This window comes from Streptomyces sp. NPDC088730, from assembly GCF_044751215.1.
GTDB lineage: Bacteria > Actinomycetota > Actinomycetes > Streptomycetales > Streptomycetaceae > Streptomyces.
The window spans coordinates 510,933-568,603 of sequence record NZ_JBIVLK010000003.1; the positions used below are offsets into that span (position 1 = coordinate 510,933).

A 57,671-nucleotide genomic window follows, 5' to 3' on the forward strand; every position below is an offset into this window, starting at 1 on the left:
GCGCGGTGGACACGGCGTGGCTGTCGCGCTACCAGCGCTTCGAGAACCCCGGACCCGAGGTGCGGGCGGTGCTCGGCAGCGGCCCCTCGGTGTGGTTCGCGACCGTGCCGGGCGACGAGGGTGACCCCGCGCCCGCCGCGATCGGCCGCTGCGTCGTGGACGGGCGGTGGGCCGGGTTCATGGCCGTCGAGGTGGCTCCCGAGCACCGGCGCGAGGGACTCGCCACCGCGGTGATGACCGCGCTGGCCCGGCAGGCGATGGACGAGGGCGCGTCGGCCGGATGGCTCCAGGTGGAGGCGGAGAACGAAGGCGCCCGCGCGCTGTACGACGGGATGGGGTTCGCCACCCATCACCGGTACCACCACTTCCGGCCCTCCGGTCCGGCGTAGCGCGATGGCTTCCGGGAGGCACGACAGGGAAGAGATCCGCCGCCGGTTCGCACAGGAGGCGCGGGCCGAGCGGCCGGACCTGGCGCTGCTCTGCCTGCTGCTGGCGGCGGAGGCGGATCCCGCGCTGGACGCGAACGGCGTCGACGCGGCGCAGATCGAGCTGGACCGGCTCGCGGGCCTGCTGCCGTACGGACTGCGCGGCGGCCGGGCCTGGGCCTCTGCACTGGCCGAACTGCTCGGTGAGCGGCACGGGTTCGAGGGCTCGTCGGCGGAGTACCAGCGTCTTGAGTCGTCGCTGCTGCACGAGGTGCTGCGGCGCCGGCGGGGGCTGCCGATCCTGCTGTCCGTGGTGTGGATCGAGGTGGCCAGGCGGGCGGGCGCCCCGGTCTACGGCTTGGCGCTGCCGGGCCATTTCGTGGTCGGTTTCGGTGATCCGGAGGAGCGGGTGCTGGCCGATCCGTTCGCCGGCGGCCGTCCGCTGTCGGCCCAGGACGCGGAGCTGCTGGTGACGAGCACCACCGGGGAGCCGCTCGAACCGTCGATGCTGGTGCCCGCGCGGCCGCTGGAGACGGTGCTGCGGATCCTGAACAACATCCGGGCCTGGGCCGCGGCCCGCCCGGAGCGCTCCGACGTGGCGCTGTGGGCGGTGGAGCTGTCCCTCCTGCTGCCGTCGCACCCGGCCCGGCTGCGGTACGAACGGGCCCAGTTGCTGGTCCGCAGCGGGGAGTTCCTGCGCGGGGCGGCGGAGCTGGAGGAGTACGCGGACGTGGTGGCGGACGTCGAGCCGGAGGCCGCGGAGGCGGTCCGGCGCAGCGCGCGGGCGGCCCGTGCCCGGCTGAACTGAGGTCGCCCCGCCGGACCGGGAGGGCCGTCGGGCCGCCCTGCGCGCCGGGGCCGCCGGACGGCCTGACGCGCCTCAGCCGCCCGACGGCCCCGGCGTGACGCGCCTCAGCCGCCGGACGGGCCAGGTCCCCGCAGCGCCGCGTGCAGCAGGTACTCCTTCCGGTCGAGCGGGTTGTGGTCGGTGCGGGAGCGGCTCGGGACGGCTCCGACGACCGCGCGGTGCGAGGCGAACGCGGATTCGAGCACCCCTTCGCCCCGGGTCAGCGACGGGAGCCGCTGTTGCAGTTCATGCACCCTGGCCGCCGGGATCTCGCCCTCCAGCACGCAGTTCCCGCCGTCCAGGGACGGCGGGCCCGGGACGGCCGTCAGGTGGGCGAGGACCGGCAGGAGCGGGCCGAGCGCGTCCGCGGGCAGTTCCAGCCTGAACCGGTGCATCGGCTCGTACACCGTGGTACCCGCCCGCTGGAGCGCGGTCATCAGGACCAGTGGGGTCAGGCTGCGGAAGTCCCCCGCGGTGCTCGACATGGACTTGTCGAACGTGCCGTGGGCGTGGCTCTGGCGGGGCCAGTAGCCGGAGTGCGTCATGGTGACCGTGCAGTCGGTCACCTGCCATCCGTTCAGGCCCTGTCCGAGCGTTTCGAACACGGTCTCCTCGACCGCCCGCATCAGGGAGTACGGCATGGAGCCGAGCTCCACCTCCCGCCGGTACTCCACCCCGCTGCCGGCCGGGGCGGGATCGACGCGCAGGCCGACCGTCGCGAGAAAGGGATTGTCGTCCTTGTCGATGATCTCGAATGCGGCACCGGTGCCGGAAGGCCGTTCCAGACAGATGGTCGTGGTTTCGCGGAAGGTGACGTCGATACCGAATTCCTCCGCGAGCGTCGCCTCGATGACTTCCTTCTGCACTTCGCCGTAGAGCGATACGGAGACCTCCTTACGGATGTCGTCCTGCCGCAGATCGATCAGCGGATCCTGTTCGGCGAGCTGTGCGAGGGCGAAATGCAGTTCGCCCCTGGAGGCGGGCGCTTCCGGTACCACGACGGATTCCAGGGTGGGCGGGGCGAAATGGTGTTCCCGGGCCCCTTCCGGTGCGACACCGACCGCGTCCCCGATCCGGATGTCACCCAGTCCGCGGAACTTCGCGATGCGTCCCGGCCCGACCGAGGGACGGGGCCCGTCCGAGCCGTCGGCGAAGACGTCGATCCCGGTCACCCTGCCCTCACCGGCGGCGTCCGGTCCGCGCCCGAACGGCAGCCGGTCGCGGGTGCGTACGGTGCCGGAGAACATCCGGACGTACGCGAGCTTCTCGCCCGCCGGGCTCCGTTCGACCTTGAAGACGGTGCCGGAGACCGGCCCGTCGGCATCGCCCCGCGCGCCGGGCAGCAGTTCCTTGATCCCGTCGGTCAGCGCGGTGATTCCGGCGCCCGTCACGGCCGAGCCGAAGTACACGGGGTGGACGAGCGCCCGCCCCGTCTGGACCGCCAGCTCAGCGTGGAGCCGGCCGGGCGCGAGCGTGTCGCCGCCCTCGACGTACGCGGTCAGCAGGGCGTCGTCGTGCTCGGTGAGCAGGTCCGTCAGCCGGCCGGTGAGTCGGGGGTCGTCGGCCGCGTAGGACGGACAGTGCGCGTCGCGGGTGCCGAGACCGGTGACGGCCGGGCCCATCGCGACGGCGTTCGGCGTGAGCTTCTCCGTGATGCCGCGCAGCACCTGCCCGTACCGGGCTCCGGCGCGGTCGGTCTTGTTCACGAAGACGAGTGTCGGGATGCGCAGTCGCTGGAGCGTCCGCATCAGTACGCGGGTCTGCGCCTGGACACCCTCCACGGCGGAGACGACCAGGACGGCGCCGTCGAGCACGCTGAGCACCCGTTCCACCTCGGCGATGAAGTCCGGGTGGCCGGGGGTGTCGATCAGGTTGACCGTGACGTCGTCGATATCGAACGAGACGACCGCGGACTTGATCGTGATGCCGCGCCGCCGTTCGAGCGCGAGGGAATCGGTCCGGGTGTTCCCGTCGTCCACACGGCCCAGCTCGTCGATGATTCCGGCGGTGTGGAGCAGCCGCTCCGTCAGGCTTGTCTTACCGGCGTCGACATGCGCCAGAATGCCAAGATTCAGCGTGTGCACAGAACTCCATGTCCTCAGTTTCGGCGTGAATTCCCGTCTGAACGAACATGTGAGGTCGGCGCATGGAAGTCTCCTGGCTCTGTCGGCTTGTGCGGCGAGTACAGCAGCCGGCCCGGCGGCGGAGCAACCGAATTACCGGGACGCGGACCGGGTTCCGGCGCGGTGAGGAACTGTCAGCGGACGACCCGGCCGGAAAAGTCCAAACATCACCCCGGCGCGGCGTGCCGTCCAACGGGTGATTATCCGTGCTCCGCCACTCGATGAGCCCATGGCGTAGCTCCAATGCGGCGCTCTCCGATGGCGCGCCCCGGTGTTCCGGCTGACGGTGGATCACGTAGCCACTGCGCCACTACGAGTCGGCATTCCGTCACTCTTCGCAGTCGCGACGAAAGGAAATGTGTTCAGATGCGCTCTGCCCGCACACTGTTCGCTTCGGCCGCCGTCACGGCGGTCCTCACGGTCACCGCTCCCTCCGCCTACGCCATCGCCGTCTCCAACGACGGGGGCCACGACAGCGGCTCCTCCTCCAGGAGCGAGGAGCACGGGAAGTCCGACGAGGGCGGCAAGTACAAGGACAACGACAACGACAAGCCGCACGGCGGCGTGCACACCGGTGGCGGCGCCCTGTCGATGACGGTCGCCGGCGACCGCGACGAGCACGGCAAGTCGGACGACGAGGGCTGGAAGAAGGACAAGCCGCACGGTGGCGTGCACACCGGCGGCGGCGCGCTGTCGATGACGGTCGCCAAGGAGTGGCAGCCCGGTGACGAGGGCGGCAAGTACAAGGACAACGACGACGACAACGAGAAGCCGCACGGTGGCGTGCACACCGGCGGCGGCGCCCTGGCCTCGACGGTCGCCAAGGAATGGCAGCCCGGTGACGAGGGCGGCAAGTACAAGGACAACGACGACAACGAGAAGCCCCGCGGCGGCGTGCACACCGGCGGCGGCGCCCTGTCGATGACGGTCGCCAAGGAGTGGCAGCCGGGCAGTGACGAGGGCGACAAGTCGTCGAAGTCGGACGACGAGGGCTGGAAGAAGGACAAGCCCAGCGGTGGCATGCACACCGGTGGCGGCGCGATGGCCGTGACCGGCAGTGGTCTGGCGGCCGGTTCGCTGCTGCTGCTCGGTGGCGTCGGTGTCGGCGCCTACAAGCTGCGTCGCCGCCAGGCGACCGGCGGTGCGATGGCCTGACCCGACCGCACTGCCGGCCGGTAGCTCCACTGTCGCGGCCGTCGTCCCTCCGGACGGCGGCCGCGGCGCCTTCGTTTCCCCACGTGCCCGCGCCACTCCCCCCGCACCCTCGCCACCGCTGTCCCGCGCAGACGAAAGGCTCGTTCCCATGGCCGCCCCGCAGTCGCCCGGTTCACCCTCCTCCCGGACTGCCTCCGACACCGTCTCCCTCGGCCGCGCCCTGCTCTGGCCCGCCGCGGCGGCCGGTCTCGGCATGCTGCTCATCTACAACTCGGTCGGTTCCCCGGCCGACGACAAACCGCCCGCCCCACCCGCGGCGGCCGCGCCCGCCGCCCCGGCGCCCGCGTCGGCCTCCGCCGCTCCGAAGACGGCCGACCCGGGCCCCTCCCTGCCCCGTTCGGTGCCGAAGCGGCTGCGGATTCCGGCCATCGCGGTGGACGCGCCGTTCACCCCCCTGTCGATCGGCTCCTCCGGCCGGCTCGACGCGCCTCCCCCGAACGACAAGAACCTGGCCGGCTGGTTCAAGGACGGCGTGACGCCGGGCGAGCGCGGGGCCGCGATCGTGGCGGGTCACGTGGACACGACGACCGGGCCCGCGATCTTCCTCCAGCTGCGGTTCCTGCAGCCCGGCGCCACGGTCGACATCACGCGCACGGACGGCACGGTGGCCACGTTCAAGGTCGACACCGTCGAGACGTTCAGCAAGGCGAAGTTCCCCGACAAGCGGGTGTACGCCGACACCCCGGACGCCCAGCTGCGCCTGATCACCTGCGGCGGCAACTACGACAGGACCGTCAGGGACTACGAGGACAACGTGGTCGTGTTCGCCCACCTCGACTCGTCCGAGAAGGGCTGAGCACCGGACCGCCCCCGGCGCCCCGCGCGGAAATCCACGCGCGCGGCGCCGGGTGCCCCTGCTAGCGTCCCCCGCATGAAGCGTGCCGCTATGACGACGACGCCGGAGAGTGTCCCGGCGCACTGACTGCTGACCAGTCCGAAGCCCCGGGGCGAGTGCCCCGGGGCTTCTGCTTGCGGTGACTCGCCCCTCCGTACGCGAGGAGACCGCCATGCACGACCACCGCAGGCTCGGCCGTGAGCTGGAGCTGTTCGACACCGACCCGCTGATCGGCGCGGGACTTCCGTACTGGCTGCCCGACGGCGCGGCGCTGCGGCACACCCTGGAGGAGTACATCCGCACCGCCGAGCGGCTGGCGGGCTACCGGCACGTGTACTCACCGGTGCTCGGCAAGCGGGAGCTGTACGAGATCTCGGGCCACTGGTCGCACTACAGCGACGACATGTTCCCGCCGATGGACCTGGGCGGCGAGCAGCTGGTGCTGCGGCCGAGCCTGTGCCCGCACCACGCGGTGATCTACCGCTCCCGCTCGCACAGTTACCGCGAACTGCCGCTGCGGATGGCGGAGCTGGGCGGCATGTACCGCTCCGAGCTCTCCGGTGTGCTGGGCGGGCTGACCCGGGTGCGGGCCATCCAGCTGAACGACGCGCACATCTTCTGCACCCTGGACCAGGTCGCGGACGAGGCACGGGCCGCGCTCGGCATGATCCGCCGGGCGTACGAGGCACTCGGCATCCGCCCGGCCCGCCTCCGGCTCTCACTGCCGGGGCCCGGCGGGAAGTACGTCGCCGCCCCGGAGATGTGGCGGCGCTCCACCGCCCTGCTGACCGGGGTACTCGACTCGTCCGGGCTGCCCTACGAGTCGGCGGAGGGCGAGGCCGCGTTCTACGGCCCCAAGATCGACGTCCAGGTCGCGGACCCGGCGGGCCGCGAGTCGACCCTGTCCACCGTCCAGATCGACTTCCACCAGCCGGAGCGGTTCGATCTGCACTACATCGGGGCCGACGGGGCGAAACACCGGCCGGTCATGGTGCACCGCAGCATCATCGGCAGTGTGGAGCGGGCCGTCGCCCACCTCGTCGAGCAGCACGGCGGCGCGTTCCCCGGCTGGCTCTCCCCCACCCAGATCGTGATCCTGCCGGTCTCGGACGCCGAACTCCCGAACGCCGAGTCGCTCGCCGCCCGTTGCGCCGCGCTCGGGCTGCGCGCCGAGGTCAGCGGCCGGGAACGCGGCAGCCTGGGCGCCCGCGTCCGGGACGCCCGCCTCGTCCCGTACCAGGCGGTCATCGGCGCGGCGGAGGCCGCGGACGACCGCGTCGCGCTGCGCCTGCGCGACGGGCGCCGGCTCGGCCCGCGGCCCGCCGAGGAGGCGCTCGCCCGGATCGGCGCACTGGTCGCGGCGCACAGCACCGCGCTGTGGGACGAGGCGGGGGACGCTATGGGGTGACCGGGGCCGGTTCCCCGGCGGTGCGGTGGCCGGAGCCGAGCGCACCGGCCAGCGCGGCGGCGACGATCAGGAAGGCGAGGACGACGGTCATGGCGAGCCGGAGTCCGATGTGGTCGGCGAGGAAGCCGAGTCCGGGCGGGCCGACCAGGAAGGCGAGATAGCCCGCGGTGGAGACGGCGCCGACCCGTGCCGCCGCGTCGTGCGGATGGTCGCCCGCCACGGACACGGTGACCGGAAACCCGAGCGAGGCGCCCAGCCCCCACAGCACCGTGGCGGCGCCCGCCATCGCGGGGCTCGGCGCGACGATCACCACCGCCAGGCCCAGTGCGGCGACGACCGCGCTGATCCGGACGGTCAGGGCCCGTCCGAAGCGCTGCAGGACGGGGCCGCCCGCGAAGCGGCCGAGGGTCATCGAGGAGGCGAAGACCAGGAAGGTCAGGGAGCCGGCGGTGGCGCTCACCTCGTAGCCGTCCACCATCAGCAGCGGCAGCCAGTCGTTCGCGGCGCCCTCCGCGAAGGCCATGGCCAGCACGATCACCCCGATCAGGACCAGCCGCCGGTCCCGCCACACCGCCAGCTGGCCGCGCAGACCGCCCGGCCCCGTGGTCTCGGCCGCCTCCTCCCGCCCGGTGCCGTGCGGGATCGCGAGGACGGCCTTGACCGCGGCGGCGGCTATGAGGACCGCGACGACGGTGAGGTGCCATCCGACGGGGAACGCGGCCGCGGTCAGCCCCATGCCCAGCAGCGCCCCGACCACGGTGCCGAGGCTGAAGCAGCCGTGCAGCACCGGCAGTACGGGCCGGCCGATGACGCCCTCGACGGCCGCACCCTCGATGTTGAACGCGACCTCGGCCAGCCCCATCCCGCCGCCGAACAGGGCGAGCCCGCCGAAGACCCCGGCCGCCAGCGAGAGGCCGGTGCCCGCCGCGACGACCAGGAGCCCGGTGACGATCAGCGACGCGCCCACGCCGATCGCCGCCCGGCCCCCGTACCGGCGTACGAGCGGGCCGGAGGACGTGACACCGGCCATCGAGCCGACGGACAGCCCGAACAGCACGAGGCCCATCGAGCCGGTGGAGACGTCGAGCCCGTCCCGGACGGCCGGGGTGCGGGCCACCCAGGACGCCATGCCGACACCTGCGGCGAGCATGAAGAGGAACAGGGCGGTGCGCCAGCGGCGCGTAGCGGCATCCATGGCAGCGGGGCCTCAGCAGACGGATCGAGGGAGGACGACAACAGGAGCGTACGATCGTACGCCTTGAGTGTACGATCGTACGCATGAAGGACTACTTCGCGGGTGACCCCCGTACCAACCATGAGCGGATGCTGGCCGGAGACCTCTACGTCTCCGACGACCCGGACATCGCGAAGGCCCAGCAGCACGCCGTGCGCCTCGCCGCCCGGTACCTCGCGGCGTACTCGGAGGACGCCGACGCCGCGCAGCCCCTGGTCGCCGAACTCCTCGGCTCCCTGGGGGCGGGTGCACACATCCGGCCGCCGCTGTACGTCGACTACGGCACGTACCTCACGGTCGGCGAGGACACGTTCATCAACTACAACCTCACCGCCCTCGACGTGGCCCCGATCACCATCGGCCGCGACTGCCAGATCGGGCCGAACGTACAGTTGCTCACCCCGACCCACCCGGTGGAAGCCGAACCGCGCCGCGACAAGCTGGAAGCGGCCAAGCCGATCACGATCGGGGACAATGTCTGGCTCGGCGGCGGAGCGATCGTGCTCGCCGGGGTGACCATCGGGGACAACAGCGTCATCGGCGCCGGAGCCGTCGTGACGAAGGACATCCCCGCCGACGTGGTCGCCGTGGGCAATCCGGCCCGGGTGATCCGTTCGATCTAGATCCAGCAGAGGAAGCACCGTGGCGACCGGCAGGAACGACCCCGAGCGGCGGGAGCGCATCATCACCGCCGCGCTCGACCTGATCGCGGAGGAGGGGGTCGCCGGGACGTCGCACCGCAAGGTCGCCGCCCGCGCCGGGGTGCCGCTCGGATCGATGACGTACCACTTCGGCGGTATGGACGAGCTGCTGCGGGAGGCGTTCACCCGCTTCTCCGGCAGCGTCGTCGCCGTGTTCGAGGAGCGGCTCGGCGCCGCGGACACGCCCGACGAGGCCCGCGAGGCGGTGGCCGGCCTCGTTCACCACTTGTCGAGCGGGAATCAGCGCGAACTGGTCCTCACCCACGAGCTCTACACGCTCGCGGCCCGGAAGCCCGCCTACCGCGAACTGACCCGGGAGTGGATGCGCAGGAGCCGACGCGCCCTGGAGTGGCACTTCGACCCGGCGACGGCCCGGCAGCTGGACGCGCTGATAGAGGGCCTGTCCATCCACCGCGCCCTGGAGACCGAACCGCACGACCGCGCCCTGACCGTCGAGGCCATCGCCCGCATCACGCGGGGCACGGGCGGGAGTTCCTGACCCGCACCCCCAGAGCCCCTGGCCGGCACCCCACCTGACCAAGGTGCCGGCCAGGTCTGCGCCCGGAAGCCGGTCCAGGACCGCTCGCGGGCCATGCCGACGAACATCAACTCCTAAAGCCAGTCGCACCCGGAACTGATGCCAGAACAGGTCAATTGCCGTTCTGTAGCTGTTAATTGTTGCGCACAGGCGGTTCGGGTGAGGCTCTTGATGCACACCTCTTGACGTTTCCCGGGTGACGGCGGAAGCATCAACTCCCGTCGGAGAGCGCTCTCTGGGCTCTCCGGGAAGCTCGTCGTGTCACCCGTACCACGACTCAGGAGACGTACGTCTATGCATGCTCCCCCCACGGAGACGCCCATGGCACCCCCCACCGCACCCCGTCGCAGGCGCCGTACCCGCACGTTCGGATTCGCCGCGTTCGCCGTCTCGCTCCTCATGGCCGTCCCCACCGCGCAGAACGCCTTCGGGGCGGACGCGAAGGCCGTCGAGGGCGGCGGCGACCTCGGCCCCAACGTGATGGTGTTCGACCCGTCGATGCCCGACATCCAGGCCAAGGTCGACGAGATCTTCAAGAAGCAGGAGTCGGCGCAGTTCGGTGACGGCCGCTACGCGCTGATGTTCAAGCCGGGCACGTACGACAACCTCAACGCGCAGATCGGGTTCTACACCTCGATCGCCGGTCTCGGGCTGAACCCCGACGACACCACGTTCAACGGTGACGTGACCGTCGACGCGGGCTGGTTCAACGGCAACGCCACCCAGAACTTCTGGCGTTCGGCGGAGAACCTGGCGCTCAACCCGGTCAGCGGCACCGACCGCTGGGCCGTCTCGCAGGCCGCCCCGTTCCGCCGGATGCACGTCAAGGGCGGGCTCAACCTGGCCCCCGACGGCTACGGCTGGGCGAGCGGCGGGTACATCGCCGACAGCAAGATCGACGGCCAGGTCGGCCCGTACTCGCAGCAGCAGTGGTACACCCGGGACAGCTCGGTCGGCAGCTGGGGCAACGGCGTCTGGAACATGACGTTCTCGGGCGTCGAGGGCGCCCCCGCCCAGAGCTTCCCGGAGCCGCCGTACACCACGCTGGAGAACACCCCGGTCTCCCGCGAGAAGCCGTTCCTGTACCTGGACGGCGACGACTACAAGGTGTTCGTCCCCGAGAAGCGCACCAACGCGCGCGGTGTCTCGTGGGCCAACGGCGCGCCCAAGGGCGAGTCGATACCGCTGGACCAGTTCTACGTGGTGAAGCCCGGCGCGACCGCGGAGACGATCAACGCGGCGGTCCAGCAGGGTCTGCACCTGCTGTTCACGCCCGGTGTCTACCACGTCGACCAGACCATCAACATCGACCGCGCCGACACCGTGGCGCTCGGTCTGGGTCTGGCCACCATCGTCCCGGACAACGGGGTCACGGCCATCAAGGTCGGTGACGTGGACGGGGTGAAGCTCGCCGGTCTGCTCATCGACGCCGGCACCACCAACTCGAAGTCGCTGATCGAGGTCGGCACCGAGGGTTCGACCACGAGCCACGCGGACAACCCGACCTCCCTCCAGGACGTGTTCGCCCGGGTCGGCGGCGCGGGGGCCGGCAAGGCCACCACCGCCATGGTGATCAACAGCAACGACACGATCATCGACCACACCTGGCTGTGGCGTGCCGACCACGGCGAGGGCGTCGGCTGGGAGACCAACCGGTCCGACTACGGCCTCCAGGTCAACGGTGACAACGTCCTGGCGACCGGGCTGTTCGTCGAGCACTTCAACAAGTACGACGTGCGCTGGTCCGGCGAGAACGGCAAGACGATCTTCTTCCAGAACGAGAAGTCGTACGACGCCCCCAACCAGGCGGCCATCCAGAACGGTGACACCAAGGGGTTCGCGGCCTACAAGGTCGACGACTCCGTCACCACCCACGAGGGCTGGGGCCTGGGCAGCTACTGCTACTACAACGTCGACCCGACGATCATCCAGGGCCACGGCTTCGAGGCCCCGGTGAAGCCGGGAGTGAAGTTCCACGACCTGCTCGTCGTCTCGCTCGGCGGCCAGGGCCAGTACGACCACGTCATCAACGACACGGGTTCGCCCACGTCGGGGACGGGCACCGTCCCGTCACAGGTGGTGTCCTTCCCGTAGGAAGGCGCCCGACGCGGACCGGGTCACGGGCCTTCGGTGGACCCGGCTCCGTCCTGGCGGCGCGGTGAAGCCCGGTGTGCCCCGTCGATACACACGACGGGGCACACCGCTGTCCGGGCCGGCCTGGCTGCCGGGACTGCCGGGACTGCCGGGACTATCGGAGCTTCCGGGACTGTCAGGGCCGTCGGACCGCTCAGGGCAGGAGTTCGACGTACCCGTCGGTTCCGTGCACGCGGATCCGCTGCCCGTCCCTGATCAGCCGGGTGGCCCCCGCCACGCCCACGACGGCCGGCAGCCCGTACTCCCGGGCGATCACCGCGCCGTGCGTCATCAGGCCGCCGACCTCCGTCACCAGGCCCGCGATGCCGACGAACAGCGTCGACCAGCTGGGGTCCGTGAAGGCCGTGACCAGGATGTCGCCCGCTTCGAGATCGGCCTGCGCCATGTCGAGGACGACGCGGGCCCGGCCCTCGACGGTCCCGGCGGACACCGGCAGGCCCGCCAGGGCGCCCTCAGGTACGTCGTCGCGCCGGTACGCCCCGCTGACCGCCTCACCGTCCGACGTGAGCACCCGGGGCGGGGTGAGCGCCAGGTACGAGCGGAACGCTTCCTTGCGCTGCTCGATGAGCCGGCCATCGGCCTGGTTCGAGCGCACGGCGTCGCGGAGTTCCTGGAACGTCAGGTAGAAGACGTCCTCCTTGTCGGGGAGCACCCCGGCCCGCACGAGGCGCTCGGCCTCCGCCATCAGGGCCTGCTTGTAGACGAAGTAGCGGCTGACGATGTCGTACTTCGGGTACTCCCGGTATCCGATGAAGGCCCTGACCCGGTCGATCATCCGCTTGGCCTCGTCGGCCTTCCGCTGTCCGTCGGGCAGGGACCGCAGCCGGGTCAGCACGTCCTGCTCCTTGAGCAGCGCCTTCCGCCGACCCTGCTCGAAGCGCTGCACGGCGGCACCCGGCGCGAAGTTCCGGACGTTGTCGAGGATCGCCGGTGCGAGGGTGGTGGGGCACTCGCTCCACCTCGGCCGCGTGATGTCGATCTCTCCGGCGCAGCGCATGCCGTACCGGCCGAGGTAGCCCTCGATGGCGTCGCGCGCCTCTGAGCCGCCGGGGACCTTCGCCAGTTCGTCCAGGAAGACCGCGTCGTCGACGGAGTCGGCGTCCCGCAGGAACGCCACGACCTCCGGCCGCGGGCGGACCACGTCCGCGACGTCGAGCAGCGCCAGTCCCATCTCCGACGTGATGTTGCCGGGAGCGGACAGCGTCAGCGTGTCGGCCGCGTTCTTCTCGCCCAGCCACTCCAGCAGCTGGTCGTTGAGCCACCACGTGGCCTCCATCCCCGCCATGATCGCCCGGAAGTTCAGCGGGTCCCCGAGGACTCGTCGGTGCTCCTCGAAGGCCTCCAGCAGGAAGTCGAACAGCGCCGGTCCGCTCTTCGTCCGGATGTCGCGCTCCAGGGCGGCGACGGAGGACCGGCTGCGTTCGATCAGCTCGGGGACGATGTCCGGCTCCGGCCCGTCCGGGACGGCGTCCCCGTGTGCCGACGGGCCGGCGGGGGCCGCGTCCGGGGCCGGCGGCAGCAGGCCGTCGCGGTCGAGGACGGTCTCCAGGGCGTCCCTGACCAGCGGATCGCCCTTCCCCATGACGTCCAGCAGGGCGGCGCGGCTCTCGGGCGAGGCGAGGCGCTGGGTGACGTCGACGAACAGCCGCCCGCCCGCCTCGTGCATCGCCACCATGGCCGTCAGCTGCCACATGGAGTACCCCAGGGGCTTCATGGCGTCGGTCATCATCTGCTGATGGCCGACGGAGACGTAGACGTGATCCTCCTGGTCACCGGCGTCCGGGATGGGGAACAGCGTCGTGATCGGCCGGCTCTGAACGATCTGGAAACCGTCATCGGCCAGGCACCATTCGATGTCCTGCGGGCGGCCGAAGTGCGCCTCGATCCGCCGTCCGAGGTCTACGAGCCGCACGGCCTGCTCATCCGTCAGCGCGGGCCGCTCCTGCTGCTGCGGGTCGATCTCCACTTCCCGGGTACCACCGCCGGGCAGGGCGTGGACGGCACGTTGTTTGGCGGCGATCTTCCGGGCGACGACCTCGCCGTGCCGCACGGTGAAGACGTCCGGGTTCACCAGGCCGGAGACCAGGGCCTCACCGAGGCCGAAGCCGGCGTCCACGGTGGCCGTCTTCCGGTTGCCGGTGACGGGGTCGGCCGTGAACAGGATGCCGGAGGCCTCCGGGAGGACCATCCGCTGCACGACCACGGCCATCTGGACCGTGCGGTGGTCGATGCCGTTACGCCGGCGGTAGACGACGGCCCGCTCGGTGAACAGCGAGGCCCAGCACCGGCTGACGTGCCGGAGGACCTCCGCCGGGCCCACGACGTTCAGATACGTGTCCTGCTGGCCGGCGAACGAGGCGGTCGGCAGGTCCTCGGCCGTCGCGCTGGACCGGACGGCGCAGGCGGCCCCCGCACCGAGCCGGCCGAGCGCGCGGGTGATCTCCGTCGCGAGAGCGTCCGGGACCGCGGTCTCCTCGATGGAGCGCCGGATCTCCGCGCTGAGCGTGCGGACCGCGTCCCGGTCGTCCGGGTCCAGCCGCGACAGCTGATCGAGCCGGTCACCGAGCGACGGTGTCCGGGCGATGGTCCGCCGGAAGGCGTCCGTCGTCACGCAGAAACCGTCCGGCACCCGGATGCCCTCGATCCGCGACAGCGCGCCCAGGTGCGCGCCCTTGCCGCCGACGGAGTCGGCCCGTGTCTCGTCGACGTCTTGAAGATCCAGCACGCTGCTATCGGTCATCGCCATCATTCCCGCTTGTCTTCCCTCCGACGAGCCGGCGCCGCGCACTCCTGCGGCCGCGCTGCCGGTCCCACCCGTGATTCGACGTCACGTGTCCCGCCCACCTCGGCGGCAGCACACGCGCGGCCGCCGGTTTCCGCAGGTGGCGGCCACGAGCGACGATTCTGCGCCCTGGACCGGGCCTTGCCGCAAGCCCCCCTGTGCGCTATAAGTTGAGAGTGGCAAGGAGAGGCTTCTCCTTGCCTTCGTCTTTTCTCGCCTCGTTTCTGTTGCGTCTGTCTCCTTCCGCGCTCAGCGCCCCCTCTCGCACCCCTCCCGTGCCGCGCCCGGTGGCGGACTTGGCACTCGCTTTACACACCACCCGCAACCGCGCCGCCCGACTCCATGTCTCTATAAATGTTGAATCCTTGAAGTAGTGACGCGAGCGGAGCAGGACATGCGGCGGGGCAAGGGCGTTATAGGGATCGCGTTGCTGGTGAGCGCGGTACTGGCGGGGACCAGCGCTTGCGGCGGCAAGGGATCGGCCTCGGCCGACTCCGGGAACGGGAAGGGCGGCTCCTCCGGCCGAGCGTCCGCGAGCGCGCACCCGTCGCCGTCGCACACGCGCCCCTCGGGTCCGCCGATGCTGCTGGAGACCATCGCGCCGCTGGACAAGGCGACGGTCGGCGTCGCCATGCCGGTCTCCGTCGTCTTCACCAACCCGGTGGCCACCTCGGCCCGTTCGAACATCGAGAAGCACCTCAAGATCTCCGCGTCCGTCCCCACGACCGGTGCCTGGCACTGGATGGGCGACAAGCGGGTCGACTGGCGTCCGAAGGACTACTGGAAGTCCGGCACCAAGGTGCGCATCGACGCCGACCTCAAGGACGTCCCCAACGGCAGCGGCCGCTACGGCACGCACGGCTACACCCACTCCTTCACCATCGGCGACGACGTCCGGGCCGACGCCTCGGTCACCGGTCACACCATGAAGGTCACCCGTAACGGCGCCACGGTGCGCACGCTCTCGATCAACGCGGGCAGCGCCCAGTACCCGACCTGGAACGGCACGATGGCGGTGATCGACAAGCAGGAGAAGGTCCACATGACGTCCTGCAGCGTCGGCATCAGCTGCACCAAGGGCGATGCGAACTACTACGACCTGACCCTCCCCTGGGACGTCCACCTCACCCAGTCGGGCACCTACGTCCACTTCTCCACCGGTGACACCAACCCGGGCAGCGGCAGCGCCCTCGGCTCGCACGGCTGCGTGCACCTCTCGCTGGCCGACGCGAAGTGGTTCTACGGCCAGGTGAAGCAGGGCGACCCCGTCACGGTCACCGGCTCCCCGCGCGCCAAGGCACCGGCCGACAACGGCTACGCGTCCTTCAACCTGTCCTGGTCGCAGTGGCTGGACGGAAGCGCGAGCGGCGCGAAGACCACGGCCGCGCTGTAGCGCGCCCCGCACGGTCCGACCGAGCAGCCGCCCGGCAGGCGGGGTCAGGCCCCGACTGCCGGGCGGCTGCGCATGTACCGGAGCTGGGTACGGGAGCGGCTCAGCTGTGCAGGGCCAGCGCGCCCTTCGCCGGGACGGCCGCCGTCACGGTGCCGTCGTCACCGACCTCGACGGTGTGGCCTTCGCAGGCGTCCGGGGAGGCCTGGGCCACGTCGCAGTAGGTGCCCGCGGCCAGCGAGGTGGTGAACGTCTGCTGGAGGGCGTCGTCGCCGTTGTTGATGGCCACGAAGCCCTTGTCACCGCGGCCGAAGGCGATGGCCGACGAGCCGTTGTCCCACCAGTCGGTCAGCTGGGCGCCCTCGGTGGCGTTGTGGAAGCCGACCATGCCGGTGACGGCGGTCTGCGCGTGCGTGCAGGTCCAGCCGCCACTGCCGCAGGCCGCCGCGCCGCCGTTCGGCGGGCCGGCGTCCTTGTCCGACCACTCGTAGCCGGAGAAGACGTTCGGGGAGCCGTAGGGGGAGGCCAGCATGAAGACGTTGGCCAGGGTGTAGGCCGCGCCGTCCTTGTACGTCAGCGTGGAGCCGTTGCGCTCGGTGTCCCAGTTGTCAACGAACGTGCGGGCGTTCGCGCTCGGCAGCTTGCCGTCGGCTATGCCCTTCAGGCCGGTGATACCGCCGCCCTGGAAGGCGCTCTTGAGGTGGCCGCCGTAGCGGAACTCGTCGACGTCGCCCACGCCCGTGTACTCGTCGGGCTGGATGGCCTCGCCACCGCCGTAGATGACCTCGGTGACCCAGAAGCCGGGGTCGGCCATCTTGCCCTTGACGGCGGCGATGTCATCGGCCGCCATGTGCTTGGCGGCGTCGATACGGAAGCCGTCGACGCCCATGCCGCGCAGGTCGGAGAGGTAGGCGGCGATCGTCGTACGGACGGCGTCGCTGCCGGTGTCGAGGTCGGCCAGGCCGACCAGTTCGCAGTTCTGGACGTCGTCGCGGTCCCCGTAGTCGCTGATGTCCTTGCGGCAGGCGTGGAAGTCCTGGTCCTGGAAGTACCCGGGGTAGTCGTACTTCGTGTACGCCGTGCCGCCGGTCCCGGAGCCGGAGCCGGACGACATGTGGTTGATGACGGCGTCCGCGACGACCTTCACCCCGGCCGAGTGGCAGCTCTCCACCATCGACGCGAAGGCGTCACGGTCACCGAGGCGACCGGCGATCTTGTAACTGACCGGCTGGTAGGAGGTCCACCACTGGTCACCCTGGATGTGCTCGGAAGCGGGCGAGACCTCGACGTAGCCGTAGCCGGCCGGACCGAGCGAGTCGGTACAGGCACGGGCCACCGCGTCGTACTTCCACTCGAACAGGGTGGCGGTGACGGTCCTTTCGCCCGGTGGGGTCGCCTGGGAGGTCCAGGGGGCGAAGGCGGTGATACCGGCGGCTGCGAGCAGTCCGGCCAGTGTCGCGCGAGCGGCGCGGGAACTCATCTGCGGCTCCTTCGGTCGCGGGTACGGGCAGAGCCCGCACCCGGCGTGGGCAGCCACGCGCCTGGCCACCGTGGGGGGAGTTCGGAGCCTGCCGTTCCGGTGATGGACACGTCAAGAGGTAACGCAAGAGTTTCCAGCATGTTTCTGAAATAGCTTGCAGGGAACGCGGATTGGGACACCGGGAGGCCCCGGCCCGGCCGCGTCTGCGGACTCGCCCTTGCCCTCTTCAGCATCTGCATCTGTGTCCGGTGACTGCGGACTCGGGGGTTGAGGAACATCGGAACGAAAACCGGCGCCAAGCCTCGCGCGGGTCTGAGAGCGCTTTGACCTGGGACTCCGGATTCCCTATAGCGTCGATATGGCAGCCTTGCCCTTATGGGAGATTTTTATATATCGTCGATACATGACGAAGGAAGCTTCACCGGCCCAGCGAACCCGCGCGCTGATCATCGACGCAGCCGCCGATCTTCTGGCGGCATCGGCCAGGGGGGAGTTCTCGACCCGCGAGGTGTGCGACGCGGCCGGCGTTTCAGCGCCGACCCTGTACCACCACTTCGGCGACAAGGACGGGCTGCTGCGAGAGGTGGCGGCGGACAGGTTCAGCCGCTATCTGACCGGCAAGCAGGCCCTGGAGACGACTGGAGATCCGGTCGAGGACTTTCTTCGCGGCTGGGACATGCATGTGGAGTTCGGGGTGACGAACCCCGCGCTCTACACGATCATGTACGGCCGCCCGATGGACGGCCGTACAGTCCCGGCGGATCACGCCCACGCCGTTCTCGTGACGATGATGCGCGACCTGGAGAGAGCCGGACGGCTGCGCATGCCGACCGAGATGGCCGCAGACATGGTGGCCTCGGCGGCGGTAGGGGTCACTTTGCATCTGATCCGCAACCGCGTGGCGGCCGACGACCACCTTTCAGCGCTCGTGCGTGACGTCGTCACCGCGGCCGTCATCAGCTCGCCGACGGTCCCTGGAGCGCCTTCGGTGACGCCGCAGCTTGCGCGAGCTGCCGCCCGACTGGAAGCAGAGATGCCACACGGCCCCGTCGGCACGCTCCGTGCCTCGGAAACCACACTGCTGCGCGAATGGCTGGCCCAACTCTCCGTGCCCAGCCCCGCGGCAGGCGGCGACCCGTCGTGACGGGGCGCTACAGAACGATGGCCACATAACTGGCAGGTCCCCCCGCCCTGCAGACTCGACATGAAAGAGAAGCACATGAGCACCATCCACCAGGAACAGGCCCCCAGCGAAGAGGAGATCCAGAGCATCCTGGACGGCATCGCCCAAGGCTTCGGCCACCCCATGCGCTCGCCGATCCTCAAGACCCCAGGCGACTACGGCCTGGCCTACCAGGAAGTGTCTTTCCCCTCCATGGACGGCGTGCCGCTGGAAGCCTGGTACATCCCTTGCGATGGATCGGACAAGCTGATCATCGCTAACCACCCCCTGTGGTTCAACCGCTACGGTTTCCCCGCCCACCTGGAGCCCTGGAGGTCGATTGGTGCAAGCACCGGCAACGACTTCGAGGTCGACTTCGTGCCCGACTACCGCATCCTGCACGAAGCCGGATACAACGTCCTCACCTATGACATGCGCAACCTCGGCCACAGCGGAACCGGCAACGGCGGGATCGGCAGCGGCGGCCGCTTCGAAGCTCGCGACGTCGTCGGCTCCCTGCAGTACGTGCGCGCCCGCGAAGACCTCAAGGACATGACCATCGGCCTGTTCAGCCGTTGCCAGGGCTCGAACGCGACCATGTTCGCCATGCAGATGTACCCCGAGCATTTCGAAGGCGTGCGCTGCATCGTTTCTCCGCAGCCACTGTCGGTCGGCGTCACCATGCAGCGCACGCTGGAGATGCTGGGCCTGCCCGAGCGCATCGCCGAGCTGGAGGAAAAGGTCCGCCTGATCGTCAGCTTCCCCTTCTCCGAGATGACGCCGGTCGAGGCCGCCAAGAGCGTCACCATCCCCACCTTCCTCTACCAGGTTCACGACGACCTGATGACTCGCCCCGACGACGTCCAGGCGATGTTCGACAACATCCCGATCGAAGACAAGAAGCTCGTCTGGGTCCACGGAACCACCGCGCGCTGGGACGGCTACCTGCACTTCCAGCGCGAGCCCAGGGAAATGCTGGACTGGTTCGCCACCCACATGAAGTAGCTCCCCTACTCGCAACAACGGGGACGGGCCAAGCCGACAACGTCTTCACCCGCCATCGGCGACGCACGGCGCAAGCCAGCGCTCAGCGGCGGCTGTCGCCGGGCGCGAGCAGGCTGGTGACCTCGGTGATCGCCTCCGCCGAGGGGTGGAAGTAGCGCCGTACGTTTTCCGGCTTCCGATGCCGGGACTTCGCCACCAGCATCAGCAGCAGCGAGGCACCGGCCTCCAGCCCGGTGTCCGGGCACACATCGCGCCGCGCCAGCACCTTGCTGTGCCCCGGCCGGCGCTGGGTGACAAACACCGGGCCTCGGGTGCGGCCGCGCAGCAGCCGAGGCAGCAGACGAGCGGTGCCAGCGTCCCAGTAGACCGTCTCCAGCACGAAGTCCTCCCGGGACCGGCCGCCCCGGCGGCGGACTGCGGCACCCTTGGCCTTCACTGGCGCTCAGCGCCCCCCGAGGTCCAGGTCCTCGATGTTCACCCCGAGGATCTCCTCCGCCCGCAGGTCTCGTAGAGCATCCGCCACAGCGTCTTCTCCCGCAGTGGGACGTCCCGGCGGGCGATCAGCCGGTCGACGAAAAGCTCCGGGCGGGCCGGGATCTCGGAGTCCGGCGGCGTCATCCGCTTCGCCCAGGCCGGGACCGCCGGGCCGTCGTATCCGTGGTCCGCGCACCAGCCGAACCAGGACAGCACCGCCGCGCGGCGGGCGTTCCAGGTGTTGACCGCCGCGGTGCCCCACAGCAGCTCCAGTGCCTCGCCGACCTCTTCGTCGGCCACCGCCGCCAGCGGCCGGCCCTCGCCGAGCCGTTCGGCGGTCTTCCCAACCCCGATGCCGTAGTTGCGGGCGGTGTTCGGGTTGGCGAGTGAGCCGAGGGAGACGTCGGCGGCCGCTCGGACGGTCAGCGCCTTCCCGGCCCGGAGCTGGACGACGGCGGGCACCGCTTCCCCTTGCCGCAGATAACGGGGTCGCTTCGCGCAGTGGCTCGGCGACGTCGCCGCAGGTGGGGTTCGGCGATACCGCAGATAACAGGGCGTTACCTGTGGGAAGACTTCCGACCCGCCCGGCCGCCGCTCACCAGCGACGCCGGGGCCTTAGCGCCGGTTTCCGTTCCGATGTTCCTCAACCCCCGCCTCGGCCCGGGGCGTACGACTGGGCTCCCGGTCAGAGCCAGCCCTTCTCCCGCGCCAGCCGGACCGCCTCCGCGCGGTTGCGCGCCGCCAGCTTCTGGATCGCCGTCGAGAGGTAGTTGCGGACCGTGCCCTGGGAGAGGTGCAGCACCGCGGCGATCTCCGCGTTGGTCGAACCGTCCGCCGCCGCGCGCAGCACCTCGCGTTCCCGGTCGGTCAGCGGGCTGGCCCCGTCCGCGAGGGCGGCGGCCGCGAGCGTCGGGTCGATGACGCGTTCGCCGGCGAGCACCTTGCGTACCGCCGCCGCGAGCTGGGACGCCGGGGCGTCCTTCACCAGGAACGCGTCGGCGCCCGACTCCATCGCGCGGCGGAGGTAGCCGGGCCGGCCGAAGGTGGTGACGACGACGACCTTCACGCCGGGCAGTTCGCGGTGCAGCTCGGCCGCCGCCTCGATGCCCGTCATGCCGGGCATCTCGATGTCCAGGAGGGCCACTTCGACCCGGTGCTCCCGGGCCGCGGCCAGCACCTCGTCACCGCGGGCGACCTGCGCGACGACCTCGATGTCGGGTTCCAGGCCGAGGAGCGCCGCCAGGGCTTCGCGCACCATTGACTGGTCCTCGGCGAGGAGGAGTCTGATCATGCTCATTCCGGGAATCCTAGGTCGGATTCGACCGGCACGCTGAGGGTGAGGGTGAAGCCCTTCCCCGAACGGGAGTTGGTGACCCGGGTGGCGAGCGTCCCGTCGACGGTGGCGAGGCGCTCCGCGACGCCGGTGAGGCCGTTGCCGGGTGCCGTACCGGAGGCGCCGCGGCCGTCGTCGGAGACGGTGAGTTCGAGGACCCGCCCGTCCAGGGTCTGGCGCGGGGCCAGGGTCACCTCGCAGCTGCGGGCACCGCTGTGGCGTACGACGTTGGTGACGGCTTCCCGCAGGGCCCAGGCCAGCACCTCCTCCGGTTTCTCGGGGAGGCCCTCGGGCGGCTCCGCGGGAACGGCGGCGGTGATCCCGGCCGCGGCGAGCGCGGTCCGGGCACCCGCCAGTTCACCGGAGAGGGTCGGGCGGCGGTAGCCGGTGACCGCGCTGCGCACGTCCACCAGTGCCTGCCGGCTGACCTGTTCGATGTCCGCGACCTGGGCGGCCGCCTGCTCCGGGTGGTCGGGGAGCATCCGCCCGGCCAGTTCGCTCTTGAGGGTGATCAGCGAGAGGGAGTGGCCGAGCAGGTCGTGCAGATCCCTGGCGAGCCGCAGCCGTTCCTCGTTCGCGGCGAGCTGGGCGACGGTGGCGCGGGCCTCACGGAGCTGGATGGTGGTGAGGATCATCTGCCGGATGCCCGTCATCGCGAACCCGCCGAGCAGCGCCGGGAAGACCAGCGCCGTGATGATCTCGCGCGGGTGGTCGCCGGTGAGGCCGATGGCGACGAGCACGGCGGCGGAGGCGGGGATCAGCCAGCGGGCGGTCCGCAGGGGCAGTGCGGCCCCCGCGGAGACCGAGACGTACACGAACAGGACCAGCCACGGGCTGCCGAGCGTCAGGGACAGCGCGACCGCCAGGGCGCTCAGGAAGGCGAGCGCGATCCGGACCTGTACCGGGGTGAGCAACTTCGGCGAGGGGCGGAAGACGAGGACCAGGTAGCAGCCGACGAAGACCACCAGTCCGAGGGTGCCGAGCGTGGTCGCCCACGGGGTGTGGGCGCCGTCCGCGAGATCCTTGATCGGAGCGCTCATGAAGGCGAGCCAGACGCCGATCCAGAGGCTCTTGATCGCGGCCTGCTTGCGGTTCCCCGGCGGGCGCCCGATCCCCGTGGACATCTCGTCGTCCTCGTTCACGCCTTCAGGGTGTCCTTCCGGTAGAGCCAGGCCGCTCCGCCCGCGAAGATCAGGAAGTAGACGCAGAGGATGGCGATGTCCTTGGCATGCGGCGCGCCGCCCATCTCGACGGACTGGCCGAGTGCAGCGTACGCGTGCGTGGGCAGCCACTCGGAGATGTTCTGGATCCATTGCGGGAAGGTCGACGACGGCATCCACAGGCCGCCGAGGATCGACAGCACAAAGTAGATGATCATGGTAATCGGGCGGACCGCGTCACCGCTGGCGATGTAGCCGATGGCGACCCCGAGAGCGGCGAAGACGAGCGAACCGGCCCAGATGAGACCGGTCAGGGCCAGCCACTGCCAGAGGTCGAACCGCACGTGCTTGGCGGAGGCGGCGACCAGGAAGACGACCACGATGCAGGGCAGCGTGACCATCGCGGCGCTGGCGATCTTGGCCAGGACGTAGCCGCGGCTGGGCAGCGCGGTCAGCCGGAGCTGGCGGACCCAGCCCTTCTCGCGCTCCTTGGCGATGCGCTCGCTGTTGCCCATCAGCACGGCCGTCAGCGCGCCGAAGGAGGCCATCGAGACCATGAAGAAGGACTGCAGGGTCAGATCGGTGTGCGGCACCTTGTCGGTGGTGTTCTGGGTACTGGAGATCAGCACGTAGAGCACCGACGGGTAGATGACCGAGAAGAACATGAACTTCTTGTTCCGCAGCGTGCGGGTCACTTCGAGCTTGATCAGCGTGTTCATCGGGTCCTGGCCTCCTCGGCCTCGGTGATGGCGACGAAGGCCTGCTCCAGTCCGAGACCGGCGACTTCGAGCTCGCGCGGGTAGAGGCCGAGGCCGTAGACGGCGTGCACGGTCGCGTCGGCGTTGTGCGACTGGATACGGACCCGGCGGCCGGTGACGTCGAGTGCCGAGAGGAACGGCAGTGCGCGCAGGGCCTCTTCGTCGACCGGTCCCTCCAGCTCGAAGGAGATCCTGCGGGCGCCGGCCCTGGCCTTGATCTCGGCCGCGGTGCCGTCGGCGAGGATGCGGCCCTTGTGCAGGACGAGGACGCGGTCCGCGATGGCGTCGGCCTCTTCGAGGTAGTGGGTGGCGAACAGGACGGTCCGGCCCTGGTCGGCCTGCTCGCGCATGGTGGCCCAGAAGGCGCTCCGGGAGGTGACGTCCATCCCGGTGGTCGGCTCGTCGAGCACGATCAGGTCGTTGGCCCCGGCGGTGGCGAGCGCGAACCGTACGCGCTGCTCCTGACCGCCGGAGAGCTTGTTGACCATGCGGCCGGCGATCGAGGCGATACCGGCCCGCGCCAGCACCTCTTCCACCGGGTAGGGCCTGGGGTGCAGATCGCAGACGAGTCCGACCAGCTCCCCGACGGTGACCTCCTCCATCAGGCCGCCGGTCTGCAGCATGGCGCCGACCCGGCCGGCCGCGATGGCCGCCTGCGGGGTCGTGCCGAAGAGCCGGACCGTACCGGAGTCGGCGGTGCGCAGGCCGAGGAGGAGGTCGAGCGCGGACGACTTGCCCGCGCCGTTCGGCCCGAGGAGCGCCACGGTCTCGCCGGGGTGCAGGTCGAGCGTGAGCCCGTCCACGGCACGTACGTCGCCGTACGCCTTGCTGACCTGGTCGAAGCTGACCACGGCGGTCTTCGCCTCGGTGGCTTCCGGAGCTTTCGTTGTCATGGGTCCAGCCTGGCTGAGCGGGGCACGCGCCCGGCAGGGTCACGGGTCGTGAATCCGGGATGACAGATGTCATGCCGTACGTGTGACGGGCACAGACGGCACCGCCCCCGGCCGGGATCCGGTCGGGGGCGGTGCCTGTGGCGCGGTGCCGTGCTGCGCTTTCGCGGCGCGGTGTTCCGTGCGCGGTGTTCTGTTGCGCGGTGTTCTGTTGCGCGGTGCGGGCCGGGGTCAGCCGTTGCCGTTCAGGTCGATCGTGACGGTGCGCTCGACGGGGGTCTTGCCCACCAGCGCGCCCTTCATGGCCAAGGCCACGTCGTCCGCGCTGAGCTGGTGCTTCGAACCGTCGCTCTTGGTGATCATGATGCCGTCGAAGACACCTTCGCAGAGGGTGTCGATGGCCTTCTTGTCGTAGTGGTCGACGAGCTTGCCGTCGACCGCCACCATCGAGAGGATCTTCGGCAGCGACCTGTCCGGGCCGAACTGGATCACCTTGGGCCCGGCCTTGATGGTGATCAGGCCGGACATCGCGGGCTCCGCGAACTCCTTCATCGCCCGGTCCAGCTCGGCCTGGCTGATGGTGGGCCGGCGGGTGGCGACGGGCAGCTCGACGGTGGCAGAGCGGCCCGTCTCCACCTGGGCGCGGTAGGCGTCGCGCACCGAGCCCATCGACTGGTTGGCGTCGAGCGCCTTGCCCGCCTTGCCGGGTACGGGGACGGCCTTGCCCGGAACGAACTTGATCGTGCCGTTGCTGGCCGAGCCGGAGGCACCGGCCAGGTCGGTCAGCGCGACCCCGAGCTTCTCCTGGTCGACCGGGATCACCGGGTCGATGTCGCGCTTGCCGCCGAAGAGGGAGCCGATGACCGAGACCGGGTTGTAGTCGCTGCCCGCCGCGGCGCGCACGGTCGCCTGGCTGTCCAGGGAGAGCCCGGCCCTGTCCGGTGCGAGCTGCGTCTTCTTGCCGTCCACGCTCAGCTGGAGCGGGGCCTTGGCCCGTTTGCCGAGGGCGGCGTCCAGCTTCTCGACACCGTCCTCCTTGGTGCCGCCGCCGATGTCGACGCCGAGGACGGTGGTGCCCTTGGGGACGTCGGAGTGGTTCATCAGCAGCCCGGCGCCGTACGCGAGCCCGAGCAGGCAGACAGCGGCGACACCGAGCAGGACCAGCTTCGAACGGCCCTTCTTCGCCGGGGCCTTCGCCGAAGCGGGCTCCGGGGCGGCGGGCTCGGGCGCCTGCGCCGCGAACCCTCCCGGGCCGGCCGGACCGGTACCCATCGGGTTGTCCGGGATCCGCGGAGTGAGATCGGGGCCCTGGAACGGCGACCGGGGCCCCGCCGTGCGGTGCTCCGCCGGGACGACGGGGATGCCGCTGGTCAGCGTGTCACCCGAGACGTTGTCACCCGAGCCGGAGCCGGGACCGGCGGCCGGGAACTGCGGGGTGAGCACCGCGGTGTCGTCGGACATCCGCGGCGGAGCGCCACCGGCGCCCCCGGGACCACCGGTGCTCCCGGGTGCCTGCGGTCCGGCCGGCCCGGAGCCGGGCGGCGCGAAGGCCCCGGCGAAGGGACCCGGCCCGTCGAGGTTCGGGGTGAGCGGGGAGGTGCCGCCGGCCGGTCCCGTGGTGGGCCCGGACGGGGGCGGGGTACGGGTGCCGAGGTTCGGCGTGGAGCGCGGCCCGCCGGGACCGTCCGCTCCGAACTCGCCGGAGCCGGGCGCGCCCGGCTCGCCCGCGCGCTGCGGGCCGTCCGAGAAGTACGGCAGATCGGCGCGCGGGGTGCCCGCGGGCGGGGTGCCCCGGTCGCCGCCCGGACCGTCCGCCCGGTCCCCGGAACCGGTCGCGGAGAAACCGGCACCGTTCGTACCACCGCCGGCCCCCATCGCGGAGAAGCCCGCGCCGTTCGTACCGCCGGCGGGACCCGACGCGGAGAAGCCCGCGCCGTTCGTGCCGCCACCGGGCGACGGCCGGCCCGTCGAACCGTTCGCGGACGCGTCCGCGGCTGTCGGGGGCTTGCGCGGTGCGAACCAGTCGCTGCCGCTCTTCTCCCTGCCGCTCTTCTCCCTGGCGGGCTTCTCCGCGGCGGGTTCCGCCGCGGAGGCGGACCCGTCACCGGGCTCGGACCCGGGTGCCGCGGGGGTGCCCTGTGCGCCGTTGGACGCGGCCTGACCCGGGCGCGGGATGCTGCTGGTGCGCTCGTTGCCGGGGCCGCCGTCCGCGTCGCTCATGGGCGTACGCATGACCACCGGCGGGATCGGACGCGAGCCGGGGATGTTGATCCGGATACGCGTCGTCAGCGTCGTCTCCGTCCTCGGCTCTTCCGGCTGGGACGGGTCCGCAGGCTCCGGGGTCTCCTCCGGGGCATCCTCAGAAGGGTGCAGCGACGGATACTGGCGGGATCCGTACGGCGGCGTACCCGAGGGGTACGCGGCTCCTCCGCGGCCCTGGGGCCCGGAGGACGAACTGTCAGTTTCACGACTCAAGGCAGGTTCTCCCGATTGGCTCCGCCGCCCGTACTTCCCCCATGCCGCAGGCCAGGGGACGGCTCGGCGCGCGAACCACCTTACTGGCCGCGGCCGACAGACACCCCGCGACCGGGGGAAACGACTGCGCACCCCCCGGACGGACAGGGGGCATTACGGGATCGGACGTGGCACATTACTTGCCAGGTCGGCCGCTGTCGGCACCCGATCGGGGTGACCGCGACATGGTGGCACAGATCACAGCGAGGGCCATCCCGCCCAGCATGAAGAGCGCGAGACCCAGTTCGTCACCGAATACATAGTCCCCTTCCGGGCGGCCACCCAGCAGAACGACGACCGAAATCAGCCAACCCGCGGCGGGTACCAGGGCGCCCGGCTGCGTACCCATGAGACACCGGCCTCCGTAGAAGAGCCCGGCGGTCGCCAGCAGCGCCAGCAGCAACCCGCCCGGGAACCAAGCGGGTTGGACCAGGGCTCCGGCGATCCCGACGACCGCGCCGAGGACCGCGAGCCCCAGCAGGGCGGCGATCCGGCGCGGGTTGAGGGGAGCGGCCAGGCCCGTGGCCGGAATGTCCCTGGGGGGCGCGTTGGTCCGCGCGGCCCGCGACCTGCTGCTGCTCACTGGTCCGCTCCCCTCACACCGGCGAAGAGATCGTGTTCCCGGGCGCCGGGAGCCGCGCCCGGGGTGCCGCTCACCAACTCGTAGTACTCGGTGGTGAGAACCGGCTGGCCAAGATCGTTCGAAAGGGCGAAGTAGGACCCGCTCAGCGCGATCTGGGTGGCGTGCGCCCGCATCGCCGCGGCCTTGGCCGCCGCGTGGGCGGTGCCGTCGATCTCGGTGGTGATCAGGGTGTCGTTCACCACACCCGGCACGTCGTCGATCGCGGCGATGCCGGGGAAGGTGTCGGGGGCGGTGGCCCGCAGGTTCGCGAAGGCGTCCTCCGCGGTGGTGCGCGGCACCCGGTTCCAGTAGATCTTGGCGATGGTGTGCGGGGCGCCGGCGTCCGTGCGGTATCCGGGGTCCGCGGCCAGTTCGGCGGCGCGGGTCGCGACCCGGTGGGCCTGGATGTGGTCGGGGTGCCCGTAGCCCCCGTCGGGGTCGTAGGTGACCAGGACCTGGGGGCGGACCGAGCGGATCACCTCCACGAGGTACCCGGCGGCCTCGTCCACGTCGGCGGACCAGAAGGCGCCAGGACGGCCGTTCTGCTCCGCGCCCATCATCCCGGAGTCGCGGAACCGGCCGGGGCCGCCCAGGAAGCGGTGATCGGTGACCCCCAGCTCCTTCATCGCCGCCGCGAGTTCGCGCTGCCGCCAGGGCCCCAGGGAGTCGTCCCGGTCGGCGGCCAGGTGCGCGAGCGCGGGCGGGATGACCTCGCCCTCCTCGCCGAGCGTGCAGGTCACCAGCGTGACCAGGGCGCCCTCTGCGGCATACCTGGCCATGGTGGCGCCGTTGTTGATCGACTCGTCGTCGGGGTGCGCGTGCACGAGGAGCAGACGCCGGGCGGGAAGATCCGTCATGGGCACCACCCTACGAGCCGACGGCCCCGATGGCCGACGGCGCCCACGCTCCGGGCGCCGACGAACCGCGGACGCCCGGCACCCCCACAGCTCGGCGCCTTCGCAGGCGGACGGCTGCCGCTGTCAGAACTTCAGCCCTCCGATCATGCCCGCGACGTTCGTCGTCACCTCGGAGATCGTGGGCGCGATGGACGAGCTGGCGAGATAGAAACCGAGCAGCATGCAGACCATCGCATGTCCGCCCTTCAGTCCGGACTTCCGGACCAGCAGGAAGACGACGATCGCCAGCAGCACCACCGCCGAAATCGAGAGCGCCACGGCGGTTCACCTCCATCAGTACGGTCGGGACGGGCAGCACGCATGGAGCCAGCAGGTTCATACCCACCGAGCGCTACGGATCATAACTATCCGTGGCAGGGCATTGATCGGGGCACAGCAGCACGAGGGGCGCACGGGCCGGGGCCGGCCGATAGGTTCGGCTCATGACTTCGTCAGAGATCACCTTTCCGCTCCAGCAGGCCCGGACGATGCGATTCACCCTCGGCGCACCCCGCGCGTTCACGGTGTCACCCGATGGTGAGCGGGTGATCTTCCTGCGCTCGGGCTCCGGCACCGACCGTACGAGCCGGCTCTGGACGCTGGACCTGACCGGCGACGGCGCACCGCGGGAGCGGCTGGTGGCCGATCCAGCGGTGCTGCTGGGCGATTCGGTGGAGCGGCTCTCCGCGCAGGAGCGGGCCCGCCGCGAGCGGAGCCGCGAGGGGGCGTCGGGGATCGTGGGCTACGCGCTGGACGCGGCCGCCGAGTTGGCGGCGTTCGCGCTCTCCGGGAAGGTGTACGTCGCCCAGCTGCGGGCGGGCACGGCGCGCGCACTGCCCGTGCCCGGTCCGGTGATCGACCCGCGCCCCGCCCCTGACGGACGACACATCGCATACGTGTCCAAGGGGGCCCTGCGCGTCGTGGCGGCCGGGGGCGAGGAGGACAGGGCGCTCGCGGAGCCGGAGGACGCCCAGGTCTCCTACGGCCTCGCGGAGTTCATCGCGGCCGAGGAGATGCAGCGCCCACGGGGCTTCTGGTGGTCGCCCGAGTCGGACCGGCTGCTGGTCGCCCGGGTCGACGACAGCCCGGTGCGGCGGTGGTGGATCTCCGACCCGGCGCACCCGGAGCGCAAGCCCGCCGAGATCGCGTACCCGGCGGCCGGTACGCCCAACGCGGACGTGCGGCTCTTCGTCGTGGACCTGGCGGGGGCGCGCACCGAAGTGGTGTGGGACCGGGCCCGGTTCCCCTATCTGGCCCGGGTGCACTGGTCGTCGGCAGGGGCGCCGCTGCTGCTGGTGCAGGCCCGTGACCAGCAGAGCCAGCTCCATCTCGCGGTGGACCCGGAGACCGGCACGACCCGGACCGTGCACGTCGACGAGGACCCGGTCTGGCTGGACCTGTTCCCGGGGGTGCCGGCCTGGGCGCCGGACGGACGGCTGGTCCGGATCGCGGACGAGGGCGGGGCGCGGGTCCTCGCGGTCGGCGACCGGCTGCTGACCGGGGCGCAGTTGCAGGTCCAGTCGGTGCTGGACATCGGCGGCTCGGACATCCTCGTGGCGGCCTCCGCGGGGGAGACGGCGGCCGTGCCGGAGATCGGCGAGACCCATGTCTACCGGGTCAACGAGCTGGGCGTGGAGCGGGTCTCCGACGGCGTGGGCGTGCATTCCGCGGTCCGGGCCGGCCGGGTGACGGTGCTGGTGTCCACCTCCCCGGACCGGCCGGGAGCGACCGCCCAGGTGCTGCGGGACGGCAAGCGGATCACCACCGTGGCGAACCACGCGGAGCAGCCGGTGCTGTCCGTCGGGGCGCGTTTCACCGAAGGGGGCGCACGGCGGATTCCGTGCGCCGTGCTGCTCCCCAGCGGGTACAAGGAATCGGATGGTCCGCTTCCGGTTCTGCTGGATCCGTACGGCGGGCCGCACGGCCGCCGGGTGGTCGCCACCCACAACGCGCACCTCACGTCGCAGTGGTTCGCGGACCAGGGTTTCGCCGTGGTCGTCGCGGACGGCCGGGGCACCCCGGGCCGCTCCCCCGGCTGGGAGAAGGCGGTCAGGAACAACCTCGCCCTCACCGTCGACGACCAGGTCGAGGCGGTGCACGCGCTCGCGGAGCGGTTCCCGCTGGACCTGGGCCGGGTCGCCATCCGGGGCTGGTCCTTCGGGGGGTTCCTGGCCGGCATGGCGGCCCTGCGCCGGCCCGACGTCTTCCACGCGGCGATCGTCGGCGCTCCGGTGACCGACCAGCGGCTCTACGACACCCACTACACCGAGCGCTACCTCGGGGACCCGGCGCAGCAGCCGCAGGTGTACGCGGACAACTCGCTGGTCACCGACGAGGGGCTGTCGCACGCCGCGGAGCAGGCACGGCCGATGATGATCATCCACGGGCTGGTGGACGACAACGTGGTGGTCGCGCACACCCTGCGGCTGTCCTCCGCGCTGCTCGCCGCGGGACGGCCGCACGAGGTGCTGCCGCTGAGCGGGGTGACCCATCTGCCCCAGCAGGAGGAGGTGGCCGAGAACCTGCTGCTGCTCCAGGTGGACTTCCTGAAGCGGTCGCTGGCGGGTCCGGCCGCGTAAGGGCCTCCCCGCTACCAGCCCGGCGGCGGCTGGGAGGGCGGCGGGGGCGGTCCGAAGCCGCCGCCCTGCGGGTAGCCGTACCCCGGGGCGGGCGGCTGCTGCCCCGGGTGCGGGCCGGCGGCGTCCGGCCCTGGGTGCGCCTCGGAGCCGTACCCAGGTGTTCCGTATCCCGGAGTGCCGTACCCCTGCTGCTGGCCGTACCCCGGCTCTCCGTATCCGGAGCCGTACCCCGGTGCGAACGGGCCGGGGACGTCCGCGAAGCCCCTGGGGGCCAGCGCGATGAGCACCATGACGGCGACGAACGCCTCGAAGAACCAACTGGTCAGCTTGAGCTGGGCCTCGGTGGGCAGCGAACCGAAATCGTCGAACAGTTCGTAGTGCACGGCCAGGGCCACGCCGGACACCCCGCCGGGCAGCAGCAGCCCGGCGGCCACCAGGCCGAACGGCCTTGAGTGCACCGCGTGGGAGAGGGCGCTCACCCCGGCGAACAGGCAGAACAGGGCCGTCAGCACGCTCGCCCAGCCCACGGGCGGATCGGTCAGCCCGTGCATGAGCCGGTCGCCGCCCACGTACCAGTGGGGGAAGACCTCCGGGTACTTCACGACCTGGCGGATCTCCCAGCCGACCAGCACCGCGCCGGCCGCGCACAGCAGCAGGAACGCGGTGACCGAGGCGCCATGTCCCGGCCGGGTGGGCAGCCGCTCGTAGGCGCCGTCCGGCGGACGCCGCCCGGCCCCGGCGGTGATGAGGAGCGCGATGCCCGCCGCGAGGGCGGCGAAGGCGCTGATCAGCGCCCGGGTGCGCAGGTCGTCCGAGTACGCCGACTCCATCACGCGGCTGCCGATGCTCCAGAGTCCGGGCAGCCGCACGGCGATCGTGACCACTCCGACGGCAACGAGCACCGTGGCGGCGACGGCGGAGCGGAGCGCGGCGACGGTGGCGACCACGTAGACCACGAGCAGCACGGCGTCCTCGGCCGTGGTCGTGGGCAGCGCGGGCGGCTGGACATCGGTGAATCCGGCCCAGTACCGCAACAGCTGCCCGAACTCGACTGCCCTGACGTCCCGTACGAGCCAGCTCGCGACGATCACCGCCAGCACGCCGCAGAGGACGGAACCCGTGACTCTTGCTCCCCGCGTGAGTATCACACCGGCGATACTCCACCGCGCCCGGCCTCCCGACAAGAGGGCCACGACGGCGCGGGCCTGTCGGGCGGCCGGCCGGGGAACTCGACGTCCCCCGGCCGGCCCACGGCACCCGCACGGCCGTACGTCGTCCATGGTGACGGGTCCGTATATCGGACGTGCGACGCGCGAGTTGCCCGTGCGTTAACGCGTACGCCGGTCAGTCGGCCCGGGTGCTGCCGGCGGGCGGCGGCCCCTCGCCGGACTCCGGGGGCCCGCCGTCCCCGCCCTCCCCGGCGGCCCCGCCGTCCCCGCCGGGCGGGACCGGCGGCGCCGGGGACGACGCGGACGGCGGCCTGCGGGCCTCCCTGTCCACCTGTTCCACGTCCGGACCGGGGCCGTCCTCCCCCGGTGACGCCTCCAGCGAGCCCTCCGGCGGCACCACGCGCTTCTCCTCCGCGAAGTGACAGGCCGAATCGTGCCGGGCCGGGGTGTCCGTCAGCCGGAAGACCGCCGGGACGGCCAGCAGCGGCACCTCCAGCTCGCACCGCTCCTGCGCCTTCCAGCAGCGGGTGCGGAAGCGGCAGCCGGAGGGCGGGTTGGCGGGCGAGGGCACGTCGCCGTGCAGGATGATCCGCTCGCGGTACTCCCGCGCCATCGGGTCCGGCACCGGCACGGCGGAGAGCAGTGCCTGGGTGTACGGGTGCGTGGGGTGCTCGTAGATCTCCTCGTCGGTGCCGATCTCCACGAACCGGCCCAGGTACATCACCCCGACCCGGTCGGAGATGTGCCGCACGATCGAGAGGTCGTGGGCGATGAACACGTAGCTCAGGTCGAACTCCGACTGGAGCCGGTCCAGCAGGTTGACGACCTGCGCCTGGACGGAGACGTCGAGGGCCGAGACCGGCTCGTCCGCCACGATGATCTCGGGGTTGAGCGCGAGGCCGCGGGCGATGCCGATGCGCTGGCGCTGGCCGCCGGAGAACTGGTGCGGATAGCGGTTGATGTACTCCGGGTTGAGACCGACGACGTCGAGCAGGTCCTGGACCTTGCGCCGGCGGTCGCCCTTGGGAGCCACCTCGGGGTGGATCTCGTACGGCTCGCCGATGATGTCGCCCACCGTCATCCGCGGGTTCAGCGAGGTGTACGGGTCCTGGAACACCATCTGGATGTTGCGGCGCACGGCCTTCAGCGCGCGGCCGGACAGCTTGGTGATGTCCTCGCCCTTGTACCGGATCATTCCGGCCGTCGGGTCCTCCAGGTGCACGAGCAGCCGGGCCACGGTCGACTTCCCGCAGCCGGACTCGCCCACGATGCCGAGCGTCTCGCCGGCCGCCAGGTCGAAGGAGACCCCGTCGACCGCCTTGACGGCCCCGATCTGCTTCTTGATCACGATGCCCCGGGTGAGCGGGTAGTGCTTGACGAGGTCGCGCACCTCCAGGATCGGTTCCTTGCCCGCCTGGGCGCTCGTCTCGCGTGACTTGGCCAGCAGGGCGCGCGCCACCTCGCCCTCCTGGCGCGCTTCCCTGCGCCCCGAGTGATCAGCGTGCATCGAGCGTCTCCTTCCAGAAGTAGCAGGCGCTCTGACGGTTCTCGGCCACGTCGAACAGCGGCGGTACGTCGGTGCGGCAGACGTCCTGGGCCATCGGGCAGCGCGGGTTGAAGGCGCAGCCGGGCGGGATGTGCAGCAGGTTGGGCGGCAGTCCCTTGATCGCGTAGAGCTCCCGGCCCTTCTGGTCCAGGCGCGGGATCGAGCGGAGCAGGCCCTGGGTGTAGGGGTGCGCGGGTGCCCGGTAGATGTCGTGGACGGGTGAGGTCTCGACGATCCGGCCCGCGTACATCACCGCGATCTTGTCCGCGACGTCCGCGACGACGCCCAGGTCGTGGGTGATCAGGATCAGGCCCATGTTCAGTTCGCGCTGGAGCTCCGCGAGCAGGTCCATCACCTGGGCCTGGACGGTGACGTCGAGCGCGGTGGTGGGCTCGTCCGCGATGATCAGCGAGGGTTCCAGGGCCAGCGCCATCGCGATCATGATGCGCTGGCGCATACCGCCGGAGAACTGGTGCGGGTAGTTGCCGACGCGCTCCTTGGCGGCCGGGATGCGCACCCGGTCCATCAGCTCGACGGCCTTGGCCTTCGCCTCCTTGCGGGACGCCCCCCGGTGCACCACGAACATCTCTCCGAGCTGCTCCCCCACCGTCAGCACGGGGTTGAGGGAGGAGAGCGCGTCCTGGAAGATCATGGCCATCTCCTGGCCGCGGATCTTCCGGCGCTCCTCCCTCTTCAGCTTGAGGAGGTCGCGGTCCTTGAAGAGGATCTCGCCGCCGCTGATCTTCCCCGGCGGCATGTCGAGGATGCCCATGATCGCCTGTGCGGTGACCGACTTGCCGGAGCCGGACTCACCGAGCACGGCGAGCGTCTCACCCTCGGACACCGAGTAGTTGACCCCGTTGACGGCCTTGGCGACCCCGTCCCGGGTGTGGAACTCCACGTGCAGATCGCGCACTTCGAGCAACATGGCAGCGGACTCCTCAGCGCAGCTTGGGATCGAGGGCGTCGCGCACCGCGTCGCCGAGCATGATGAACGCGAGCACGGTGATCGCCAGCGCGCCGGCCGGCCAGAGGAGCATGTGCGGGGCGTTGCGGATGTTCTGCGAGGCGGACGAGATGTCGATGCCCCAGCTGACCGTGGGGGGCTTCAGCCCGACGCCGAGGTAGGAGAGCGTCGCCTCCAGCGCGATGTACGTGCCCAGCGCGATGGTGGCGACCACGATGACGGGCGCGACCGCGTTGGGTGCGACGTGCCGCATCAGCATGCGGGTGTTGGACGCTCCGAGGGCGCGCGCCGCCTGCACGTAGTCGTGCTGCTTCGCGGTGATCACCGCGCCGCGGGCGATCCTGGAGATCTGCGGCCAGCCGAGCAGGACCATGAAGCCGATGACGGGCCAGACGGTGTTGCTGGTGACCACGGAGAGCAGGACCAGACCGCCGAGCACCACGGGAATGGCGAAGAAGATGTCCGTGACGCGCGAGAGGATGGCGTCCCAGGCCCCGCCGAAGAAGCCCGCGAGTCCGCCGAGCAGCCCGCCGAGCAGCGCCACGCCGAGCGTGGCGCAGACGCCGACGGTGACGGAGGCCCGCGCCCCGTAGACGACCCGGGTGTAGACGTCGCAGCCCTGGGCGTTGAACCCCATGGGGTGGCCGGGCTGGGAGCCCTGCTGGGCCTTGGCCAGGTCGCACTTGAGGGGGTTGCCCGACGCGATGAGCGAGGGCCAGATCGAGATGATGACCAGGAAGACGATGATCAGGGCCGAGGCGATGAAGACGGGGTTGCGGCGCAGGTCGCGCCAGGCGTCGGCCCACAGGCTCCCGGCCCGTTCCCTGGGCGCGCCGCCCTCGGGGCCCTCCGGTGTGCCCTCCAGAGTGGTGCCCTCGCTCATGGCCAGGTCCGCCGCTCCGCCGGCACCGGTCCCGGCGATCGCGTTCTGCTCGGGCTGAGGTTCAGGCATAACGGATCCTCGGGTCGAGTACGGAGTACAGGAGGTCGACGACCAGATTCGCGATGAGGAAGACCAGCACCAGGATGGTCGCGAAGCCGACCACGGTCTGGGTGTTCTGCCGCAGGATGCCCTGGTAGATCTGGTATCCGACGCCATGGATGTTGAAGATGCGCTCGGTGACGATCGCACCGCCCATCAGCGCGCCGATGTCCGTACCGATGAAGGTGACGACCGGGATCAGCGAGTTGCGCAGCAGGTGGCGCACGATGACGCGGCGCCTGGGCAGTCCTTTGGCCACGGCCGTGCGGAGGTAGTCGGCACGGGAGTTCTCCGCGATCGACGTCCGGGTGAGGCGGGTGACGTAGGCCAGGGAGACCGAGGCGAGCACCAGGCCGGGCAGGATGAGTTCGTCGAACGGCGCCTCCGAGGAGACCGTCGGGGAGATGACGGACCACTTCACCCCGAGCAGGTACTGGAGTACGTAGCCGGTGACGAAGGTGGGGATCGCGATCACGACGAGCGTCGCGACCAGGACCGAGTTGTCGACGACGCGGCCGCGCCGGAGTCCGCTGATGACGCCGAGCGTGACGCCCACGATGATCTCGAAGAGGATCGCGACGATGGTCAGCCGCAGGGTGACCGGATAGGCGGACGCCATCAGTTCGGTGACCTTCTGTCCGTTGAAGGCGGTACCGAAGTCACCGGTGAACACGTTGCCCATGTAGGTCAGGTATTGCTGCCAGACGGGCTTGTCCAGCCCGAACTCCTTCTGCAGCTGAGCGGCCGTCGTCGGGTCGCACTGCCGGTCGCCGCAGAGGCCGGCGATCGGGTCGCCCATCACGTTGACCATCAGGAAGAGCAGCAGCGTTGCTCCGATGAAGACCGGAATCATCTGGAGCAGACGGCGGATCACATAACGCCCCATGTCACCCTCCGCGCATCGATCGGGCACTGGACTCCGGCCGGCGCTCGCTCCGCGGTGGATCGGGACCTGCTGAACGGTCGCATCGCGCAGTCACCTCCCTGTTGCCGTGAACCAAATAACATCCCATTTCACACGAAATAGCACCTTCTGTGCACCCTCACGGGAACACGGATGCGCCGGAAGGGGCCAACCGTGTGACGGGCACCGGGACCGGCGGAACGCACCGCGGCCCGGCACGCCCTCACGGGGTGCCGGGCCGGGTCGGCCGCTACCAGGTCACTTGACCTTGATCTCGCTGTAGACCGGCACGCTGAACGGGTTCAGCGCGACGTTCGAGACGTTCGTGGAGTAGCCGGCGCTGCCGTTCTGGTACCAGAGGGGGATGGCCGCCATGGTGTCCCGGACCACCGCCTCGGCGTCCTTGAAGGTCTTGACCGCCTTGGCCTTGTCGGACTCGGCGTTGGCCTGGTTGACCAGGCCGTCGAACTTCTTGTCCGTCCACTTCCCGTCGTTGGACGAGGCGTTGGTGTAGTAGAGCGGCTGCAGGAAGTTCTGGATGAGCGGGTAGTCCATCTGCCAGCCCGCGCGGAAGGGGCCGGTCATCTTCTTCTGGGTGATCTTGTTGCGGAAGTCCGCGAAGGTGCCCGTCGGGCTGCCCACGCAGGCCTTGTCGTTGCCGAGCGCGTTGTTGATGCTGTTGCAGACCGCGTCCACCCAGTCCTTGTGGCTGCCCGTGTCGGCGTTGTAGCCGATCTTCACCTGGCCGCCGGGGATGCCGCCGCCCTCCGAGATCATCTTCTTGGCCTCGGCCGGGTCGTAGTCGCAGAGCTTGCCGCAGAAGCCGGCCTGGTAGCCGCCCGCCGAACCCAGCACCGGGGAGGTCCAGTCCGTGGCGGGAGTCCGCGTCTTGTTGAAGATCGTCTCGGTGATCTGCTTGCGGTTGATGGCCATGGAGAGGCCCTTGCGGACCTTGTCGCTGTCCGCCTTGTCCCACGCCTTGTCGTAGAACGGGAAGGCCAGGGTCTGGATGATGCCCGCCGGGGTGTTGATGTAGCGGTCACCGAGGTCAGCCTTGACGTTCTTGAGCTGCGCGGCGGGGACGTCGTCCACCAGGTCGAGGTTGCCGGCCACCAGGTCGGTGTAGGCGGTGTTGTTGTCGGTGTAGACCTTGAGGTCGATGCCACCGTTCTGCGCCTTGTCGGACCCGGGGTACTTGTCCCACTTGCGCAGGGACATCTGCGAACCCTTGGTGTACGACTTGATGGTGTAGGGCCCGTTGCCGACCGGCTTCTTCAGGTAGGCGGCATGGTCGTCGAAGAAGATCCTGGGCAGCGGGGCGAACGCCGCGTAGCCCAGCGTTTCGGGCCACAGCGAGAACTTCTGGTTGAGCTTGACGGTGAACGTCCTGGCACCGGTGACCTTCAGCCCGGACATCGCCCCGGCGGCCTGGGCGCCGGAGTCCGGGTGCACCTTGTCGTAACCGTCGATCTGGCCGAAGAAGTAGGCGTTCTTCTGGTTGTTCTTGAGACTCGCGCCGTAGTTCCACGCGTCCACGAAGGACTTGGCGGTGACCTTCTCGCCGTTGGAGAACGTCCAGCCGTCCTTGACGGTGATGTCGAAGGTCTTCGAGTCGGTCGTGGCGATCTTCTCCGCCAGCATGTCCTCGGCGGCGCCGGTCTTGGGGTTGTACCGCTTGAGCCCCCGGAAGACCATGTCGAGGACCTTGCCGCCCTGCACCTCGTTGGTGTTGGCGGGCTCCAGCGGGTTCTGCGGGTCACCCCACGAGGAACTCACCACCCCATTGGCACCACCACCGCCGCCACCACTGTCGCCCCCGCCGCCGCAGGCGGTCGCCGCCAGGGCGACGGCGACCGCGCATGCTGCCCACTTCACCTGTGTGGCTCCGCGCATGGAGTGCCTCCTCGTAGTGCTCGTCTTACGTCAGGTCAAATATCACCGCATACCGGCCTCTACGCATATTTACCCCCGCCATCCGGGCACTTCGGAGGTCACCCGGACGGCGGCAGCGAGCGCCGAGGCGGACACTTTTGGCGAGTGCATGCCAGTCACGCGAGAGCCGCGAACCGGCCTGACGAGCGGCGAAGCGGTAACGGCAACACAACGAACGCGCATCGACCCGGGACCGGCCTGACCGGATGCACGGATTCCGAGACATGGCCGCCCGTATATCGGACTCATTGACGGATTCTCGACGTTTCATCCAGGAATCACCCCTGGAAAAGGCAAAGGCAGAGTAATGACACGCCCTGCTTCTGGTCATGTATAAGTCAAGCTTCCAAAGAGCGCCTCAAGGCGGTCCGACATTCATTGACCCTGCATGAATTGCGTTGAAAAAGTCCGGGTAGCCCGTAGGTGTGCCCTGCGGAGTCCTTCGACCCTCCGGGCCAGGAGCACCATGACGATTCCAACCTCGAACGCCGCAGCCCCTCTTGAGCTGGCCAACGCGGACCCGCAGAAAACGCCGGAACCCTCGGCACTGAAGGGCGGTGACGGGCGCTCTCCGGGCAAGCTGGCCTGGCGGCGCTTCAAACGCGACCGGTCCGGGGTCATTTCGGCCTATGTGGTCATCTTCTTCTTCCTGGTGGCCGTCTGCGCGCCGCTGATCTCCAAGGTCTACGGCAAGGACCCGTACACGACCTACGGGCAGAACGAGGACGGCCTGCTCAACGACTTCGGCTTCCCCATCAAGCCCAACGGCGGTATCAGCGGCGACTTCTGGTTCGGCATCGAGCCGCAACTGGGCCGTGACCTCTTCACCTTCCTCATCTACGGCATCCGCAACTCGCTGTTCATCGCGGGCGTGACGACGCTCCTGGTGACCGTCCTCGGCATCGTGATCGGTGTGACCGCCGGCTACCTGGGCGGGAAGACCGACTACTTCATCGGCCGGGTCATCGACATCCTGCTGGCCTTCCCCTCGACGCTGTTCTTCATCGCGTTCTGGCCGGTACTCATCTCGGTCCTGGTCTCCCCCGAGGACGCCACCCCGGTCTGGCTCACCGTCACGAGCCTCATCCTGGTCATGACGGCCTTCGGCTGGGCGTCCATCGCCCGGCTCCTGCGCGGCGAGGTACTCGCCCTGCGCGAAAGGGAGTTCGTCGAGGCCGCCAAGGTGACCGGAGCCTCACCGGCACGGATCATCTTCAAGGAACTGCTGCCCAACCTGTGGACGCCGATCCTGATCCAGGCGACCCTCGCTCTCCCCATGTTCGTGAGCGCCGAGGCCGGACTCGCCTTCCTCGGGGTAGGACTGACGGCGAAGACACCCGACTGGGGCGTCATGCTCCAACGCGGCGCCGACGTCTACCAGGACGACATCACCTTCATGCTCTTCCCGGGGGTGACGATGGTGGTCTTCGTCCTCGCGTTCAACCTCCTCGGCGACTCGGTCCGGGACGCTCTCGACCCGAAGACCAAGCGCTGAAAGTTCCGCACCCGGACCGGAGCGACGGGGCTCCGCCGGATCATTCGTCCCTCTTCACCGACCAGGGCAGGTTGCCATGTCTCTCTCCCGCAGAAACTTCGTCATCGCCACATCCGTCGCGGCGGGCGGCTCGCTCGTCCTCTCCGCGTGCAGCAGTGGCGACTCGGGCGGCGGCGGTGGCAAGGGCTCGCCGGACGCCGGCGCGACCGAGTACACCGGCGCGACCGTCAAGATCGGTACCGCGGAGGACTCGAAGGGTCCCGCCGCCGAGATCGCCGGCGCCAAGAAGGGCGGGACGATCTACGGCATCTCCGAGGACGACTTCTCCCACCTCGACCCGCAGCGCATCTACTTCGCGTTCAACTCCAGCGGTGCCGCGATGTTCGCGCGTGCCCTCACCGGCTACAAGGTCGACGACAAGGGCGGGATGACCCTCGTCGGTGACCTGGCCACCGACGTCGGCACGGCGTCCCCCGACAACAAGACCTGGACCTTCACGCTGAAGGACGGGCTCAAGTGGCAGGACGGCAGCGAGCTGACCGTCGAGGACGTCCGCCACGGCATCGAGCGTGCCTGGGCGCCGTTCATCACCGAGGGCGCCGCCTACGTGCAGCAGGCGCTCACCGGCAAGGGCGACTGGCGCAAGGGCTACGAGGGCCCGTACAAGGGCAAGCACCTGGACTCGCTGGTCCTCGACAAGGCCAAGAAGACGATCACCTTCAAGCTGGCCGAGCCGCGTCCGGACTTCAACTTCACCCTGGCCATGAGCTGCTACTCGGCGACGCCGGTGAAGCTGGACACCAAGGAGAAGTACGACAAGCAGCCCGTCTCCTGTGGTCCGTACATCGTCAAGCACCGCACCATCGACAAGTCGATGACGCTGACGCGCAACAAGCACTGGGACCCGGCGACGGACCCGATCCGCAACGCCTACCCGGACACCTTCGAGTTCGAGTTCGGCCCCACCTCGCTGGAGTCCGCGGACCGCTTCATCGCGGACCAGGGCAAGGACCAGCAGATGATCTCCATCTACAAGTCCGTGCCGGCCGAGCGCATGCAGAAGGTGCTCTCCGACCCCGAGCTGAAGAAGCGGACCTTCAACGGCCTGCTCACCGGCACGTACTACTACGCGATCAACTGCAAGCGCGTCACGGACGTCGAGGTGCGCAAGGCGCTCAACACCGCCTGGCCGCTGGAGCAGATCCGCAAGATCTACGGCGGACCGTCCGCGGGCGACTACGCGACCACGATCCTCAGCCCCGACATCCTGGGCCGCAAGGAGTTCGACTTCTACGGCAAGCTGAAGGCGCCCAAGGGTGACGCCGCGGCGGCCAAGGAGATCCTCAAGAAGGCCGGCAAGCTCGGTCAGAAGATCGTCTACACCTACCCGCAGAGCCCCACCTACGACAAGACGGCCGTCGTCGTCGAGAACGCGCTCAAGGCCGCGGGCTTCAAGCCGGTCATCAAGCCCGTCGACTCGACCTCGTACTACGACCAGATCCAGCAGGTCGACAACAGCTTCGACGTCATGTGGTTCGGCTGGTCCCCGGACTGGCCGACCGCCTACACGATGATCCAGCCGCTGTTCGACAGCGCCAACATCGGCAACGGCCAGAACAACGTCTCCCAGGTCAAGGTCGACTGGATCGACGCGGCCATCAAGAAGAACGTCGTCATCGCCGACCAGAAGGCGGCCGGTGCCGCCTGGACGGCGCTGGACAAGCGGATCATGGACGAGGTCGTCCCGGTCATCCCGGAGACCTTCCAGCGCCGCTTCTACCTGTACGGCTCCAAGGTCGGCGGCGCCATGATGGACCCGCAGTTCTCCGCGACGATCATCTACAAGACGTACGTCAAGGCCTGACGAACGGCCCCCGGGGGGCGGGCGGCTCTCGGTCCGGGAGCCGCCCGCCTCCCCTCCTCCCCCTCGGCATCCGTCAGGAAAACCCACTGCCATGCTGCGCTTTCTTCTCCGCCGTGTCGTCGGCGCCGCGGTCATTCTGCTGATCATCAGCGCCCTAGTCTTCGTCCTCTTCTACGCCGCCCCCCGTGACCCCGCCCGGGTCGCCTGCGGCAAGGTCTGCACGCCAGAGACGCTCGCGCTGGTGCGGCACAACCTGGGGATCGCCGATTCGATACCGGTGCAGTACTGGCACTGGCTGCAAGGCATCTTCGTAGGACGCGAGTACACCTCGTACGGGAACTGTCCCGCGCCCTGCCTGGGGTACTCCTTCATCAACCGCGAGCCGGTCTTCGGCACCATCGTGGACCGCTTCCCGACCACGCTCTCGCTCTCCGTCGGCAGCGCCTTCGTGTTCGTCATCTTCGGTGTCGGCGCCGGCATGCTCGCGGCCGTCAAGCAGGGCAAGCCGCTCGACAAGGTCGCCTCCTCCGCCTCGCTGATCGCCTCCTCGATGCAGATCTACATCGTCGGTGTGCTCGCGATGTACTTCCTCACCGACCAGTGGCACCTGCTGGACCGCCCCAGCTACACGCCGTTGACCGACAACCCGGGCGCGTGGTTCTCCGGGCTCCTGCTGCCCTGGCTGGTGCTCTCCGTCATCTTCACGGCCAACTACACCCGTATGGCCCGCTCCCAGCTGGTGGAGTCGATGAGCGAGGACTACGTCCGGACGGCCCGCGCCAAGGGACTCTCGCGGCGGACGGTGTTCTTCAGATTCGCCTGGCGCGGGGCCATGGGGCCCATCGTCACCATCTTCGGCCTCGACCTCGGCGTGCTCCTCGGCGGCGCGATCATCACCGAGAAGACCTTCAGCCTCCAGGGCATCGGGGCGCTCTCGGTCAAGGCGGTGTCCACCAACGACCTGCCGACGCTCCTCGGCGTGATGATGGTGGCCGCGGTCGCGATCGTGCTCCTCAACATCGTCGTGGACGCCGTCTACGCCCTCATCGACCCACGCGTCCGCCTCGCCTAGGGAGAGATCCAGTGAGCACCCCCTTCCTCTCCGTACGCGATCTGCGCGTGCACTTCTCCACCGAAGACGGCATGGTCAAGGCCGTCGACGGGCTGTCCTTCGACGTCGAGCACGGCAAGACCCTCGGCATCGTCGGTGAGTCCGGCTCCGGCAAGTCCGTCACCAACCTCTCGATCCTCGGCCTGCACCACCCGGACCACACCGAGATCGAGGGCGAGATCCTGCTCGACGGGCAGGACCTGCTGACCGCCTCGGAGCGGGAGCTGGAGCGCCTGCGCGGCAACAAGATGGCCATGATCTTCCAGGACGCGCTGGCCTCGCTCTCGCCGTACCACACCATCGGCAAGCAGATCGGCGAGACGTACCGCAAGCACACCGGGGCGTCCAAGCGCGAGGCGCGGGCGCGGGCCGTGGAGATGCTCACCAAGGTCGGCATCCCGCAGCCGAACCTGCGCGTCGACGACTACCCGCACCAGTTCTCCGGCGGTATGCGCCAGCGCGCGATGATCGCCATGGCGCTGGTCTGCGACCCCGCGCTGCTGGTGGCGGACGAGCCGACGACGGCCCTCGACGTCACCGTGCAGGCCCAGATCATGGACCTGCTCAAGGACCTCCAGCAGGAGACCGGCACCTCCATCATCTTCATCACCCACGACCTCGGCGTCATCGCCGACATCGCGGACGACGTCCTGGTGATGTACGGCGGCCGGTGCGTGGAGCGGGGCACGAAGAAGGAGGTGCTGCGGGCGCCCCAGCACCCGTACACCTGGGGCCTGCTCGGGTCGATGCCGAGCCTGGAGGGACCGGTGGACGTACCGCTGTCGCCGATCCCCGGATCGCCGCCCAGTCTCCTCAACCCGCCGACCGGCTGCCGCTTCCACCCGCGGTGCTCGTTCACCGAGCGGGTCGGCGGCAACCGCTGCTCGACCGAGCAGCCTCCGCTGGAGCTGGCCGCCGGTCGCGGGGCCGCCTGCCACCTGACGCCCGAACAGCGCGTGGAGTTCTTCGCGGACTTCGCCGGCGCGCGGACCCACTGACGTACAAGAGACGGGACTTCCCTCCTATGAGCAGCACCGATCCCCTCCTTGACGTCTCCGGACTCACCAAGTACTTCCCGATCAAGGGCGGTTTTCCGATCCGGCGGACGATCGGCGCGGTCCAGGCCGTGGACGGGCTGGACTTCTCGGTCGCCCCGGGCGAGAGCCTGGGCCTGGTCGGTGAGTCCGGTTGCGGCAAGTCGACGACCGGCCGGCTGATCACCCGGCTGCTGGAGCCGACCGGCGGCCGGATCACCTACCGCGGGCAGGACATCAGCCACGCCTCGCGCAAGCAGCTGGCCCCGATCCGGTCCGAGATCCAGATGATCTTCCAGGACCCGTACGCGTCACTGAACCCGCGCCAGACGGTCGGCAAGATCATCACCGCGCCGATGGAGATCAACGACGTCAACCCGGCCGGCGGCCGGGAGGCCCGGGTCCGGGAGCTCCTGGAGATCGTCGGGCTCAACCCGGAGCACTACAACCGCTTCCCGCACGAGTTCTCCGGCGGCCAGCGCCAGCGCATCGGGGTGGCCCGCGCACTGGCCCTGGAGCCGAAGCTGATCGTGGCCGACGAGCCGGTCTCGGCGCTGGACGTGTCGATCCAGGCCCAGGTGGTGAACCTGCTGCAGAAGCTGCAGAAGGAACTGGGCATCGCGTTCCTCTTCATCGCCCACGACCTGGCGATCGTGCGCCACTTCTCGCAGCGCGTCGCCGTCATGTACCTGGGCCGGATCGTGGAGATCGCCGACCGCGACGACCTGTACGGCAACCCGCGCCACCCGTACACCAGGGCGCTGCTCTCCGCCGTCCCCGAGGCCACCGCAGAGGACGTGCCGGCCCGCGACCGCATCCGGCTGACGGGCGACGTGCCGTCCCCGGTCAACCCGCCCTCGGGCTGCCGCTTCCGCACCCGCTGCTGGAAGGCGACGGACAAGTGCGCGAGCGAGACGCCGCCGCTGGTCCGGGTCGAGGGCAGCCGGGAGGGCCACCTGACGGCCTGTCACTACCCCGAGGAGTCGGCTGCCGTCCCGGCCGTCCCGCAGGCGCGTACGGAGCCCGAGGCGCCGAGCCTCGACAAGAAGACCGGCGAAGACCCCAAGGCCCGCGGCTGACACCCCGCACCGCGGCCCCGGGGAAGCCCCGTGGACGACGTACCCGACCGGTCCGTCCGTCCGTCGGGGCTTCCCCGGCCCAGGGAACCGAGCACGTCGGCCCATTGACCCGAGCCACCTGCGCGCCCGGTTTCCGGGAATACGGGAAAGGCGCCCGGAACCGATCGGTTCCGGGCGCCTTCCGCTGCCCAGGGTGCGGTGGGCGGACGGTCAGGAGGCCGCCGCGCCGACCACGTCCTTCTCCTCCGCGAAGTGGCAGGCCGACTCGTGCGCGGCCGGCGTCGTGGAGGTCTTGAAGCGCTCGGGGACGGCCAGCAGCGGCATCTCCTCGGCGCACTTGGCCTCGGCCTTCCAGCAGCGGGTGCGGAAGCGGCAGCCGGAGGGCGGGTTGGCCGGCGAGGGAACGTCCCCGGAGAGGATGATCCGCTCGCGGCCCTCACGGGCCTCCGGGTCCGGGACCGGGACCGCCGACAGCAGCGCCTGGGTGTAGGGGTGCGTCGGGTGGTCGTAGATCTGCGTGTCCGTACCGATCTCGGCCATCTTGCCGAGGTACATGACGCCGACCCGGTCCGAGATGTGCCGGACGATCGACAGGTCGTGCGCGATGAAGAGGTAGGAGAGGTTGAACTCGTCCTGGAGCTTCTCCATCAGGTTGATGACCTGGGCCTGCACCGACACGTCGAGCGCGGAGACCGGCTCGTCGCAGATGATGATCTCCGGGTTGAGCGCGAGGCCGCGGGCGATGCCGATGCGCTGGCGCTGGCCGCCGGAGAACTGGTGCGGATAGCGGTTGATGTACTCCGGGTTGAGACCGACGACGTCCAGGAGCTCCTGGACCTTGCGCCGGCGGTCGCCCTTGGGAGCCACCTCGGGGTGGATCTCGTACGGCTCGCCGATGATGTCGCCCACCGTCATCCGCGGGTTCAGCGAGGTGTACGGGTCCTGGAACACCATCTGGATGTTGCGGCGGACGGCCTTCAGCGCGCGGCCGGACAGCTTGGTGATGTCCTGGCCCTTGTAGAAGACCTCGCCCGCGGTGGCCTGCTCCAGGGTCATCAGGAGCTTGGCGACGGTGGACTTGCCACAGCCGGACTCGCCCACGATGCCGAGCGTCTCGCCCGCGTAGAGGTCGAACGAGATCCCGTCCACGGCCTTGACGGCCCCGACCTGCTTCTTGAACAGGATGCCCTGGGTCAGCGGGAAGTGCTTGACCAGGTTGCGGACCTGGAGGATCGGCTCGCCCTGCGACACGGGGGCGTCGATGGCGGCTACGGCCTCCGCCTCGGTGCCCGCGTCGACCGTCTCCACTTCGGTGACGTTCGGGGTGGCGTCCACGGGCTCCTTCTTCATGTCAGCCATGGATCGTCTCCTTCCAGAAGTGGCAGGCGCTGCCGCGTCCGACCAGCTCGGCGCCGTCCTGCTCGGTCACCGGGGCCAGGGCCGGGATGTCCGTACGGCAGATGTCCTGCGCCATGGTGCAGCGCGGGTTGAAGGCACAGCCCGACGGCACGTGGAGCAGGTTGGGCGGCAGGCCCTTGATCGCGAAGAGCTCCTGGCCCTTCTGGTCAAGGCGCGGGATGGATTCCAGCAGCCCCTTGGTGTAGGGGTGCGCCGGCCGCTTGTAGATCTCGTGGACCGGGGCGGTCTCGACGATCCGGCCCGCGTACATCACGGCGATCTTGTCCGCGACGTCCGCGACGACACCCAGGTCGTGGGTGATCAGGATCAGGCCCATGTTGTACTCGCGCTGGAGCTCCGCGAGCAGGTCCATCACCTGGGCCTGGACCGTCACGTCGAGCGCGGTGGTCGGCTCGTCCGCGATGATCAGGTCCGGTTCCAGGGCGAGCGCCATGGCGATCATGATGCGCTGGCGCATACCGCCGGAGAACTGGTGCGGGTAGTCCGAGATCCGGGCCGCCGCGGCGGGGATCTTCACCTGGTCCATCAGGCCGATGGCCTTGGCCTTGGCGTCCTTCTTGGACAGGCCCTGGTGGACCCGGAACATCTCGCCGAGCTGGTAGCCGACGGTGAGGACCGGGTTCAGCGAGGAGAGCGCGTCCTGGAAGATCATCGCGATCTTCTGGCCGCGGATCTTCCGGCGCTCCTCGTAGGACATCTTGAGCATGTCCTGGCCGCGGAAGAGGATCTCGCCCTGCGGGATCCTGCCCGGCGGCATGTCGAGGATGCCCATGATGGCCTGGGCCGTGACGGACTTGCCGGAGCCCGACTCACCGAGCACGGCGAGGGTCTCACCGGCGTTCACGGTGTAGTTGACACCGTTGACCGCCTTGGCCACACCGTCACGGGTGTGGAACTCCACGTGCAGATCACGGACGTCGAGCAGCGGGCCGACGTGGCCGTCACCCGAGCGCGGGGACGGGACTTCGGCCGTCTTGTCGATGGTGGTCACGTTCACCCTCCTTATCGCGACTTCGGATCGAGGGCGTTGCGGACGGCTTCGCCGAGCATGATGAACGCCAGAACGGTGATGCTGAGCATGATCGACGGGTACAGCAGGATGTGCTGCGCCGTACGGATCTGGGCGGCGCCACCGGAGATGTCCATGCCCCACGAGATCGTCGGGTCGGCGAGACCCAGACCGAGGTAGGACAGGGTCGCCTCGGCGGAGATGTAGACACCGAGCGAGATGGTGGCGACCACGATCACCGGGGCCATGGCGTTGGGCAGGATGTGCCGGAAGAGGATCCGGTTGGTACCCGCGCCCAGCGCTCTGGCGGCCTGCACGTAGTCCGACTGCTTGATCACGATCACCGCACCGCGCATGACACGCGCGATCTGGGTCCAGCCGAGGAACGCCAGGGCGAAGATGACCACCCATACCGTCCGGTCGGAGAACGCCTGCAGCACCACCATGGCGCCCAGCAGGAAGGGGATACCGAGGAAGACGTTGGTGAAGAACCCGGAGAGCAGGGCGTCGACCCAGCCGCCGAAGTAGCCGGCCAGCATGCCGATCAGCCCGCCGAACAGCGTCACCAGGAGCGTCACGCAGACACCGACGGTCACCGAGGCGCGGGTGCCGTAGATGACACGCGCGAAGACACTGTGGCCCTGGCCGTCGTAGCCGAGCCAGCCCTCGGAGCCGATCTTGCTCAGCTCCGGCTTGCCCAGGTAGTGGTGCACCAGGTCGGCGGAGGTGGGCGAGGCGCTCGTGAACAGTCCGGGGAAGACGGCGATCACCAGCAGGATCACGATCAGCACCGACGAGATGATGAAGTACCAGTTGGTACGCAGGTCCCGCCAGGCGTCGCCCCACAGGCTGCGCGCCTTCTCGGCCTTGACGACCGCCGAGGGGTCCGCGAGGGGCGCCTTGGCGTCCTCGGGCGCGGGAGCGGTCTTGGTCACGTCAGGCATAACGGATCCTCGGGTCCAGGACCGCGTACAGCAGGTCGACGATGAGGCTCATGAGGAGGTAGACGAGCACCAGAATGGTGACGAGGCCGACGAGCGTCGTGCCCTCGCGCTTCTGGATCGACTCGTAGATCGTGCCGCCGATGCCCTTCACGTTGAACAGGCCCTCGGTGACGACCGCGCCGCCCATCAGGGCACCGAGGTCGGTGCCGAGGAAGGTGATCACGGGGATCAGCGAGTTGCGCATCAGGTGCACGCCGACGATGCGCCGCTTGGGAAGTCCCTTGGCGATGGCGGTGCGCATGTAGTCCGAACGCAGGTTCTCGGCCATCGTCGTACGCGTGAGCCGCGCGACGTAGGCGAGCGAGAGTGATCCCAGCACGATGGCCGGCGCCAGTAGTTCGCTCCAGGTGGCCTCACCGGACACGTTCGGAGAGATCCACTCCAGCTGGAAGGCGAACACCGTCTTGATGATGAAGCCGAGGACGAACACCGGGATCGAGATGATCAGCAGGGTGAAGACCAGGACCACGTTGTCGGTGAGCCGGCCGGCCCGCAGACCGGCGATCGTCCCGAGGCTGATGCCCACGACGATCTCGATGACGAACGCCATGCCGGCCAGCCGGAGGGTGACGGGGAACGCGTCGCCGAGGACGTCCGTGACGGGACGTCCGCTGGCTATCTGATCGCCGAAATCGAAATGCAGGACGATGCCTGTCATGTAATTCCAGTACTGCTGCAGAATCGGCAGATCAAGGCCCTTTTCATGGCGAAGTCTCGCCAGTGTGGCCGGATCGACACCCTTGTCCCCGAAGAGCCCACGCACGGGGTCGCCGGGCAGCGTGTAGACCATCAGGAAGATCAGCAGCGTTGTCCCGAGGAAGACCGGGATCATCTGGAGCAGTCGTCGTGCGACATAGCGCCCCATCATGCCTCCATGTAATAGGCAAGCAGCAGCCAACGGGCCCTCCCCCGCACCCGACCGCCCCTCGCGGGTTCGTCGGATGCGTGGAAGGGCCCCCCGGCCACGGCGTGCGGACAGGCGCGGACCGTCTTTCAGCGGTCCCGCGCCCGCGCGCGGACTACGTCGGTGTGGTTACTTCTTGACTTCGATCTTGGTCAGGATCGGGTCGCCGTCCTGCGCGTAATCGACGTTCTGGACCTTCTCCGAGTAACCGGCGTTGACCTTGTAGTACCAGAGCGGGATGGAGGGCATGTAGTTCACCAGCTCCTTCTCGATCTTCTGGTAGGCCGCGACGGACGCGTCGAGGGAAGCCGCGGAGTCGGCCTTCTTGATCTCCGCGTCAAGGCCCTTGTTCGAGAAGTCACCCTGGTTGCCGGCTGCGCCGGTACGGAACAGGTCCGAGATGAAGTTCGCGTTCACCGGGTAGTCGAGCACCCAGCCGGAGCGGTAGAGGGACTTGACCTCCTTGGCGTCACGCGCGTTCGTGTCGGCCTGGAAGTCGGCCTTCGAGTCGGTGGTGCAGTTCACACCGGTGGACTGCTTGATGCTGTTGCAGACCGCCTCGACCCATTCCTTGTGGCCGCCGTCGGCGTTGAACTGGATCGAGATCTTGTTGCCAGGAACGCCGCCGCCTTCCTTGATGAGCTTCTTGGCCTTCGCCGGGTCGTACTTGGTGACGTCGCCCGCGGCGTCCTTCTGGTAGCCGAGAACACCCTGTGCGACCCAGCCGGTGGCCGGCTCGCGCGTGCCCTGGAGCACGGTCTTGGTGATCGTGTCGCGGTCGATGCCCATCGACAGGCCCTGGAGGACCTTCGGGTCGATGTTCTTGAACTGCTTGGTGTAGAAGGCGACAGCGATCGTCTGGATCGACGAGTACGGCTTGTCCACCGCGCGGTCACCGAGGTCGGAACGGTAGACCGGGAGGTCCTTCGGGCCGATCTGACGCAGGACGTCGACGTTGCCCGACTTCAGGTCCTCGTAGGCGGTTTCGAGGGTGGTGTAGTTCTTGAAGATCACACCACCGTTCTTCGCCTTGTCGGCACCCTTGTAGTCGTCGTTGCGGACGACCTTGATCTGCTTCTTGTGGTCCCAGCTGACGAACTTGTACGCGCCGTTGCCGACCGGCTTCTCGCCGGCGGCCTTCGGGTCCGCGTAGAAGGACTCGGGCAGCGGGGAGAAGACCGTGTAGCCGAGCTTGTACGAGAAGTACGGCAGCGGCGAGTTCAGCTCGATGGTGAACGTGTAGTCGTCCACCTTCTTCAGACCGGACATGGCGTCCGACTTCGGCTTGGCCTTGGCGTCCTCGGGGTGGACGTCGGAGAAGCCCTTGATGTCGCCGAACCAGGACGCGTTGGTCTGGTTGTTCTTGATGTTGGCGGCCCAGTTCCAGGCCTTGATGTACGACTCGGCCGTGACCGGGGTCCCGTCGTGGAACTTCCAGTCCTTCTTGAGCTTGACCGTCCAGAGCTTGCTGTCCTTGGTGTCGACAGACTCGGCGTTGATCATCTCAAGCTTGCCGGACGGGTCGTAGTCGACCAGCTGCGAGAAGATCGAGTCGGTGACGATGCTGCCGTTCGACTCCATCGTGTTGGCCGGCTGCAGCGGGTTCTGCGGCTCACCGACCTCGACGGAGAAGATGCCGTCAGCGTTGACAGCTCCCTTGGAGCCGCCCTTCCCCTTGTCGGCGTCGTCGTCCCCGCCGCCGCAAGCGGTCGCAGCCAGGGCGATGATGGCCGCTCCCGCGACCCACTTGGCGCTCTTGGCACCACGCATGGGTTCCTCCTCATGAGTCCACTTTTGACTACAAGAAGGGCACTGGATTGATACACCGACACCCCTGACGGTGATCGTTTCAGTGCCCTGAGTGTGCTCGTGAGTCGGCACTCCCCACAGTGCGTGACCCATTGACCCGAGCTCAATGGAGCCAACTATTAAGTACGACTGGGCTGTAAACCACACTTAAAGGGTCTCGTTTTGACAACATCCCCGGGCCGCGTGGATCAAAATACGGACAAAATGACCCCAGACAGACACACCCGAAACGGACTGTTAACACATGTTCCGGAGAGCGACGCCCGATATCCGGACGGATGGTCCACAAAATCGGGTTGACCTCGCGGCCCCGTCGGCCCGTCCCCGCACCCGGCGAATCACGGAGTTACGGCGCGGCCGGCCGGCGGTCTGAAGCGGACTCCGGCCCGCCGGTTACCGATGGTTCCAGCGTAAGCCAATAGGCGGGCGGGCATGGCTTGTTCACGTCCGTCACGGGCCCGTGCGGCGGTCGTGCCGTGTTCGTGCAGTGGGCGTGCGTGCGGCCACCGCCGGGCCGCCGCACTGCGGTCATGGCAAAGGGGCCCGGCACCGCGTGGTGAGCGGTGCCGGGCCCCTCCAGGGTGCCGTGAGGGCCTGCCCTTGAGCCGTGCCCCTGTGCCGCGCCCGGCGGGTCTCCGGGCGGGCGGCGGGGTCGGGGTCAGCGCTTGGCGCGCGACGCGGAGCGGCCGCGCTCCTTCTGGTCCAGGACGACCTTGCGGATACGCACGGTCTCCGGGGTCACCTCGATGCACTCGTCGTCGCGGCAGAACTCCAGGGACTGCTCCAGCGACAGCTTGCGGGCGGGCACCACGTTCTCCGTGGTGTCCGCGGAAGCCGCACGCATGTTGGTGAGCTTCTTCTCCTTGGTGATGTTCACGTCCATGTCGTCGGAGCGCGAGTTCTCACCGATGATCATGCCCTCGTAGACCTCCGTGGTGGCCTCCGTGAAGATGACACCGCGTTCCTGGAGGTTGACCATCGCGAACGGCGTCACGACGCCCGCACGGTCCGCGACCAGCGAGCCGTTGTGACGGGTACGCAGGTCACCGAACCACGGCTCGTGCCCCTCGAAGAGGGAGTGCGCGATGCCGGTGCCGCGGGTCTGGGTCAGGAACTCCGTACGGAAGCCGATGAGGCCACGGGACGGGACGATCCACTCCATGCGGACCCAGCCCGAACCGTGGTTCGTCATCGTCTCCATGCGGCCCTTGCGGGTCGCCATGAGCTGCGTGATCGCGCCGAGGTGCTCCTCCGGCGAGTCGATGGTCATGCGCTCGATGGGCTCGTACGTCTTGCCCTCGACCTGCTTGGTGACGACCTGCGGCTTGCCGACCGTCAGCTCGAAGCCCTCGCGGCGCATGGTCTCGATGAGGATCGCCAGCGCGAGCTCACCACGGCCCTGGACCTCCCAGGCGTCGGGGCGCTCGGTGTCCAGGACGCGCAGCGAGACGTTACCGACCAGCTCGCGGTCCAGGCGGTCCTTGATCTGACGGGCGGTGACCTTGTGGCCCTTGCCGCCCTTGCCGACCAGCGGCGAGGTGTTCGCACCGATGGTCATCGAGATGGCGGGCTCGTCGACCGTGATGAGCGGCAGCGCGATCGGGTTCTCGGGGTCGGCCAGGGTCTCGCCGATCATGATGTCCGGGATACCGGCGATCGCGCAGATGTCGCCGGGACCGGCCTTCTCCGCGGGCTTGCGGGTGAGCGCCTCTGTCATCAGCAGCTCGGTGATGCGCACGTTGGACATCGTGCCGTCGCGCTTGATCCACGCGACGGTCTGGCCCTTGCGCAGCTCGCCCTGCTCGACACGGCAGAGCGCGATACGGCCGAGGAAGTTGTCGGCGTCCAGGTTGGTGACGTGGGCCTGGAGGGGGGCCTCGTCGTCGTACTCCGGGGCCGGGACCGCCGAGAGGATGGTGCTGAAGAACGGCTCCAGGCTGTCGCTGTCCGGCGGGACGGAACCGTCCTCCGGCTTGGTCAGCGAGGCGACGCCGTCACGGGCGCAGGCGTAGACGATCGGGAACTCGATCTGGTCCTCGTCGGCGTCCAGGTCCAGGAAGAGGTCGTACGTCTCGTCGATGACCTCGGCGATCCGGGAGTCCGGGCGGTCCGTCTTGTTGATGCAGAGGATCACCGGCAGCTTGGCCGTCAGGGCCTTGCGGAGCACGAAGCGGGTCTGCGGGAGCGGGCCCTCCGACGCGTCGACCAGCAGGACGACCGCGTCCACCATCGACAGGCCGCGCTCGACCTCGCCACCGAAGTCGGCGTGGCCGGGGGTGTCGATGATGTTGATGGTGATGACGTCGCCGCCATCCTTGGGGTGGTACTTCACGGCCGTGTTCTTGGCCAGGATCGTGATGCCCTTCTCACGCTCCAGGTCGTTCGAGTCCATCATGCGTTCGTCGAGGTTCTCGGCGGCGTGCGCGGCGAAGGCGCCGGCCTGCCTGAGCATGGCGTCGACCAGCGTGGTCTTGCCGTGGTCGACGTGGGCGACGATGGCTACGTTACGGATGTCGTGGCGCGTGGGCATGGGTGGCTTGCGCTTCTCTCGGATCGGGGATTCAGGCGTCTTAGTCGGTCTTGAGTCCTCGTACGCCCGCCGGGCGGACGCGCCACGGCTAGTCCCATGGTACGGGCCCGATGCGTCCCGGGCTTCCCGGGCAAGTCATACCGGCCATGGAGGGGCCCGGCGCCTCGCCGGAGAGCCCGCGTCCGCTTCGTGTTTCCGCCCCCGTGATCAGGCGTTCCGGCGGTTTTCACCGGGGCCGTGAAGACGGCCTCCGGGGCGGACTCGGATGGGGACGGGGAGCGGAAGCCGGCCCGGCGGCCTCAGAGGTGGGGCTCCGAGGCCGCGGTTCCGAGGGGGAGCTCGGAGTGCTGCCTGCGCGCCGCGGCCTTCGGGGTTGGGGCCCCGGGAACCGGGAGGCGGAGCGGCTGCCCGGGTCAGCGGGTGCACACAGCCTTGCCCGCCGGCAGGCCGGCGGGCAAGGGAATTGAGCCAGTTCTGAGCTTTGGAACCCTGCGCTGACCTGCTATTTCCTGGGAGCGGCGGGGGCGCCGGCCGCCTGCGGCTTCTTGAAGCCGATGTCCTGGTAGTGGGGCACCCCGAAACCGAAGGCGCCGACGTTGACCAGCTTCTTGTCGGTCGCGACGAGCTGCGGACGCTGGTAGAGCGGAATCGATCCCGCCGCGGCCCAGATCCGGGCGTCGGCCTGCTTCATCAGCTTCGTGGCCGCGCTCTCGTCGAGTTCCCCGGCCGCCTGGTCGAAGAGCTGGTCGATGTGGTCGGAGCCGACCCGGGTGTAGTTCTGCTCGACGAGCAGCGAGCCGTCGGTGGCCGGTACCGGCTTGGCGAAGATCGGGCGGTCGTCGGTGGCCGGAAAGGCGGTCGCGGGCCAGGAGTAGAGCGCCAGGTCGTAGTCACCAGAGGCGACGTGGTCTTGGAAGTAGCTCTCGTCCGAGACCTTGGTGATCTCGGTACGGATGCCGATCGTGTCGAGCATCGCCGCGATCTTGTCCCCGACGCTGCGCAGCGACTCGGAGCCCGGCCCCGAGGGCAGGACGAACCTCAGGGACAGCGGCTTGCCGTTCTTGCCGAGCGGGCCGCGGGGCGCGTCGGGCGCCTGGGCCGGCGCCGCGGTGCCGACCGGTGCGTAGGCTCCGGCGGCGCCACCGGGCTGCCGGTCCTGGGCGGCGATCCGGCCCGGGGCGTCCTCGGAGGTGCCCGTCTCGCCCAGGCGTCCGGCCTGGCGCAGCAGCGCGGCGCTCTGCACGGCGGCGGCGGGGGCCGGGGCGATGACGCGGGTGACGGCGCCCTCGGCCTCACCGGGCTTGCTGTCGTCGCCGACGATGTAGAGGCCGTCGTCCTTGGCGGGCTCGCGGCCGGCGGCGTCGTCCTTCTTGCCGTCGTCGGTCTTGCCGCCGTCCTTCTTGTCTTCGGTGGCCTTCTTGTCTTCGGTGGCCTTCTTGTCCTCCGCGGCCTTCTTGTCGCTCTCGGCCTTCTTGTCCGTCTGCTTCTCGCCCTCGCTGCCCGCCTTGGTGCCGTCCGTCTTCCTGAGGGCGCCCTCCTGCGTCCAGCCCGCGTCGGCCAGCAGCGCCTGGGCCTCCTTGGTGTCCTGGCCGCCGAGCGCGCCGCTGCTGTCCTTGTAACCGGGCTGTCCGGCCAGGGCCAGGTGGCTGCCGAGCGGGGTCGCGGGCAGGCCGAGGGGCTTGAGCACGGTGTCGACGAGCTGCTGGCGGTCCAGGGCGCGGGCCACCGCCCGGCGTACCCGGTCGTCCGCGAGCGGCCCGGTCTCGCCGTTCAGGGCCAGCTGGGTGTAGGCGGGTTCCAGGGACTTGCGGACCACATAGCCGCGCAGGTCGTTCTGCTCGGTGGCGTACGCCTCGGCCGCCCGCGCCTGTTCGTCCCTGGCCGCCTGCGCCTCCGCGGCCGCGTCCTCGTCGGAGCCGTGCGCCAGTGCCCAGGACCGCAGGGCCGCGGCCGGGGTGGTCCCGGAGCCGGGGCCGTGGGCGGGCGGCCCGCTGTCGCCGGCGCCGCGGGCGGCCTGGGCGATGCGGTGGGCCGCCGCCGGGTCGATGTCCGCGACGTCGATCCTTCCCTCGGTGAGCGCCTCGGTGCGGTCCTGCGGCTTGACCGCCTTGAAGACCAGCGAGTCGAGTTTGGCGGGGCTGCCCCACCAGCGCGGGTTCCGGGCCAGCGTGACGGAGCCCGTCTCCTTGTCCACGTCGCGCAGCCGGAAGGGTCCCGCGGTCGCCTTGATCGTGGACCGCGCCCCGTCGTTGAAGGCGTCCGGGGAGCCCGTCACCTGCTTCGGGTACAGCGGCGAGAAGAGGGAGCGCCAGTCCGCGTACGGCTTGGCGAAGGTGACCTTGACCTCCAGGTCGTCGGCGCCGCGCTCGATCTTCTCGATGCGCTCGTAGCCGGCGTTGCGGGCCGTCCAGAACGCGGAGTCCTTGCCGCTCAGCGCCCGCCACTGCGCGACGAAGTCCGGTGCCCCGATCTCCCGGCCGTCGCTCCAGACCGCCTGCTGGTTGAGCCGGTAGAGCACCACCTGCCGGGGCTCGTTCTCGACGACCTTCGCGGATTCCAGGTAGTCCGGGTTCAGCTGCGGCCGGCCCTTGGCGTCCAGCGGGAAGAGCGTCGGCAGGAGGGCGCCGGTGATCCGGCCGGTGGCGCTGTCGGCGTCCGCCTGGAAGGCGTTGAGGGTGGCGGGCATCGCGTCGATCGCCCAGTTGACCGTGCCGCCGTCCGCGACCTGGGTGCGGGCCGCGGGCGCGACGTCCTGCGGGACCACGGAGGTGGGCGCCTCCTCCGTGCCGGAGCTGCAGCCGGCCAGCACGGGGAGCGTGAGCACCCCCGTGGTGAGGAGCGCGAGCGAGCGGCGCTTTCGGGCTGACCCGCGCGGGACGCCGACGTGGGACATGGCTGATACCTCCGGGGACGGCCCGGACCACCCGTAACCGAATGGGCCGGATTATGCGCTTTTGGTGGCATTTGCAGTTGATCACACTGGTTTCGTCCATCCACTGAAAGCGTCCACGCGCGAGGGGCGCCGCAGACACGGCGCAGCCGGCCCGAACCTCACCCGTGCGGCGGAACCGGACACTGACTGGAATCCGCCATTCCAGGGGCCGGGAGACACGGGCGGCCCCATCTATAAGCATGCTCATGACAATTGACGGTCGCGGAACTGACACCGAGGTCCCCGCCGGGAGCCGGCGGCGGGACCCGTCGCTCTGAGGGGCCCCGCCGCGCGGGAGGTCAGCCCAGGAGCTTGATGATGGCGTCGGTGGTGTCGGTCTCGCCGAGGCGCGGGAAGATCCGCTCGACGCTGTTGTCGTGGGCCTCGGCGCTCATGTCGGTCACCGCGTCCGTGGCGACGGTGACGTGGTAGCCGTGCTCGTACGCCGAGCGGGCGGTGGACTCGACGCCGATGCTCGTCGCGATCCCGGCCACCACGACCTGGGTCACGCCGCGACGGCGCAGCTGGAGGTCGAGGTCGGTGCCGTAGAAGGCGCCCCAGGTCAGCTTGGTGACGACGATGTCGCCGTCCTGCGGGCCGAGCTCGGGGACGATGTCGGCCCAGTCGGCGGCGGGCTGACCGGAGCGGGCGGGGCCCTCGGTGCGGCCGGGGGCGCCACCGGTGACGCGGACCAGGACGACCGGGAGGCCCTTGGCCCGGAACGCGTCGGCGAGGGTCGCGGCGCGCCCGACGACATCGGCGCTGGGGTGGGCGGTGGGCAGACCGGTGATGCCCTTCTGGAGGTCGACGACGACCAGCGCGGTCTTCGGGTCGAGTGTGGTGGCGCTCATGGTGGTGCTCCTTGCTGAGTGGTGCGGAACGGTTGTCAGGTACGGCCGCGCAGCGCGCGGTCGGTGACGGTGAGAACGATGAGGAGGACGCCCAGCACGGCGGCGACGCCGGCCATCAGGTGCAGGCCCCGGTCGCCGGCGGACTGGCCGTACGCGAGGGCGATGAGGCTGGACGCGGTGATGGCCCCGATGTACTGGGCGGTGCGCTGGAGGCCTGCGGCGGAACCGATGGACTCGGCGGGGGCGTAGGCCTGCACGGCGGCCTGGTTGCTCGTACCGATCAGGCCCTGCGGGATGCCGAAGCAGGCCCCGGCGAGCAGCAGCACGGCGAGCGGGGTGTCCCCGGAGAGGAACAGCAGCAGGCCCGCCCCGGCGGTGAGCAGTACGCAGGCCAGGGTGAGCGGACCGCGAATGCCCTTCGTGCGGGCGCCGAGCAGTGAGCAGACGAGCGCGGCGACGGACATCGGCAGCATCAGCAGACCGGTGTGCCCGGACGAATAGCCACGGGCTTCCTCAAGCCACTGGGTGTACCCGTACATCACGCAGTAGATCAGCAGGTAGCTGACTCCGTGCCGCAGGTACGTCCGCGAGAGGGCGGCGTTTCC

Annotated in this window: 44 protein-coding genes and 1 pseudogene (2 of these 45 cut by a window edge); 17 read left to right on the top strand and 28 right to left on the bottom strand. The window is 69.7% G+C overall.

Going from position 1 to position 57,671, the window contains the following annotated elements:
* Together ACIP89_RS14220 and ACIP89_RS14225 are read left to right on the top strand one after the other, a co-directional pair.
* Window positions 1-389: the final stretch of a GNAT family N-acetyltransferase gene (locus ACIP89_RS14220; protein WP_402115041.1), read on the top strand. It extends 622 nt beyond the left edge of the window; 389 of the gene's 1,011 nt are visible here — the last part of the coding sequence; its start codon lies off the left edge, out of view; it ends in the stop codon at window positions 387-389.
* Between the two features lie 4 nt (window positions 390-393).
* Window positions 394-1,233: a tetratricopeptide repeat protein gene (locus tag ACIP89_RS14225; protein WP_402115043.1), complete on the top strand. Its 840-nt coding sequence runs from the start codon at window positions 394-396 to the stop codon at window positions 1,231-1,233.
* Between the two features lie 104 nt (window positions 1,234-1,337).
* Here ACIP89_RS14225 and ACIP89_RS14230 read toward each other — a convergent pair whose 3' ends face one another.
* The gene (locus ACIP89_RS14230) at window positions 1,338-3,356 is read right to left on the bottom strand and encodes a GTP-binding protein (RefSeq protein WP_402115044.1); all 2,019 of its coding nucleotides are present in this window, start codon (window positions 3,354-3,356) and stop codon (window positions 1,338-1,340) included.
* Window positions 3,357-3,761: 405 nt separating this feature from the next.
* On the opposite strand from ACIP89_RS14230, the gene ACIP89_RS14235 reads away from it, so the two are divergent.
* The 3 genes from ACIP89_RS14235 to thrS all read left to right on the top strand — a co-directional run bounded on the left by ACIP89_RS14235 (window position 3,762) and on the right by thrS (window position 6,853).
* The gene (locus ACIP89_RS14235) at window positions 3,762-4,550 is read left to right on the top strand and encodes a hypothetical protein (protein ID WP_401929471.1); all 789 of its coding nucleotides are present in this window, start codon (window positions 3,762-3,764) and stop codon (window positions 4,548-4,550) included.
* Between the two features lie 148 nt (window positions 4,551-4,698).
* Complete coding sequence (locus tag ACIP89_RS14240; protein ID WP_401920811.1) at window positions 4,699-5,406, top strand: class F sortase; 708 nt, start codon at window positions 4,699-4,701, stop codon at window positions 5,404-5,406.
* A 178-nt stretch (window positions 5,407-5,584) separates the two neighbouring features.
* The gene (gene thrS / locus ACIP89_RS14245) at window positions 5,585-6,853 is read left to right on the top strand and encodes a threonine--tRNA ligase (protein ID WP_402115047.1); all 1,269 of its coding nucleotides are present in this window, start codon (window positions 5,585-5,587) and stop codon (window positions 6,851-6,853) included.
* Here thrS and ACIP89_RS14250 read toward each other — a convergent pair.
* Complete coding sequence (locus tag ACIP89_RS14250) at window positions 6,843-8,048, bottom strand: MFS transporter (protein ID WP_401929473.1); 1,206 nt, start codon at window positions 8,046-8,048, stop codon at window positions 6,843-6,845. The genes thrS and ACIP89_RS14250 overlap by 11 nt on opposite strands.
* 83 nt (window positions 8,049-8,131) lie before the next feature.
* Here ACIP89_RS14250 and ACIP89_RS14255 point away from each other — a divergent pair, with 83 nt between their 5' ends.
* The 3 genes from ACIP89_RS14255 (at window position 8,132) to ACIP89_RS14265 (ending at window position 11,420) form a co-directional block, all read left to right on the top strand.
* Complete coding sequence (locus ACIP89_RS14255) at window positions 8,132-8,710, top strand: sugar O-acetyltransferase (RefSeq protein WP_402115049.1); 579 nt, start codon at window positions 8,132-8,134, stop codon at window positions 8,708-8,710.
* A 19-nt stretch (window positions 8,711-8,729) separates the two neighbouring features.
* Window positions 8,730-9,287, top strand: coding sequence for a TetR/AcrR family transcriptional regulator (locus ACIP89_RS14260; protein ID WP_402115050.1), 558 nt, complete (start codon window positions 8,730-8,732; stop codon window positions 9,285-9,287).
* Between the two features lie 333 nt (window positions 9,288-9,620).
* Window positions 9,621-11,420: a coagulation factor 5/8 type domain-containing protein gene (locus tag ACIP89_RS14265; RefSeq protein ID WP_402115051.1), complete on the top strand. Its 1,800-nt coding sequence runs from the start codon at window positions 9,621-9,623 to the stop codon at window positions 11,418-11,420.
* A 193-nt stretch (window positions 11,421-11,613) separates the two neighbouring features.
* On the opposite strand, the gene rph is transcribed toward ACIP89_RS14265, so the two are convergent.
* The gene (rph, locus tag ACIP89_RS14270; RefSeq protein ID WP_402115053.1) at window positions 11,614-14,220 is read right to left on the bottom strand and encodes a rifamycin-inactivating phosphotransferase; all 2,607 of its coding nucleotides are present in this window, start codon (window positions 14,218-14,220) and stop codon (window positions 11,614-11,616) included.
* Between the two features lie 436 nt (window positions 14,221-14,656).
* Between rph and ACIP89_RS14275 the strand changes: the two genes are divergently transcribed.
* The gene (locus tag ACIP89_RS14275; protein WP_401929836.1) at window positions 14,657-15,655 is read left to right on the top strand and encodes an Ig-like domain-containing protein; all 999 of its coding nucleotides are present in this window, start codon (window positions 14,657-14,659) and stop codon (window positions 15,653-15,655) included.
* Between the two features lie 100 nt (window positions 15,656-15,755).
* Here the strand turns inward: ACIP89_RS14275 and ACIP89_RS14280 are convergent, their stop codons facing one another.
* Window positions 15,756-17,132, bottom strand: coding sequence for an alpha-amylase family protein (locus ACIP89_RS14280; RefSeq protein WP_402115055.1), 1,377 nt, complete (start codon window positions 17,130-17,132; stop codon window positions 15,756-15,758).
* Between the two features lie 403 nt (window positions 17,133-17,535).
* On the opposite strand from ACIP89_RS14280, the gene ACIP89_RS14285 reads away from it, so the two are divergent.
* Together ACIP89_RS14285 and ACIP89_RS14290 are read left to right on the top strand one after the other, a co-directional pair.
* Complete coding sequence (locus ACIP89_RS14285; protein WP_402115056.1) at window positions 17,536-18,276, top strand: TetR/AcrR family transcriptional regulator; 741 nt, start codon at window positions 17,536-17,538, stop codon at window positions 18,274-18,276.
* A 75-nt stretch (window positions 18,277-18,351) separates the two neighbouring features.
* Complete coding sequence (locus tag ACIP89_RS14290; protein ID WP_401920825.1) at window positions 18,352-19,299, top strand: alpha/beta hydrolase family protein; 948 nt, start codon at window positions 18,352-18,354, stop codon at window positions 19,297-19,299.
* A gap of 82 nt (window positions 19,300-19,381) precedes the next feature.
* On the opposite strand, the pseudogene ACIP89_RS14295 reads toward ACIP89_RS14290, so the two are convergent.
* The 9 genes and pseudogenes from ACIP89_RS14295 to ACIP89_RS14335 form a co-directional block, all read right to left on the bottom strand.
* Window positions 19,382-20,235: pseudogene (locus tag ACIP89_RS14295) on the bottom strand (site-specific integrase).
* Between the two features lie 223 nt (window positions 20,236-20,458).
* Window positions 20,459-21,070 (bottom strand): response regulator, encoded by a 612-nt coding sequence (locus ACIP89_RS14300; protein ID WP_401920826.1) that lies wholly within the window; start codon window positions 21,068-21,070, stop codon window positions 20,459-20,461.
* The gene (locus ACIP89_RS14305; RefSeq protein ID WP_401921075.1) at window positions 21,067-22,230 is read right to left on the bottom strand and encodes a sensor histidine kinase; all 1,164 of its coding nucleotides are present in this window, start codon (window positions 22,228-22,230) and stop codon (window positions 21,067-21,069) included. The genes ACIP89_RS14300 and ACIP89_RS14305 overlap by 4 nt, the downstream gene beginning before the upstream one ends.
* A 14-nt stretch (window positions 22,231-22,244) precedes the next feature.
* Entirely contained in the window at window positions 22,245-22,985 is a 741-nt protein-coding gene (locus ACIP89_RS14310) for an ABC transporter permease (RefSeq protein ID WP_401920827.1), read from the bottom strand.
* Window positions 22,982-23,917, bottom strand: coding sequence for an ABC transporter ATP-binding protein (locus ACIP89_RS14315; RefSeq protein WP_401920828.1), 936 nt, complete (start codon window positions 23,915-23,917; stop codon window positions 22,982-22,984). The genes ACIP89_RS14310 and ACIP89_RS14315 overlap by 4 nt, the downstream gene beginning before the upstream one ends.
* Window positions 23,918-24,145: 228 nt before the next feature.
* Window positions 24,146-26,134: a hypothetical protein gene (locus ACIP89_RS14320; RefSeq protein ID WP_402115058.1), complete on the bottom strand. Its 1,989-nt coding sequence runs from the start codon at window positions 26,132-26,134 to the stop codon at window positions 24,146-24,148.
* A gap of 430 nt (window positions 26,135-26,564) precedes the next feature.
* Window positions 26,565-27,011, bottom strand: a complete 447-nt coding sequence (locus ACIP89_RS14325) for a DUF6113 family protein (protein ID WP_401920831.1) — start codon at window positions 27,009-27,011, stop codon at window positions 26,565-26,567.
* Window positions 27,008-27,907: an N-acetyl-1-D-myo-inositol-2-amino-2-deoxy-alpha-D-glucopyranoside deacetylase gene (gene mshB, locus ACIP89_RS14330; protein ID WP_402115059.1), complete on the bottom strand. Its 900-nt coding sequence runs from the start codon at window positions 27,905-27,907 to the stop codon at window positions 27,008-27,010. Before mshB ends, ACIP89_RS14325 begins: the two co-directional genes overlap by 4 nt.
* Window positions 27,908-28,030: 123 nt before the next feature.
* Window positions 28,031-28,225: a hypothetical protein gene (locus ACIP89_RS14335; protein ID WP_401920833.1), complete on the bottom strand. Its 195-nt coding sequence runs from the start codon at window positions 28,223-28,225 to the stop codon at window positions 28,031-28,033.
* Between the two features lie 209 nt (window positions 28,226-28,434).
* Here ACIP89_RS14335 and ACIP89_RS14340 point away from each other — a divergent pair, with 209 nt between their 5' ends.
* Window positions 28,435-30,525 carry a prolyl oligopeptidase family serine peptidase gene (locus ACIP89_RS14340; RefSeq protein ID WP_402115214.1) on the top strand — a complete coding sequence of 697 codons (2,091 nt, stop codon included), beginning with the start codon at window positions 28,435-28,437 and terminating at the stop codon, window positions 30,523-30,525.
* A gap of 11 nt (window positions 30,526-30,536) precedes the next feature.
* On the opposite strand, the gene ACIP89_RS14345 is transcribed toward ACIP89_RS14340, so the two are convergent.
* The 6 genes from ACIP89_RS14345 to ACIP89_RS14370 all read right to left on the bottom strand — a co-directional run bounded on the left by ACIP89_RS14345 (window position 30,537) and on the right by ACIP89_RS14370 (window position 37,986).
* Window positions 30,537-31,625 (bottom strand): hypothetical protein, encoded by a 1,089-nt coding sequence (locus ACIP89_RS14345; protein ID WP_401929488.1) that lies wholly within the window; start codon window positions 31,623-31,625, stop codon window positions 30,537-30,539.
* A gap of 244 nt (window positions 31,626-31,869) precedes the next feature.
* Window positions 31,870-33,201, bottom strand: a complete 1,332-nt coding sequence (locus ACIP89_RS14350) for an ABC transporter ATP-binding protein (RefSeq protein ID WP_402115062.1) — start codon at window positions 33,199-33,201, stop codon at window positions 31,870-31,872.
* Window positions 33,191-34,168 (bottom strand): ABC transporter ATP-binding protein, encoded by a 978-nt coding sequence (locus tag ACIP89_RS14355; protein ID WP_401920837.1) that lies wholly within the window; start codon window positions 34,166-34,168, stop codon window positions 33,191-33,193. Before ACIP89_RS14355 ends, ACIP89_RS14350 begins: the two co-directional genes overlap by 11 nt.
* A gap of 13 nt (window positions 34,169-34,181) precedes the next feature.
* Complete coding sequence (locus ACIP89_RS14360; protein WP_402115065.1) at window positions 34,182-35,159, bottom strand: ABC transporter permease; 978 nt, start codon at window positions 35,157-35,159, stop codon at window positions 34,182-34,184.
* A complete protein-coding gene (locus ACIP89_RS14365) occupies window positions 35,152-36,075 on the bottom strand; it encodes an ABC transporter permease (protein ID WP_401920841.1) in 924 nt (307 codons plus the stop codon). Before ACIP89_RS14365 ends, ACIP89_RS14360 begins: the two co-directional genes overlap by 8 nt.
* A gap of 276 nt (window positions 36,076-36,351) precedes the next feature.
* Entirely contained in the window at window positions 36,352-37,986 is a 1,635-nt protein-coding gene (locus ACIP89_RS14370) for an ABC transporter substrate-binding protein (protein ID WP_401920842.1), read from the bottom strand.
* Window positions 37,987-38,491: 505 nt separating this feature from the next.
* Between ACIP89_RS14370 and ACIP89_RS14375 the strand changes: the two genes are divergently transcribed.
* The 5 genes from ACIP89_RS14375 (at window position 38,492) to ACIP89_RS14395 (ending at window position 44,608) form a co-directional block, all read left to right on the top strand.
* Window positions 38,492-39,520 carry an ABC transporter permease gene (locus ACIP89_RS14375; RefSeq protein WP_401920843.1) on the top strand — a complete coding sequence of 343 codons (1,029 nt, stop codon included), beginning with the start codon at window positions 38,492-38,494 and terminating at the stop codon, window positions 39,518-39,520.
* A gap of 76 nt (window positions 39,521-39,596) precedes the next feature.
* Complete coding sequence (locus tag ACIP89_RS14380; RefSeq protein ID WP_401920844.1) at window positions 39,597-41,384, top strand: ABC transporter substrate-binding protein; 1,788 nt, start codon at window positions 39,597-39,599, stop codon at window positions 41,382-41,384.
* Window positions 41,385-41,475: 91 nt separating this feature from the next.
* Complete coding sequence (locus ACIP89_RS14385) at window positions 41,476-42,456, top strand: ABC transporter permease (protein ID WP_311303443.1); 981 nt, start codon at window positions 41,476-41,478, stop codon at window positions 42,454-42,456.
* A 71-nt stretch (window positions 42,457-42,527) separates the two neighbouring features.
* Window positions 42,528-43,493 carry an ABC transporter ATP-binding protein gene (locus tag ACIP89_RS14390; RefSeq protein WP_402115216.1) on the top strand — a complete coding sequence of 322 codons (966 nt, stop codon included), beginning with the start codon at window positions 42,528-42,530 and terminating at the stop codon, window positions 43,491-43,493.
* A 26-nt stretch (window positions 43,494-43,519) separates the two neighbouring features.
* Window positions 43,520-44,608: an ABC transporter ATP-binding protein gene (locus ACIP89_RS14395; RefSeq protein WP_401920845.1), complete on the top strand. Its 1,089-nt coding sequence runs from the start codon at window positions 43,520-43,522 to the stop codon at window positions 44,606-44,608.
* 210 nt (window positions 44,609-44,818) lie between these two features.
* On the opposite strand, the gene ACIP89_RS14400 is transcribed toward ACIP89_RS14395, so the two are convergent.
* From ACIP89_RS14400 to ACIP89_RS14440, 9 genes are all read right to left on the bottom strand, one after another.
* On the bottom strand, window positions 44,819-45,967 hold the full coding sequence (locus ACIP89_RS14400; RefSeq protein WP_401920846.1) for an ABC transporter ATP-binding protein: 1,149 nt from the start codon (window positions 45,965-45,967) through the stop codon (window positions 44,819-44,821).
* A complete protein-coding gene (locus ACIP89_RS14405) occupies window positions 45,960-47,018 on the bottom strand; it encodes an ABC transporter ATP-binding protein (RefSeq protein ID WP_401920847.1) in 1,059 nt (352 codons plus the stop codon). Before ACIP89_RS14405 ends, ACIP89_RS14400 begins: the two co-directional genes overlap by 8 nt.
* Before the next feature lie 11 nt (window positions 47,019-47,029).
* Window positions 47,030-47,980, bottom strand: a complete 951-nt coding sequence (locus ACIP89_RS14410) for an ABC transporter permease (protein WP_401920848.1) — start codon at window positions 47,978-47,980, stop codon at window positions 47,030-47,032.
* A complete protein-coding gene (locus ACIP89_RS14415) occupies window positions 47,973-48,905 on the bottom strand; it encodes an ABC transporter permease (RefSeq protein ID WP_401921081.1) in 933 nt (310 codons plus the stop codon). The genes ACIP89_RS14410 and ACIP89_RS14415 overlap by 8 nt, the downstream gene beginning before the upstream one ends.
* Before the next feature lie 168 nt (window positions 48,906-49,073).
* Complete coding sequence (locus ACIP89_RS14420) at window positions 49,074-50,714, bottom strand: ABC transporter substrate-binding protein (RefSeq protein ID WP_401920849.1); 1,641 nt, start codon at window positions 50,712-50,714, stop codon at window positions 49,074-49,076.
* 697 nt (window positions 50,715-51,411) lie between these two features.
* The gene (gene typA / locus ACIP89_RS14425; protein ID WP_401920850.1) at window positions 51,412-53,283 is read right to left on the bottom strand and encodes a translational GTPase TypA; all 1,872 of its coding nucleotides are present in this window, start codon (window positions 53,281-53,283) and stop codon (window positions 51,412-51,414) included.
* A gap of 502 nt (window positions 53,284-53,785) precedes the next feature.
* Window positions 53,786-56,176, bottom strand: a complete 2,391-nt coding sequence (locus tag ACIP89_RS14430) for an ABC transporter substrate-binding protein (protein WP_402115067.1) — start codon at window positions 56,174-56,176, stop codon at window positions 53,786-53,788.
* 338 nt (window positions 56,177-56,514) lie between these two features.
* The gene (locus tag ACIP89_RS14435; RefSeq protein WP_402115069.1) at window positions 56,515-57,066 is read right to left on the bottom strand and encodes an isochorismatase family protein; all 552 of its coding nucleotides are present in this window, start codon (window positions 57,064-57,066) and stop codon (window positions 56,515-56,517) included.
* A gap of 35 nt (window positions 57,067-57,101) precedes the next feature.
* Window positions 57,102-57,671 carry the end of an MFS transporter gene (locus ACIP89_RS14440; RefSeq protein ID WP_402115070.1) on the bottom strand. 906 nt of this gene lie beyond the right edge of the window, so 570 of the gene's 1,476 nt are visible here — the last part of the coding sequence; its start codon lies beyond the right edge, outside the window — the gene reads right to left on this strand; it ends in the stop codon at window positions 57,102-57,104.

What these genes read in the sequence shown, in the direction of transcription:
- ACIP89_RS14225 (WP_402115043.1), top strand. Translation starts at nt 394, where the DNA reads ATGGCTTCCGGGAGGCACGACAGGGAAGAGATCCGCCGCCGGTTCGCA.
- ACIP89_RS14235 (WP_401929471.1), top strand. Translation starts at nt 3,762, where the DNA reads ATGCGCTCTGCCCGCACACTGTTCGCTTCGGCCGCCGTCACGGCGGTC.
- ACIP89_RS14240 (WP_401920811.1), top strand. Translation starts at nt 4,699, where the DNA reads ATGGCCGCCCCGCAGTCGCCCGGTTCACCCTCCTCCCGGACTGCCTCC.
- ACIP89_RS14250 (WP_401929473.1), bottom strand. Translation starts at nt 8,048, where the DNA reads ATGGATGCCGCTACGCGCCGCTGGCGCACCGCCCTGTTCCTCTTCATG.
- ACIP89_RS14255 (WP_402115049.1), top strand. Translation starts at nt 8,132, where the DNA reads ATGAAGGACTACTTCGCGGGTGACCCCCGTACCAACCATGAGCGGATG.
- ACIP89_RS14265 (WP_402115051.1), top strand. Translation starts at nt 9,621, where the DNA reads ATGCATGCTCCCCCCACGGAGACGCCCATGGCACCCCCCACCGCACCC.
- rph (WP_402115053.1), bottom strand. Translation starts at nt 14,220, where the DNA reads ATGACCGATAGCAGCGTGCTGGATCTTCAAGACGTCGACGAGACACGG.
- ACIP89_RS14275 (WP_401929836.1), top strand. Translation starts at nt 14,657, where the DNA reads ATGCGGCGGGGCAAGGGCGTTATAGGGATCGCGTTGCTGGTGAGCGCG.
- ACIP89_RS14280 (WP_402115055.1), bottom strand. Translation starts at nt 17,132, where the DNA reads ATGAGTTCCCGCGCCGCTCGCGCGACACTGGCCGGACTGCTCGCAGCC.
- ACIP89_RS14285 (WP_402115056.1), top strand. Translation starts at nt 17,536, where the DNA reads ATGACGAAGGAAGCTTCACCGGCCCAGCGAACCCGCGCGCTGATCATC.
- ACIP89_RS14290 (WP_401920825.1), top strand. Translation starts at nt 18,352, where the DNA reads ATGAGCACCATCCACCAGGAACAGGCCCCCAGCGAAGAGGAGATCCAG.
- ACIP89_RS14300 (WP_401920826.1), bottom strand. Translation starts at nt 21,070, where the DNA reads ATGAGCATGATCAGACTCCTCCTCGCCGAGGACCAGTCAATGGTGCGC.
- ACIP89_RS14305 (WP_401921075.1), bottom strand. Translation starts at nt 22,230, where the DNA reads ATGTCCACGGGGATCGGGCGCCCGCCGGGGAACCGCAAGCAGGCCGCG.
- ACIP89_RS14310 (WP_401920827.1), bottom strand. Translation starts at nt 22,985, where the DNA reads ATGAACACGCTGATCAAGCTCGAAGTGACCCGCACGCTGCGGAACAAG.
- ACIP89_RS14315 (WP_401920828.1), bottom strand. Translation starts at nt 23,917, where the DNA reads ATGACAACGAAAGCTCCGGAAGCCACCGAGGCGAAGACCGCCGTGGTC.
- ACIP89_RS14320 (WP_402115058.1), bottom strand. Translation starts at nt 26,134, where the DNA reads ATGAGCGACGCGGACGGCGGCCCCGGCAACGAGCGCACCAGCAGCATC.
- mshB (WP_402115059.1), bottom strand. Translation starts at nt 27,907, where the DNA reads ATGACGGATCTTCCCGCCCGGCGTCTGCTCCTCGTGCACGCGCACCCC.
- ACIP89_RS14340 (WP_402115214.1), top strand. Translation starts at nt 28,435, where the DNA reads ATGCGATTCACCCTCGGCGCACCCCGCGCGTTCACGGTGTCACCCGAT.
- ACIP89_RS14350 (WP_402115062.1), bottom strand. Translation starts at nt 33,201, where the DNA reads ATGCACGCTGATCACTCGGGGCGCAGGGAAGCGCGCCAGGAGGGCGAG.
- ACIP89_RS14355 (WP_401920837.1), bottom strand. Translation starts at nt 34,168, where the DNA reads ATGTTGCTCGAAGTGCGCGATCTGCACGTGGAGTTCCACACCCGGGAC.
- ACIP89_RS14360 (WP_402115065.1), bottom strand. Translation starts at nt 35,159, where the DNA reads ATGCCTGAACCTCAGCCCGAGCAGAACGCGATCGCCGGGACCGGTGCC.
- ACIP89_RS14365 (WP_401920841.1), bottom strand. Translation starts at nt 36,075, where the DNA reads ATGGGGCGTTATGTGATCCGCCGTCTGCTCCAGATGATTCCGGTCTTC.
- ACIP89_RS14370 (WP_401920842.1), bottom strand. Translation starts at nt 37,986, where the DNA reads ATGCGCGGAGCCACACAGGTGAAGTGGGCAGCATGCGCGGTCGCCGTC.
- ACIP89_RS14375 (WP_401920843.1), top strand. Translation starts at nt 38,492, where the DNA reads ATGACGATTCCAACCTCGAACGCCGCAGCCCCTCTTGAGCTGGCCAAC.
- ACIP89_RS14380 (WP_401920844.1), top strand. Translation starts at nt 39,597, where the DNA reads ATGTCTCTCTCCCGCAGAAACTTCGTCATCGCCACATCCGTCGCGGCG.
- ACIP89_RS14385 (WP_311303443.1), top strand. Translation starts at nt 41,476, where the DNA reads ATGCTGCGCTTTCTTCTCCGCCGTGTCGTCGGCGCCGCGGTCATTCTG.
- ACIP89_RS14390 (WP_402115216.1), top strand. Translation starts at nt 42,528, where the DNA reads ATGGTCAAGGCCGTCGACGGGCTGTCCTTCGACGTCGAGCACGGCAAG.
- ACIP89_RS14395 (WP_401920845.1), top strand. Translation starts at nt 43,520, where the DNA reads ATGAGCAGCACCGATCCCCTCCTTGACGTCTCCGGACTCACCAAGTAC.
- ACIP89_RS14400 (WP_401920846.1), bottom strand. Translation starts at nt 45,967, where the DNA reads ATGGCTGACATGAAGAAGGAGCCCGTGGACGCCACCCCGAACGTCACC.
- ACIP89_RS14410 (WP_401920848.1), bottom strand. Translation starts at nt 47,980, where the DNA reads ATGCCTGACGTGACCAAGACCGCTCCCGCGCCCGAGGACGCCAAGGCG.
- ACIP89_RS14415 (WP_401921081.1), bottom strand. Translation starts at nt 48,905, where the DNA reads ATGGGGCGCTATGTCGCACGACGACTGCTCCAGATGATCCCGGTCTTC.
- ACIP89_RS14420 (WP_401920849.1), bottom strand. Translation starts at nt 50,714, where the DNA reads ATGCGTGGTGCCAAGAGCGCCAAGTGGGTCGCGGGAGCGGCCATCATC.
- typA (WP_401920850.1), bottom strand. Translation starts at nt 53,283, where the DNA reads ATGCCCACGCGCCACGACATCCGTAACGTAGCCATCGTCGCCCACGTC.
- ACIP89_RS14430 (WP_402115067.1), bottom strand. Translation starts at nt 56,176, where the DNA reads ATGTCCCACGTCGGCGTCCCGCGCGGGTCAGCCCGAAAGCGCCGCTCG.
- ACIP89_RS14435 (WP_402115069.1), bottom strand. Translation starts at nt 57,066, where the DNA reads ATGAGCGCCACCACACTCGACCCGAAGACCGCGCTGGTCGTCGTCGAC.